Below are 57,671 nucleotides of genomic sequence, written 5' to 3' on the forward strand. Positions count from 1 at the left end.
GCTTAGCCGCGCCGCGAGATCGCCCTCCGCACACTTGGCAGACAGTGCCTCCCCAGCACTTCCCCTGCAACTTCTCTGGGCACTTCGTCCCTTGTTTCACAAGCCCCGCACCATCGCTGCGCATCAATGATGCTGGCCATTTACGGCTGTCCTTTTTAACCAAATGGTTGTCCATTCGAGCCAAGCACATCCCATCTCCCCTCGATAATTTTCACTCCATGCCGTGTCCCTCCCGACACCAATGACGAGGTGCCTCATGCAACGACGAGAACAGCAGCGTCTGTCCGATTCGTCCTGGTTTTTACAGCGCTGGGACATGGCACCCGAAGAGTTCGCCAGTTACCTGGTGCAACTCGGGACCTTGGCGTTGCAACGCCGATGGCGTGGTCCTGATCGCAAAACAACAACATCCACTGGCCTGTAGAACAGCGAACCGTCCGTTTGAGACGGGAATAAAGGAGCCCCCATGGAATCTGCAATCGATAAACATCTGAAATGTCCGCGGACTTTGTCGCGTCGCGTCCACGACGAATACCAGCCACCCTTTCCCATGTTTGTGGGACGGGCTGACGAAAACGTGAAGCAAGTCGTGATGGCTTACCTCGGGGTGCAATTTCGCGAAGAACAACGCGCCGCCGCCCTGCAGGCCATACGCTACATTGACGCCAGCTTCGCCCTCGCCGATGGCCCCGGGCATTACGACCTGACCTACCACCTCGACAATCAGGGGTATGGAAACTTCATCGCCGTGGGCTACTGGCGTGATCCCGTCGCCTATCACCGTTGGCTGCTTTCACCGCCGGTGGCGAATTGGTGGGGCGACGATGCGCGCCTGAGCGAGGGGCTGGGATATTTCCGCGAAGTCATGGCCCCGCGCGCCGAGCAGTTCGAAACGCTGTATGCCTTCAAAGACGATTTGCCAGGCGTCGGTGCGGTCATGGACGGCATCAGCGGCGAGATTGAAGAGCACGGCTACTGGGGCTCGGCGCGCGACCGCTTTGCCATCTCCCAGACCGACTGGATGCAGCCGACCAGTGAGCTGCAAGTCATTTCAGGCGATCCGGCCAAGGGCGGCAGGGTCGTCGTACGTGGCCACGACAACCTGACGCTGATCCGCTCCGGACAAGACTGGGTCGAAGCTGGCGAGGAAGAACGCGCGCTCTATTTCAACGAGATGCTGCCGCCCCTGCAAGACGGCATGAACTTCCTGCGTGACGAGGGACAGGCGCTGGGCTGCTATAGCAACCGTTTCGTACGCAATATCGACCTCGATGGCAATCTCCTCGACATCGCCTATGACATCGGTCACTGGCGATCGCTCGACAAGCTGGAGCGCTGGGCAGAATCCCACCCCACTCACCTGCGCATTTTCACCACGTTCTTCCGCGTGATCGGCGGTCTTTCGAAGCTGCGGCTGTATCACGAGGTCTCGGTGGCGGATGGTAGCCAGCAACTGTTCGAGTACATCAACTGCCACCCGCAGACCGGGATGATGCGCGACGCACACGTGTCGCCCGCCTGACTCCATCGCTGACTCCACTTTTAGCCCTGCGCGTTGCCTGACTGGCGATAGCGGGGCTCTTTTTGCCCGAAAAAAGGATCTTCGATCATGAAACGGTTCCGCTACCTGGCGCTTGCAGCCCTCCTCCCCAGCCTTTCCTCCCACGCGCTTGAGGTCGATCCTGGCGACTACGAGCCGCTCCCCGTGGGCGCGACCATCGGCGTGGTCTACTACCAGCACGCCAGCACCGACAAAGCCTATTCCAACGGGCACAAGACCAGTTCCGATTTCAACCTGACGTCCGACGTCGGCATTTTGCGTCTGCTGCACGTCTACCAGTTGAGCGAGCGGCTGACCATCGAACCGCAATTCCTGTTGCCCTTCGGCCATATCTCGGGCGGTGGAGATGCGTCTGCGCTGGGCGACGCCAGCGGCATCGGCGACCTCATTCTTACTGCGCCGCTCAAGTACCGTCTCAACGACGCCAACGACACCCTCGGTGCGACCGCTTACCTGTACGTGCCGACTGGCAACTACGACAAGGACGACGCGCTCAACCTTGGCGAGAACCGTTGGAAATTCGATCTGCAGGCCGCTTACGTCAAGCACTTCACAGAAAAGTGGGCCATCGACCTCGTCGGTGACGCCATCTGGTACGGGGACAACAACGACTACGGCGCCAGCTCTGCCCGTCGCGAGCAGGACGTTTCCTATGGCGCCCAGTTGATGGGGCGCTACATGCCCGACGAGACAACGGCGCTGGCGATCGGCTTCGGCCACAGTTGGGGTGGGGAAAACCAGGTCGATGGTGTCAACCAGGACGACAGGATGGAAACCACCAACGTCCGCGTTACGGCCAGAAAGTTTCTGACCACCAGGGACCAATTCCAGGTGCAACTTGGACGCGACCTTGCGGTGGAGAACGGCCCCAAAGAGGACTTTCGCATGAACCTGCGCTACGTCAGGGTTTTCTAGCCCCCTCCTCCGCGCAGCCCGTATCAAGCGTGCCAACCGGCTCATGAGATGCCCCTGATCTTAAACGGAGTAACCCGACAATGACCGACCAGCAACCCACCGCAGAACAACAACCTTCCCTCTACACCCGTCTTGGCGGCTATGACGCGATTTATCAGTTCGCAGGCGCCGTGTTAAGAAAAACCATGGGCCATCCCGCCATCGGCCACATCTGGGCCCATATGTCGGAATCGACGTTCCAGAAGGAACACATCAATTTTGTCGACTTCCTTTCCGAGCACTGGGGTGGCAGCGCCAAATACAGGGGCCGAGACATGGTCACCGCGCATCGCGGGATGGGGCTGACCGAGGTGCACTGGCAAGCCGTGCTCGATTGTCTGGAGGCCTGCTACGACGACTACGGCCTGGCCCCGGACCTGCGCAAGGAGGTCAATGACTTCCTCATCAAGTTCAAACCGGCGGTGATCGGCAGCCCCTCCTATCGGGATGTGGTACTCGCGCACCCGGAAATGGACCCGGCCAAAGGCATGAAGAGCGTCGGGGTTGTCTGGCCGAAACCCGGGAATTCGTTCCGAAAACCGACCACGGCCGAATCCGAAGACTGACACGCTCGGCAAAAACCGGCGCCACCGCAATACGGCGTCCCGCTCAACCAAGTGAATGTCCTCCTCAACCAAGCGCCGCTCAATGTGCGCAGATAGCTTGATACCAGCCCGGTCGTGACATCGCCAATCGTGCGCACCGTAACCGGGCTTCTCCGAGACGACGTTTGAACAGACATTGCCAACCCAGCAGGTTGGCACAGGACACAGGACACCCCATGGCCATCATCCGCCCGACGCTCGAACAAGTGCAGGATCTCGCCAGCCGCCTGCATATACAGCTGACTCCCGAGCAAGCCAGCGAATACCTGGCGCTCATGCAATCCAGTTTTGATGCCTACGATCTCGTCGATGAGTTGCCAGACTTCATCCCCCCGGTGTGCTACGAGCGCAGTGCCGGTTACCGCCCATCAAGTACGGACAATCCGCTGAACGCCTGGTACTACAGAACCGAGGTAATGGGTGCCAGTTCGGGCAAGCTTGCCGGCAAGACGGTTGCGCTCAAGGACAATATCTCTCTGGCTGGTGTCCCGATGATGAACGGTGCCGCGCCACTGGAAGGATTCGTACCGTCGTTTGATGCCACTGTGGTGACACGTCTGCTCGACGCTGGCGCCACCATCCTCGGCAAAGCCACTTGTGAACATTACTGCCTCTCCGGTGGTAGCCATACCTCGGATCCAGCCCCTGTGCACAATCCTTATCGCCATGGATTCACCACCGGCGGCTCGTCTTCCGGCAGCGCAGCGCTGGTGGCGTCGGGTGAAGTCGACCTGGCTGTCGGTGGCGACCAGGGCGGCTCCATCCGCATTCCGGCAGCCTGGTGCGGCATTTACGGAATGAAGCCCACCTTCGGTCTGGTGCCCTATACCGGCGTCATGGCGATCGAGGCAACTTTCGACCATGTCGGCCCGATGACGAGCAACGTCCGGGATAACGCTCTGATGCTTGAAGTGATGGCCGGCATCGATGGCCTCGACCCGCGCCAGACCGCTCCTGAGGTCGATGCCTATAGCGATTATCTGGAACGAGGCGTGACCGGGCTGCGGATCGGAATTCTCCAGGAAGGTTTCCAACTCGCTAACCAGGACCCGCGCATCGCAGAAAAGGTGCGCAGCGCTATCGCCCGGCTCGAGGCGTTGGGTGCGCGGGTCGAGGAAGTCTCGGTTCCCGAACACAACCTGGCGGGGGCATTGTGGAGCCCTATCGGCTGTGAAGGCCTGACCATGCAAATGATGCACGGCAACGGCGCGGGTTTTAACTGGAAGGGGCTTTACGACGTGGGCCTGCTGGACAAACAGGCCGGTTGGCGTGACCAGGCCGACGCACTGTCGCCATCACTCAAGCTGTGCATGTTCGTGGGTCAGTTCGGTCTGGAGCGCTACCACGGTCGCTACTACGCCAAGGCCCAGAACATTGCACGCTTTGCCCGGGCCGCCTATGACCGGGCGCTGAATACCTATGACCTGCTCGTCATGCCGACCGTGCCGATCACCGCCCAGCCACTCCCTGAACCGGGCTCTTCCATCACCGAAACCGTCACGCGTGCGTTGGAGATGCTGGGCAATACGGCCGCTCAGGACATTACCGGGCACCCCGCCATGTCGATCCCTTGCGGCCTGGTGGACGGACTGCCTGTGGGGCTGATGCTTGTCGGAAAACATTATGCCGAAGGCACCCTCTATCAAGCGGCAGCGGCATTCGAGGCCTCTGTCGATTGGCGGACGCTGTAAATCGGCGCATCGCGCTGAACGTGAGTAGTAAATTCAGAGGGGTCAAAACATGAGCCATACGCACGAACATCATCACGATCACGATCACGATCACACCGAGCCCCCCGAGGCCATCGCCCTGCGCGTCAAGGCGCTCGAATCCCTGTTGATCGAAAAGGGTCTGGTCGACCCGACCGCCATGGATGCGCTGGTGGACACTTATCAGCACAAGGTCGGCCCGCGCAACGGCGCTCAGGTGGTCGCGAAGGCCTGGTTCGATCCCGATTACAAAAAACGGCTGCTGGAAGATGCCACAGCGGCGATTGCCGAATTGGGTTTTTCCGGCGTGCAGGGCGAAGACATGGTGGTGGTGGAGAACACCGCGGCCGTGCACAACGTGACGGTCTGCACGCTGTGTTCCTGTTATCCCTGGCCAACCCTGGGCTTGCCCCCCGCCTGGTACAAATCCGCGCCCTATCGCTCACGGATAGTCATAGACCCACGCGGCGTATTGGCCGAATTCGGTTTGCTTGTTCCCGATGACAAGGAAGTGCGGGTCTGGGACAGCAGTGCCGAGTTGCGCTACCTGGTACTGCCGGAACGTCCGGCGGGCACAGACGGCTGGAGCGAGGAACGCCTGGTCGAGCTGGTGACGCGTGACGCCATGATCGGTACCGGCCTGGCCAAGACACCGGGCGACGCAGCCTGACCCCGCGAAGGAGAAAACCATGAACGGTGTACACGACTTAGGCGGTATGCACGGGTTCGGCCCGGTGCTCACCGAAGACAATGAACCGGTGTTCCATCACGACTGGGAACGCAGGATCTTTCCGCTGTTTGCCTCGCTCTTCGTCGGCGGCTACTTCAATGTCGACGAATTCCGCCATTGCATCGAACGCATGCAACCGGCGGAATACTTGCAGTCGAGTTACTACGAACACTGGCTGCACGCCTTCGAGACCCTGCTGCTGGAAAAAGGCGTGATCAGCGCTGGCGAACTGCAGGGCACGGTCAAACCGACCTCGCCGACGCAGCCCCCAACGGTGCTCACACCAGACATCGTCGAGGCGGTGACTCTTGGCGGCGCTTCATCCAGGGCGAAGGAGCCTGTCGCCGGCCGTTTCCGAGTCGGTGACCGAGTGCGGACGAAAAATTTCAATCCAACCACCCACACCCGACTGCCACGCTACGCGCGCGGCAAAGTCGGGACCATCGAGATTGCGCACGGTGCGTTTGCCACCCCGGACACGATGGCCCACGGTCTGGGCGAACAACCGCAACAGGTCTATGCCGTGCGCTTCAGTGCGACAGAACTGTGGGGCGTGGCGCGACCGGACAGTGTCTGCATTGATCTGTGGGACAACTATCTGGAGGCCGTATGAACGCCAGCAAGCTTCACATCCCGCCCATCGCCGGTCTGTCCCTCGACGATGAAGGCCCGGTGTTCGACAAACCCTGGCAGGCCCAAGCCTTTTCCCTGCTGCTACACCTGCACCAAACCGGTCTATTTCCCTGGAAGGACTGGGTGCAGACATTCAGCGATGAGATCAAGGCAAGCCCGGCGCAGCCCGGAGAAAGCATCAACGACGCCTACTACCGGCAGTGGATTGCGGCCATGGAAAGGATGGTTACCGCGCTCGGTTTGACCGCATTCGAAGACATCACCCGGCGCACCGAGGAATGGCAGCAAGCCTACGAGAACACGCCCCACGGACAACCGGTCACGCTGCTCAATGCGAGTTGCCCGCCGCCCCATGGACACGAGCACGAACACCTGTCACGGCGCGAACCGATTGCGATCAGCCGAGCCGCAAACTGAGACCGCAGTCATCCGTTTTTTTACTGTCGAGGCCGCGAAGCGGCCAAGGAGCAATCGTCATGCATATCGAACCTGATCTGGTGGAAGCCGGAAAACTCTGGCTGAGCTATGTCACTGCCGCAGGTGTCGGCGCCTACACCGTCAAACTCGCTGCGCAAGCCATCGGTGAGCGTGGGGTCTTTTCGCTGCTGGCTCGGACTGTCACTGCCACGGCTCTGGTCTTCAGCTTCTTCGAGCTGCTGCCGCACTATCCGGTCGGTGTTTCCGAGGTGCATCTCATCCTCGGGTCAACGCTGTTTCTGCTGCTTGGCGCCGCACCTGCTGCGGCGGGTCTCGCCCTGGGGCTGCTGATTCAGGGCCTGTTCTTCGCGCCATTCGACCTGCCGCAATATGGCATGAACGTCACCACGCTACTGGTACCGCTGTGCGCAGTCGCTGCCCTGGCCAAACGCATCATTGCGCCCGACACGCCGTATGTGGAACTGAGCTACAGACAAGCGCTGGGGCTGTCGACCGCCTTTCAGGCAGGCATTGTCGCCTGGGTGGCGTTCTGGGCTTTCTACGGAAAAGGCTTCACAGCCGAAAACGCCCTGTCGATTCTGACCTTTGGCAGTGCCTACATGACCGTGATCACCCTCGAACCGCTGCTGGATCTGGCCGTACTGGCCGCGGCCAAGGCCAGCCATCGTCTGCGGGGTAGTTCGCTGCTCGAACGCCGTCTGTACCAGGCCGCCTGAGTCGACGCACTCCAGTCCAGATCGGCCTGCCCCGAGCATTCGAAGAGCGTAATGCTCGGGGTATCAACCGCAAGAACCGCCCCGCGACTGCCGTAGCAGCCGCGAACGCTGAAGATGGCTTCAACGCTATGGCTTACTGATCTTGAACCAGATGGAGTACATCGCCGGCAGGAACACCAGCGTCACGATGGTTCCGACGAACGTGCCGCCGATCAGTGTGTAAGCCAGCGTGCCCCAGAACACCGAGTGCGTCAGCGGGATGAACGCGAGAATGGCCGCCAGCGCAGTCAGCAGTACCGGGCGAGCACGCTGTACCGTGGCTTCGATCACGGCGTGAAACGGATCAAGTCCCTCTTGCGCGTTGTGATGGATTTGTCCAATCAGGATCAGTGTATTGCGCATCAGAATCCCCGACAGGGCGATCAACCCGACCAAGGCGTTGATACCGAACGGCTGCTGGAAGAGCAGCAGTGTCGGCACCACACCAATCAGCCCGAGCGGCGAGGTGAGGAACACCATGATCATTGCCGACACCGAACGCACCTGCAGAATGATGATCAGCAGTGTGACGGCGATCATGATCGGCAGCAGTGGCAAGATCGCTTGCCCGGCCTTGCCCGACTCCTCGATCGCCCCCGATTGCTCGATACGATAACCCTCCGGGAGCGTGTCGATGACCGGCTGCAGCGCCTTCGTGATAACACTTGAAACGTCCGGAGGCTGCAAGCCTTCGGCAATGTCGCCCCGTACAGTAATGGTCGGCGTGCGGTCACGACGCCGCAGGACGGGATCCTCCATGCGCACATCCACTGTCCCCACTTGCGACAGCGGAATCCGCTGGCCCGCCGTGCCTACCAGCGTAAAGCCTTGAATTTTTGCAGGGTCGAGCCGGATGTCCCCCGCCGCTCGCCCGGTCACTTGTACCGAACGGATGTCCTCACGAACGGCCGTGATCGGTACCCCGGCAAGCAGAAACTGCAACTGCTGCGCGACCGCACTGGAGGTCAGCCCCACCGCCTGCAAGCGGTCCTGATCCAGGGTGAAATGCAGCGCGGGTGTCAGCGGCCCCCAGTCAGTATTGACGGTTCGCATCAAGGGGCTCGCCTGCATCACGGTCTGTACCTGAGCGGCAATCTCACGCAATGTCGAGGGATCGGGCCCCATCACCCGGTAAGCGACAGGAAACGGTGAATACGGACCAAACACCAACTGCGTCCCCCTGACCCGCGCTTCTGGAGCCAGCCCTTCGGCGACGGCCTCGCGCAGACGGAGCTTGAGCACTTCCCGTGCCTCCTGACTCTGCGTCAACACCACAATCTTCGCAAAAGACGGATCAGGCAGTTCCGGCGCCATGGCCAGATAGAAACGCGGCGCACCCTGTCCGATATAAGCCGTGACGATTTTTGCTTCAGGCTGCTTTTGCAGCCAGGCCTCGACTTTGGCGGCGGTGATACTCGTCTGCTCGATGGAGGTTCCATAGGGCATTTGCACTTCAATCAACACTTCGGGACGGTCCGAGGTGGGGAAGAACTGCTTCTTGACCAGGCTCATGCCGACAACGGCAAGGACAAACGTCGCGATAACGGTACCGGCGACCAGCCATTTGCGGGCAATGACGCGCGTCAAGATCCGGCGGAAGCGGTTGTAGTTGGGCGTGTTGTAAATGGCCGCGTGACCACCTTCGACCTGTTTGATGTCCGGCAACAGCTTCACGCCCAGATAGGGGGTAAAGGCCACCGCAACCACCCATGAGGCAATCAGGGCAATGCCTACGATCCAGAACATGTTGCTGGTGTACTCGCCAGCGGTCGATTGCGCGAAGCCGTTAGGCAGAAAGCCGATAGCGGTCACCAGCGTGCCGGAAAGCATCGGTGCGGCAGTGTGACTCCAGGCATACGCGGACGCTTTGATGCGGTCGTAGCCCTCCTCCATTTTCACCACCATCATCTCGATCGCAATGATGGCGTCGTCCACCAGCAGTCCAAGCGCCAGGATCAGCGACCCCAAGGTGATCCGGTCAAAGTTCTTGCCCGTTGCCGCCATCACCACAAACACCACGGCGAGCGTCAGTGGCACCGCTGCGGCCACGACAATACCGACGTGCCAGCCCATGCTGAGAAAGCACACCAGCATCACCACCAGCAAGGCGACGAAGAACTTGATCATGAACTCGTCGACAGCTGAACTGATATTCACCGACTGATCGGTGACCTTGCTGAGTGTCATGCCCAGTGGCATGCCTTCGTTGATCCGGGTGGTCTCCACGTCCAGTGCCTTGCCCAGGTCCAGGCCGTTCCAGCCCTCGCGCATCACCACACCCAATAACAGCGCTTCCTCACCATTGTTACGCACAAGGAAGGTGGCCGGATCTTCGTAACCCCGCTCGACCGTCGCAACGTCCGAGAGCTTCAAGGTACGTCCCTGAATCGCCAGCGGTGTGTCACGAATCTTCTGCAACTTGTCGAAGGCGCCGTCGAGACGCAGGAAGACTTCTGGCCCCTTGGTTTCAATCGAGCCGGCCGGCGTCAGCACGTTCTGATTGTTCAGCGCGGCAAAAATATCCTGCGGGGTCACCCCCAGTGTGGCCAGCCGATCATGGGAGAAAGAGACAAAGATGCGCTCGCTCTGCTCACCAATGATGTTGACCTTTTTCACGCCTGGCACATGCAACAGGCGCTGGCGCAGCGATTCGGCATCACGTACCAGCAGGCGCTGCGGCTCGCCTTTGGCTTTCAAGGCAAACAACGCAAAGGTCACATCTGCAAACTCATCGTTGACCATCGGGCCAATCACGCCGGCCGGTAGCTTGATCGACTCATCGTCGAGTTTTTTGCGCGCCTGGTAGAACTCCTCCTGCACTTGGGAGGGCGGTGTACGATCAAGCAGTGTCACCACGGTGAAGGCCAGACCCGGACGAGTGTAGGTTTCCGTGCGGTCGTACCATTTCAACTCTTGCAGGCGTTTTTCCAGCGGCTCGGCGACCTGGTCCTGCATTTCCTGCGCGGTCGCGCCCGGCCATGCCGTGATGACCGTCAGCTGCTTGACCGTAAACGGCGGGTCTTCCGCGCGACCGAGCTGGAAAAACGCGAGGATCCCGGCAACACCGATCAGGAAGATCAGGAACACCGTGATCGAACGCTCGCGAACGGCGAGCGCCGAAAGATTGAAACGCCCCTGGCTCATGGACGGCTCCCGGCAACCTGGACGTCAGCCTGTTGAGCCAGTCTCACCTCCTCACCCTCGCGCAGAAGATGTGCGCCTAAAGCGACAACTTGCTCACCGACCTTGAGTTCACCGTCGACACGCGCAATGTCATCGCTCACGCCCAACATCCGCACAGGCCGCCAGTTCACCTTGGCCGGGTTGCCAGCAATCACCCAGAGGCCGGGGCCTTTGCCTGGGTCATAAACCGCCGCCAGCGGCACTTGCAACACCTGTGCATTTGCGCGGCTGCCAGCGATCTGCAGCGTAACGGTCGAACCGAGCGGCGCATTGGCCAGCGCGCCCTCCAGCACATACCGCGCCTCAAAGGTGCGCGTCATGCGATCGGCCGAATCAGACAGCAGCCGCAGTCTGGCTGTCACGGCACCCGAGGTGTTGCCATAAAGTGTGGCCTGCGCGGTCGAGCCTGCCGCCGGACGTAGCGTCTCGGGCAGGTGCACGATGGCTTCGCGCTGCCCTGCCCGCGCCAGTCGAACCACGGCTTGCCCGGGGCTCACCACTTGTCCTGGCTCGGCCAGCGTCTCCACCACCACGCCATCGGAATCAGCAAGCAACACCGCATAACCGGACGCATTGCGAGCGACATCAGCCTGCGCTTGCGCCGCGCTCAACTGAGCTTTGGCGGTATCTGCGGCGGCTTTGATCTGATCGTAGGCCGAGGCCGAGATGGCGCCGGCGGCGACCAGGTCGCGATACCGGGCCTCGTCATCCGCCGTCTGTATGGCTCGCGCCCGGGCGGCCATGACCGACTCTTGCTGCGCCCGCGCCTGCAGCCCGAGATCAATCGGGTCGAGGCGCATCAGTGGCTGACCTCGTTTGACCGTCTGGCCTGTGTCAACCAGGCGCTCGAGTATTTTGCCCGAGACCCGAAAACCAAGGTCAGCCTCGACGCGGGCGATCACGACCCCCGTGAAAGCACGTGAAGCCTCGGACGCCGCCGAAACCGCAGCGGACCTCACCAACGGGGCATGCGTACGGGGATCGTCAACGACGGATGAGTCGCCACACGCCGTCAGGACGAGCGGCAACAGACAAACGGCAATCGGTACAGCTAGAGGCCGGCGCATAGGTTCCGTTACTCAAGAATAGGACATGCCGGCATTTTCATTAAGGTGACCAATAATGTCAACGGTCACACATTTTCAGTGCATGGCGCATAAGGACAAGATAGCGTTGACCTTAAAGCTGTGACCGTAATTTAATATGGTCACTTATCATCTTCGTCGCAGGTACCTCAATGCCTCCTGTTCGCCCTATCACGCTTTTGGTGGCCGCCAGTTTGATGGCAGGCTGCGCGGTCGGTCCCGACTATCAACGGCCTGCCCTCGCGCTTCCCCATCGTTACCTGAGTCAGCCAGCAGCCGAACAGACGCCGGCAACGGCGCCGGCCCGGCTGGTCAACTGGTGGGAGAGTTTTAACGATCCCGTGTTGACCGGTTTCGTCACCCAGGCGCTGGAACAGAACCTCGATCTGGCACAAGCAGCGGCGCGGGTCACACAGGCACGGGCAGGACTGGGGGCCGCAAATGCCGCTCTGTTGCCCTCCGGGAGCATTGATGGCCAGGCCGCACGCGCCTATCAATCCGTCGAAACGCCGCTCGGCCAGGTGCTGAACTCAACGCCTGGCTATGATCGCTACGGAAGTTCCTACGAGCTCAACCTCAATGCCGGCTGGGAGATTGATGTCTTTGGCGGGCTGAGACGCGAGCGCGAAGCCGCACTCGCCGAATACCAGGCCTCCGAGGCGGGCGCGACCGCCACACGCCTGGCCATTGCAGCGCAGACGGCCGATATCTACATCACCCTCCGTGGGTTGCAGGCGCGACTGGAGATTGCCAATCGCCAAGTCGAAACCCAGCAGGGACTGCTGGAGAAAGTCCGCCTGCTCTACGGCAAGGGCCTCGCTGCGCGCTATCAGGTTCAACAGACTGAGGGCGCGCTGGCGCAAGTCCAGGCGAGCGTGCCAGTGCTGCAGACCGGCCTGGATGCCGCCATGAATGCGCTGGACGTGATGCTCGGCACCCCGCCGGGGACTCACCGCACGCAAATGGCCGGTACAGCGAGCATTCCTGTTGTGCCGCCGATAAACGCCTCGGGAACGCCGGCCGATCTGCTGCGTCGCCGGCCGGATCTGATCGTCGCCGAGCGCCGCCTGGCAGCCTCCAATGCACGCATCGGCGTGGCGATTGCCGAGTACTACCCGAAACTTTCGCTCAGCGCATTGCTCGGTAGCGCCACGGCTGTTTCCGGCGGCAACCTGTTCACCGGCGGCGCCAGTCAGTCGGCGGCGGTCCTTGGGTTGCGCTGGAGACTTTTTGACGTAGGCCGGATAAACGCGCAGATCAATCAGGCAAAAGGACAGGAAGCCGAAGCGCTGGCCGCTTATCGTCAGTCGGTGTTACGCGCCACTGAGGAGGTCGAGAATGCCTTCTCCGCCCTGGTGAACCGCAACCTTCAGGCCACCACGCTCGCGGGAGGCGAGGCTTCTCTGACCCAGGCTCGCCAAGCGTCTTTTATTGCCTATGGAAAAGGCACCGCGAGCCTGATTGATGTGCTCCACGCCGACGAAACATTGCTCCAGGCTTCCGATGCCCGTGCGCAAGCGCGGACAGAATCGGCGCGGGCTGCGGTTGCGGCATTCAAAGCGCTCGGCGGCGGCTGGCAAGTTCCCGAAACCCTGCCTGTTGCGTCGCGATGAAGCTCGCCAGCTTTGCAAAGAATTTGGCTCGACAGTACGCAGCAAAAGGTCGATCGCGGTTTTGACGTGGGCCACGCCACGGCGTTTTCATCAGAGCCTGATGGCCAAAGTCATGGGGGTTTGACCTACAAAAAAGGGCCAACCTCTCTGCGAGAATCGGCCCGATAAACATGCCCTTGCGCGTGAGGGTCGGGAGGCAGCACGCACTCCCGGCCCCACATTGTGAGTACAGCCCTCAGCTAAAAACGGTAGCTGACAGACGTACCGAGCCCGCTCGCACTGTTCTTGTATCTGGCACTGTAGGCACCTCTGGATGGCGAGCTGTCGTTGACCTTCACGCTCTCCTCCCAGAGGTAGGAATAAGCGAAGTCGATGGTGACATTTTCCACCGGCGTCCAGCCCGCACCGAAGCTGATAACCTTTCGATCGCCCGTAGGAATACGGGGGCCGCGATTGGTGTTGTTGGCGGGTGATTGATCTACCGAAAACCCGCTACGCAACACCCACTGGCCATTCAATTGATAGGCGGTACCGATGGCGTGTGCCCACGTGTCATGCCAGTTCTGCTCTTCGCTGATCGTCCCCAATTGACCGCTCAGCAACGGCGGCAGGCCGCTGTTTTCGATCGTCAGCTCCTTGAAGCGACTCCAGCGCGTCCAGGTGCTACCGACATAGAGCGTCCAGTCGTTATTGAATTGATGCGTGGCCGAAAAATCCACCGACTCCGGCGTATCCACATCCAGCGATGCGTCATAACTGCGGCCGCTGACGCCCAACACGCTGAAGATGCCATCGGTGACCTTGGTTTTCGCATCCAGGTGGTAACTGACTTTGGAGTGATAAGTCAGCCCCAGGCGGGTCTGATCTGTCGCCTGCACCAGCACACCGGCGTTGAAGCCCAGCGCGGTGTCATCGCCCGTGCTTTTGAGCTTGCCGTCATTGCGCCCCGGGGTTAATGGATTGGGCACCATGCCCGATATCTCTCCACCGATACGGTTGATGGTCGGACCGAAACCGATCGAGACTTTTTCGTTAAAAGCGTAACTGATGGTCGGTTGGAAAGTCAGCGTGGTGACTTCGCTCTTGTTGGCGTAATAGCGTCCGGCAAACCCACTGCCGTAGTCGGTGATCAACCCGAAAGGTACATAAAACCCGACGCCGAATGCCCAATGCTCATCGATGGGTTTGACGTAATAGCCCATCGGTACGGTGGTCGTGGGCACCATGTCGCCGTCTTCCTTGCCAGCGAACGTACTGCGAGTCCGGCTGATATCGGACTTGGCGAACAATGTCGCCGCCCCCACGCTGACCTGCTCTTGTTTAAGTCGCGCCATGCCCGCCGGGTTGCCGTAGATCGTACTGGCGTCTTCGGCCGATGAAGATCGCCCGGCAAACCCGGACCCCATCCCGCTGATGCTTTGTTCGTTGAGTGCAAAGCCACCGGCCAGCACATTGGAAGACGCAAGCACGACGGCCAGGCCCACGGGGCTCTTGAGCATTGTTTTTTTCATTATCGGGACTCTATGGAGATCACTGGAATAGAACATCGAACTACAGCGAAGCCATATTATCCATGTGACCAATTCAGTCAATGGTCACGAAGAGCGAAATGTTACGCCCTCCCGGCACTCATTGGCCGGGAACGGAAAACGTCATGTGGGGGATGTGGTTTTGACTCGAATCGACTGACAGATTTGGCCAGCGACAGTCAGGGCATGAGGCTGCGCAGGATGAGGTTGGAGGTCAGCGTGGGCGCTTGCTCGATGAAATCCAGATTGTGCTGCAACAGCAAGGGGTTGACGAAAGGTCGCAGCGCCAGATCGATCGCCTCGACAGTCTCGTCCAGTGGAGTCTTGCGCTCGAACTCCCCCGCTTCTCGTCCTTGCCGCACGATGTCGACAATAAAGTCTTTGATCTGTGCTTCATACACCTGGGCACTGTGCCAACGCTCCGAAGCGGAAAACGCCGCGATGTCGTAAAGCTTGCGGTCGTTGAAGAACAGGTTCACACCCGTGGCAATGACGGTTTTTACCAATCTGCGCAAACGCTCGGTCGCCGAAAGAGATTCTTCGTTAACGGCCTGTTCGACGGCTGCAACGATTTGCCCCAGACAATTGGCGCAAATGGCCTCGCCAATCGCCTGTTTCGAGTCAAAAAATTTATAGATGTACGCCTTGGAAAAACCGATGGCCTTGGCCAAGTCGGAAACCGTGGTTTTCGCGTAGCCATACTGGCTGAAGTGCTCATTGGCCGCGGCAACAATCTGGTCACGAATGTCGTGCTCGGCCGGGCCACGAGTGTTTGGCGAGGAGGCAGATATTGATAGCTGATTCATGACAGCAGCTTACTCATCCTATGGCGGGCTGACAACTTGTGACCACACAGGAATAAGGTCACAAGTCTGGCGATTTCAGATGAGGCCAGCCGTTACATCTGCTTGCCGTTACGCGCAGTGATCGCCACGGTAGTCGGCGAATCAGCCAAGGGAACAAAGCGTCGGGTTGAACCATCCAGCGCATCGATGCACCCCGCCTCGATGTCGTAGACCCATCCGTGCAGATTCATGCGCCCTTGCTCGAGCGCGAGGGCCACGGAGGGGTGCGTGCGCAGGTTCGCCAGTTGCGCGATCACATTTTCCCGAACCAGACCATCGAGCTTCGCGCGCGGTGTGTCGAATTCATGCGCCGCGTTGATCGCTTTCGCAGCGTCCGCGTGACGCAGCCAATTGGCGACCGCAGGAAGATGATCCAGACAGGTGCAGCGCGATATCGCGCCCATCGCTCCGCAGTCCGAGTGCCCGCAGATCACGATGTCCTGTACGCCGAGCACGGCGACTGCATATTCGACGGTAGCCGACACGCCACCGGGTTCGGGACCATACGACGGCACAATGTTGCCGGCGTTGCGGATCACGAATAGTTCACCGGGTTCGCGCTGTGTAAGAAGCTCAGGCACTACACGACTGTCCGAGCAAGTAACGAATAACGCCTTCGGATTTTGTGAGGTCGCGAGTTGCTTGAACAGCTCGACACGTTGCGGATATACCTCACGCTGAAAGCGCAGAAAGCCGTCGATAATGTCACGCATGAAGTTCTCCAAATCCTGATGCCGGATGCTTGCAAAAGTACTCGATATGAAAGGTCGTGGGTGTTTTCAGCGCTGCAATAGCCGCTTCGTCATCACCATCGACGTCTGCAGCGACTGCCCCGTGCGCTGCAGTTTGTTCAACAGACTGGCACCCAACCAGAGTTGGTACAGGGTTTCTGCCAGTTGCCGAGCGTCAGTCTGCGGCAAACTTTTATCCAACTGCCCTTCTTCCAGGCACGTCGTGATGCGCGCAACGATGCGCTCGGCGCCGTCGCGCAAGGTGAGGCGCATCGACTCGGACAGGTCGGCGACTTCCGCGCTCAACTTCACCACCAGACATTCATCACCATGGCCTTCCAGGGTGCAGCGGTTCTGCCAGCCCTGCCAGTAATCCATCAGCCGCTCATAGGCACTGAGGCCGGGCAGGGTCAGGCGTCGCTCCATATCTGCCAGGTAGCCGACAAAGTAATCCTCCAGCAGTGCTTGGCCGTAGAGTTCCTTGGATTTGAAGTAGTGATAGAACGAGCCCTTGGGCACACCGGCGGTCTGCAGGATCTCGCTCAGGCCAACGCTGGTGAAGCCCTTTTCGGCCATCATGCGGTGGCCGGTGTCGAGCAGGTGTTGGCGGGTATCGTCGTAGGTCGGTTTCATGGGGCGCAAAATACCAAACATTAGACCAGTCGTATATTTCTGATGAGCAGGAGTTTGCCACACTGATGGCGCGGAAACACGGGCGTAAAAATTTACTAGACGACCGGTCTAATATGAATCTATTCTGTGCCCGTCACTCCTTCCGAGGTGTCGCAGACGAACCCGTCGAGGACACCAGACCAATACAGGGCGCTCTATGAAAATCTTGATGGTTCTGACTTCCCACGATCAGCTTGGCAACACCGGCAAGAAAACCGGCTTCTGGCTCGAAGAGTTCGCGGCCCCCTACTACGCCTTCAAGGATGCCGGCGCGCAGATCACTCTGGTATCGCCGGCCGGCGGCCAGCCACCGCTCGATCCGAAAAGCGATGAGCCCGATGCGCAAACCGCTGAAACCGATCGCTTCCGCAAGGACCCTGCTGCTCAGCAGGCGCTGGCCAATACCGGGCGCCTGGCGGATGTCAGCGCCGAGGATTTCGATGCCGTGTTTTATCCCGGTGGCCATGGCCCACTGTGGGATCTGGCCGAAGACAAACACTCGATTGCGCTGATCGAAGCGTTCGACCGCAGCAACAAACCTCACGGTTTCGTCTGCCATGCGCCGGGCGTTCTGCGTCACGTGGTGGCTGCCGATGGCAAACCGTTGATTCAAGGCCGCGACGTCACCGGTTTCACCAATGCTGAAGAAGCCGCTGTAGGCCTGACCGATGTCGTGCCGTTCCTGATCGAAGACGAATTCCAGCGTCTCGGCGGCCGCTACTCCAAGGTCGCTGACTGGCAGGTTCACGTGGTGACCGATGGCCAACTGGTGACGGGTCAAAACCCTGCCAGCTCGGCAGCCGTCGCCGAAAAACTGCTGAAACTGTTGGCCTGAGCCCTCCAGCGTCCAGACACCGTGCGCATTCCGCACGGTGTTTTTTTTTACCGCATTACTAGTCGACTGGTCTAATAAGGCCAAAACAGGAATCACATGAAAAACAGCCCTTACTTCACCCCCGTCAAACTGGGCCTGCACACCCTGAAGAACCGCATCGTCCTGCCGCCCCTCACCCGCCAGCGCAGCACACAACCGGGCAATGTCGCCAACGCATTGATGGCCGAGTATTACCAGCAACGCGCCGGCGCCGGTCTGCTGGTTACCGAAGGCACGCAGATCGAACCTCGCGGTCAGGGCTACGCCTGGACTCCCGGCATTCACACCCCTGAGCAAATTGCCGGATGGCGCACAGTCACCGAAGCGGTGCATGCACAGGACGGCGTGATATTTGCCCAACTCTGGCACGTCGGACGTGTGTCCCACACCGCGCTGCAACCCGGTGGCGCGGCCCCGGTTTCAGCGTCTGCCATCGCCACCGAGCGGGTCAGCGTGTTCATCGAAACTGCGCCGGGCGCCGGCGAACTGGTTACACCATCCGCGCCGCGAGCGCTGAGCACCGATGAGGTCCAGGAACTGGTTCAACTCTATATACAGGCGGCGCGCAATGCGATGGACGCCGGCTTCGACGGGATCGAACTGCACTGCGCCAATGGCTATCTGGTGAACCAGTTCATTTCTGCCCACAGCAATGCGCGCACCGATCAGTACGGTGGCTCGCTGCACAATCGCCTGCGCTTTCTGCGCGAAGTGGTGTCGGGTGTCGCCGAGTGCATCGGTAAAGAGAAAGTCGGCGTACGTTTCGCGCCGCTGTTCACCACCACCGATGAAGCGCGCACCTATCTGGGCATGGTCGAAGAGGACCCGCACACCACTTACATCGAAGCGATCAAAGTACTTGAGGATGTGGGCATCGCCTACCTGTCCATCGCCGAAGCGGACTGGGACGACGCGCCCGCGATGCCGCAAACCTTCCGCCGTGCGGTGCGCGATACCTTCAGTGGTGCGATCATCTACGCCGGGCGTTACAACGCTGAATCCGGTGCGCAGTTGCTTGAATCGGGACTGGCTGATCTGGTGGCTTTCGGCCGTCCGTTCATGGCCAACCCGGATCTGCCGGCGCGCATCGCCAATGACTGGCCGCTCAATCCACTGAATCCTGTGACGGTCTACGGCGGCAATGCCGAAGGCTATGTGGATTACCCGACCTACAGCGAATAATTCCGCGAATTCGCACAGCGCTCCCACTCACCGGGAGCGCTTCCTCTTCTCCCCCGCTATACCCGCAACCTCGCGCGCTGCGCTGCGAGGTTTTCGCATCTGCACAAAAAAGATTGCCGATTGATTGTCAGGTTTATTTTTTCAGCCTATCTTGAATAAAACCTATACAAAGCACTTCTTTACGTACAACTCTTCCGCTACGGATTGGCCCCCACGCACAGCACTGCCGCGAGCACTCTGAATGAACCCACTACTAGCCAGCCATTACCGCGAAATCCTCGTCGGCGTCGGTGAGAATCCCGAGCGCGAAGGTCTGCTCGACACACCCCAACGTGCGGCCAAAGCGATGCAGTATCTGTGCAACGGCTATTCAATGAGCCTGGAAGATGTCACCAACGGTGCCCTGTTCGAATCGCAGAGCGATGAGATGGTGATCGTCAGTGACATCGAGCTCTATTCCTTGTGCGAGCACCACATGCTGCCTTTCATCGGCAAGGCACACGTGGCGTACATCCCCACCGGCAGGGTGCTGGGATTGTCGAAAGTAGCGCGCGTGGTGGACATGTTCGCCCGCCGTCTGCAGATCCAGGAAAACCTCACCCGGCAAATCGCCGAGGCGATCCAGCAGATCACCGATGCCGCCGGCGTGGCCGTGGTCATTGAAGCCAGGCACATGTGCATGATGATGCGCGGCGTCGAAAAGCAGAATTCGATCATGACCTCTTCGGTGATGCTCGGTGCCTTTCGCGACAGCTCCACGACGCGTCAGGAGTTTCTGCAATTGATCGGGCGGCGAAGTTGATTTCCGACCTTCGACAGGCGCGATAAACCTGTACACAATAAATCCACTGTACAAGCACGATATTCCCAACTTCACCCCCATACCTGTGCACTCAGGGAGAACGGCAATGGCCCGACTTGTGCTCTTACTAGCTCTGGCACTCGGCGTTGCGAGCTGCGGCAGCGTGGATGTCAGCCATTATGCCGATCAGCAACCGGCGCTGGATCTGCAACGCTTTTTCAGCAAACCCGTGAAAGCCTGGGGGATGTTTCAGAAGCGCTCCGGGGAAGTGGTCAAGCGCTTTGAGGTCAACATCATCAGCCATCGTGAAGGCGACAACCTGATTCTCGATGAGCGCTTCCTGTACAGCGACGGCACGCGCCAACGCCGCGTCTGGACCCTGACGCCCGAGGGCCAGGGGCGCTGGAGCGGGCGTGCGGGTGATGTGGTGGGCGTCGCCACAGGTCAGGTGGCCGGCAATGCGCTGCACTGGCGTTATCGCCTGAATCTGCCAGTTGATGGCTCGACCTATGAAATGAGCATGGACGACTGGATGTACCAGATGGACGAGGACACGCTGATCAACCGCACCAGCATGTCCAAGCTCGGGGTTGAAGTCGGCCAGGTGACCTTGTTTTTCCGTCGCCAGGGCACGGGAGAAAATCAATGAACAGTGCTGAATTGATAGGCAAGGAGTGAAGCATGAATCTGCAAACCCTGACCGAACGTGCGGCCAACAGTGAAATACGTGAGCTGGAGCTGCTGTCGCTTGAAGGTGGTTTTTATCTGGCCCGCATCCGTCTGAATCACGGCCAGTTCACCTTGCTCGACGATGCGGCCAAACCGATGCATCTGCGCTCGATCACCCATCTGCGTGACCTGCTGCAGACTGTGCCGGCATTCCCCTGCGTGCTGGTGCAGCAATGCGTGCACGACGAAATGTGCGGGCGTGATAGCGGGCCCGTCGAAGAGCTGCGGATTCCGTTTTCGTTGACCACATCGCTATGAAACGGATGCTGTGAATGAACCAGAACCGTCGGTTGTGCCTGGTGCTGGGCGATCAGTTGTCCTTCGACTTGGCTTCCTTGCAGACGCTCGATAGCGAGCGCGACACTGTGCTGCTGGTCGAGGTCATGGAAGAAGCCAGCCATGTGCCGCACCACCCGCAAAAGATTGCCCTGATCTTCAGTGCCATGCGCCATTTCGCCCAGGCCCTGCGAGATCAGGGCGTTCGTGTCGAATACGTGACCCTGGATGATCCGCACAATAGCGGCTCGGTGCCGGGGGAATTACGCCGCTGGCAACAGCGGTTGCAGGTCGAAGAAGTGCACGTCACCGAATGCGGGGACTGGCGCCTGGAGCAATCGATCAGGGACTGTGGCCTGCCCATCCATTGGCACGCCGATACGCGTTTTCTGTGCAGTCGCGCCGAGTTCGCCGCCTGGGCCGCCGGCAAAAAGCAGTTGCGCATGGAGTTCTTCTATCGCGAGATGCGCCGCAAGAGTCGCTTGCTGCTCAATGGCGACGGCACGCCGGTGGGTGGTGCGTGGAATTTCGATGCGGAGAATCGCAAGTCCCTGCCCAAAGGCGTGAAAGCCCCCTACCCGATCCGTTTCGGTAATGACGCGATCACCCGCGATGTGCTCGCCCTGGTGAGGGCACGCTTCAGTCAGCACTATGGCGCACTCGACGACTTCAACTACCCGGTCACCCATGCCGACGCGCAGGCGCTCTGGGAGTATTTTCTGGACTATGGCCTGGCAGGTTTCGGCGACTATCAGGACGCCATGGCCAGTGACGAACCGTTTCTGTTTCACGCGCGCATCAGCGCTGCGCTCAACATAGGCCTGCTGGATTTGCGGCAGTTGTGCAGCGACGTCGAGTCGGCCTATTGGGCCGGCAGGATTGCCCTGAATGCCGCCGAAGGCTTCATTCGGCAACTGATCGGCTGGCGGGAATATGTGCGCGGCGTGTACTGGCTGAAAATGCCGAACTACGAGCTGGGCAATGCATTCGGCAACGACCGGCCACTGCCCGAGTTCTACTGGACCGGTGCGACGCAGATGAACTGCATGCGCCAGGCCATCGGCCAGAGTCTGCAGCACGCCTACGCGCACCACATTCAGCGGCTGATGGTCACCGGCAATTTTGCCCTGCTCGCCGGCATCGCGCCGAGCCAGATCTGTGAGTGGTACCTGGCGATCTATATGGACGCCTTCGACTGGGTCGAGCTGCCCAACACCTTGGGCATGGTCATGCATGCCGATGGCGGTTACCTCGGTTCCAAACCCTATTGCGCCAGTGGCCAATACATCAATCGCATGTCCGACTACTGCCGAAGCTGCGCCTACAAGGTCAGCGAAAGTACCGCGGACAATGCCTGCCCGTTCAATGCGTTGTACTGGCATTTTCTGATGCGCCACGGTGAACAACTGCGCGGCAATCAACGCATGGCGATGATGTACAAGAACCTCGACCGCATGCCGCCAGCCAGACAGGAGGCGCTGTGGCAACGCGGGCAGAACCTGTTGGCGCGCCTGGATAACGGCGAATCGATCTGAAATGAACGCTCGCTTGCGCGGGTGGTGAAACTTAAGCACAGCGCGCCCGGTCAACGGATGATTGGCGCTCGAGTCCACTGCGAGCGCGACGTTCACTGCTCGCGTTGTGCCTACGCGCTCTATGAAGCCAGCCCCTGAACATTCAATAAAGCAGGTCACATGGATACCCTTGAACACCTTAGTCGCGAAGCGCTTGAGTCAGAGGTAAGGCGATTGCGCGCGGCGCTTCAGAGCACACTGGTCGACACGCAGGACGTTGACCTCGATCGCGACATGGCGGCGCAACTGCAAGCCAGTCGGGATGCGCTCGCCCGCAGCGAGGCACGCTTCATCACCATTCTGGAAACCATCGAGTCGGCGTTCGCCATCGTCAAGGTCAAATTCGACGCCGAGGATAAACCCGTCGATTACTACTTCGTCGAAGCCAACCCGGCGTTCGAACACCAGTGCGGGGTCAACCTGCGCGGCAAATGGGTGACCGAGTTCGCGCCGAATCTGGAAAGCTTCTGGTTCGAAACCTACGGCCATGTGGCCAAAACCGGAGAGCCGGCGAACTTCGAAAATTACGCCAACACCTTCGAACGCTGGTTCGACGTGCGCGCGGTACGGGTCGGCGATCCGGCCGACCGGCAGATCGCGATCCTGTTCAACGACGTCACCCAGCGGCGCGACGCCGAGGAGCGTTTGCGTGCCAGTGAAGCGCTGGCGCGGGAGAACGTCGAGCGTGTGCAACTGGCGCTCGCCGCCGGTGCGATCATCGGCACCTGGCACTGGGACCTGCTCACCGACCGTTTTGCAGTGGACGAAGCGTTCGCCCGGGTGTTTGATCTCGACCCGGCGCTGGGCCGCGAAGGGCTCAGCCTCGAACAAGTCATGGTGACCGTGCATCCCGAAGACCAGGATGGACTGACCACCGCGATCAACGAAGCCATCGACCGTGGTGGCGCCTACTCCCACCAGTACCGTGTGCGCCGCACAGACGGCAAATATCAGTGGATCGAAGCCAACGGTCGTGTTGAGTGTGCCGATGATGGAACGCCGCTGCGCTTTCCCGGCGTGCTGATCGATGTCGAGGAACGGCGCAATGTCGAAGCGGAGCGCGACCGCGCCATCGCCGCGTTGCGCGCGCTCAACGATACGCTGGAGCAGCGCGTGTCATCGCGCACCGCAGAGTTGATGCAGGCCGAAGAGAAGCTGCGTCAGTCGCAGAAAATGGAAGCCGTCGGCCAACTGACCGGGGGCCTGGCGCATGACTTCAACAATTTGCTGGCCGGCATTTCCGGCGCGCTGGAGTTGATGGGCGCGCGCATCAGCCAGGGCCGGCTGAATGAGGTCGACAAATACATGGTGACCGCACAGGGCGCGGTCAAGCGAGCCGCCGCCCTGACCCACCGTCTGCTGGCGTTTTCCAGACGCCAGACCCTCGATCCGCGGCCGACCGACGTCAACACGCTGATGACCGGCATGACCGAGTTGATCCAGCGTACGGTCGGCCCCAGCATCGTTCTGGAAACCCGCGCCGCACCGGGGCTCTGGCCAACGCTGGTGGACGCCAGCCAATTGGAGAATGCCCTGCTCAACCTGTGCATTAACGCGCGCGATGCGATGCCCGATGGCGGGCGCATCACCATCGAAACGGCCAACCGTGCGCTGGACTGCGAGACGGCGCGCACCCTGGACATGCCCGAGGGCGAATACCTGTGCCTGTGCGTGACCGATACCGGCACCGGCATGACTGCCGATGTGATCGCCAAGGCCTTCGACCCGTTCTTCACCACCAAACCGCTGGGCCAGGGCACCGGGTTGGGGCTGTCGATGATCTACGGTTTCGCCAAGCAGTCCGGTGGTCAGGTGCGCGTGCATTCGCAGGTCGGTCAGGGCACCGAGATGTGCATTTATCTGCCGCGCTACCATGGCGAGCCCGTGCCGAATCAGGATCACAAGGACAACACGCCGGCAGCCTTGCCCAAGTCTGGCGAGACGATTCTGGTGGTGGACGATGAGCCTACGGTGCGTGCGCTGCTGACAGACGTGCTCGGCGATCTCGGCTACACCTTGATAGAGGCCGCTGACAGTGTGGTCGGGCTGAAGATGTTGCGCTCGGACATACACATCGACTTGCTGATCACCGACGTCGGCTTGCCGGGCGGCATGAACGGTCGGCAACTGGCCGATGCCGGCCGGGAAATCCGCCAGAACCTGAAGACCCTGTTCATTACCGGGTACGCAGAAAACGCGGTGATTGGTGCCGGTCAATTGGGCCCGGACATGCAGGTGCTGACCAAGCCGTTTGCCGTCGACACGCTGGTGGCGCGGGTCAGCGACCTGCTGGCGATGAAATCCGAATAAGCGACCGTTGCGGCGCTGTAATCCCAAAGAGAGTGGCTGCGGCCAAGGAGTGATAAATGGTGACGTTTCTGATTTTTCTGATCGCGTGCGGCGCTGCGGCGACTACCGGGGTGATTTTCAAGCCCGGGCCATGGTACGAAGGGCTCAATAAACCCGGATTCACCCCGCCCAAATGGGCGTTTCCGGTGGCTTGGACAATAATCTATCTATTGCTGGCCTGGGCCGGTTATCGCTTGAGCCTGATTCCTGGCAGTCAGACAGTACTGGCGCTATGGGCGGCGCAGATTGCCTTGAATACGTTGTGGACGCCGGTGTTCTTCGGCGCGCATCAGGTGGCCGCCGCCATGGTGATTCTGCTGCTGTTGTGGCTGGTGGTCGCGGTGATGGTGTTTATGGCGTTGCGCCTGGATTTGATCACCGGGTTGATCCTGTTTCCTTATCTGGCCTGGTTGTGTGTGGCGGCGGCGTTGAACTTCTCGATTCTGCGCAATAACCGTGGTTGATGACGGCAGCTGTCATAACTCGCATTTTTTCTGACAAAAAGGCGCTTTTTCAGGCATTCAAAATATCTTTCCAGGCCCTTGAAAGCGCAGGTCCCCGCTCAGGACGGGGATTTCGCAATGAACAACAGTTCATTACTGAATTAGTGATTTAACTAGGTAGTTACCTATCTATATAATGCACGCCTCATTTCAACGGGACATTCAACGTGAAGCAGAGTCAACGCCTCTCGGGCATATCAAAATTCATTCTGGTCGGGCTGGGGGTGATCATCGCCCTGCTCGGCCTGGCACTTGCGGCTGGCGGAGTGAAGCTGGTCAGCCTGGGAGGGTCGTGGTACTTCCTTGTGGGTGGTCTGGTGATGGCCGTTTCCGGTCTGCTGATCGCTCGCTTCAAGACGGCCGGCGCCTGGCTGTTCGCGGCGTTTCTGGTCGGGACAGCGATCTGGGCGGTGAGCGATGCCGGGCTGGTGTTCTGGCCGGTGTTCTCGCGTCTGTTCATGTTCAGCGCCGTGGGTCTGGCGGTGACGCTGGTCTATCCGCTGCTCAAGCGTGCCAACGGTGATGTTCCGGGTCGTGGCGCTTACGGCGTTGCCGCTGTCCTGGCCGTGGGACTGGCGGTGGCTGCCGGCAATATGTTCGTTGCGCACCCGACCGTCGCTGCCACCGGCACTGGCCCGGGCCTGACCCCGGTTGAGCCAGACAAGGCGCAAAAAGACTGGGCGCACTACGGTAATACCGAGGGCGGCAGCCGCTTTGCTGCGCTGGACCAGATCAACCGCAATAACGTCGACAAGCTGAAAGTGGCGTGGACCTACCACACCGGTGACGTCGCCGAGAGCGATGGCAACGGTGCCGAAGACCAGCTCACTCCGCTGCAGATCGGCAACAAAGTGTTCATCTGCACCCCGCACAACAACCTGATCGCGCTGGATGCCGACACCGGCAAAGAGCTGTGGAAGAACGCGATCAACGCTAAGTCGAAAGTCTGGCAGCGTTGCCGTGGCATGGCTTATTTCGATGCCACCAAGGCCATCGCTCAGCCAAGCAACTCGAGCATCATCGAAGCCAAACCGGCACCGGCCGCCAATTGCCAGCGCCGTCTGCTGACCAACACCATCGACGCCCGTCTGATCGCGGTCGATGCCGACACCGGCGAGTTCTGCCAGGGTTTCGGCAACAACGGCCAGGTTGATCTGAAGGCCGGTCTCGGTGACGTACCGGACAGCTACTACCAGCTCTCCTCCGCTCCGCTGATGGCCGGCACCACTGTGGTGGTCGGTGGTCGTGTAGCCGACAACGTACAGACCGACATGCCGGGCGGCGTGATCCGTGGTTTCGACGTGATCACCGGCGCCATGCGCTGGGCCTTCGACCCGGGCAACCCGCAGGACAAAAAGGCCCCGGCCGACGGCAGCACGTATGTGCGCAGCACGCCGAACAGCTGGGCGCCGATGTCCTACGATCCGGCGACCAACACCGTGTTCCTGCCGATGGGCAGCTCGTCCACTGACATCTATGGTGTCGAGCGCAGCAAACTCGATCACACCTACGGCGCCTCGATCCTCGCGCTGGACGCCACCACCGGTGATGAACGCTGGGTATTCCAGACCGTGCACAACGATCTCTGGGACTTCGACCTGCCGATGCAGCCGAGCCTGATCGACTTCACCAAGGACGGCAAAAGCGTTCCGGCGCTGGTCATCGGCACCAAGGCCGGACAGATCTACGTGCTCGATCGTGCCACCGGCAAACCGTTGACCGAGGTTAAAGAAGTCCCGGTCAAAGCCGCGAACATCCCGAACGAACCGTACTCGCCAACCCAGCCGAAATCGGTGGGCATGCCACAGATCGGTGCCCAGCATCTGACTGAGTCGGACATGTGGGGCGCCACCCCGTACGACCAGTTGCTGTGCCGGATCGATTTCAAATCGATGCGTTACGACGGCCTGTACACCGCGCCGGGTACCGATAAATCCCTGAGCTTCCCGGGTTCGCTGGGCGGCATGAACTGGGGCAGCATCTCCACTGACCCGGTACACGGTTTCATCTTCGTCAACGACATGCGCCTGGGTCTGTGGATTCAGATGATCCCGTCGCAGAACAAGGCTCAAGCCTCGTCCGGTGGCGAAGCGTTGAACACCGGCATGGGCGCGGTACCGCTCAAAGGCACGCCGTATGCGGTGAACAAAAACCGCTTCCTGTCGGTGGCCGGTATTCCTTGCCAGGCTCCGCCGTTCGGCACTCTGACCGCGATCGACATGAAGAACCAGAAAGTTGCCTGGCAGGTTCCGGTCGGCACCGTTGAAGACACAGGTCCGCTGGGCATCCGCATGCACCTGCCGATCAAGATCGGTCTGCCGACCCTCGGCGGCACCCTGTCGACCCAAGGTGGCCTGATCTTTATCGCCGGCACCCAGGACTTCTACCTGCGCGCCTTCAATAGCGCCAATGGCGAAGAAGTGTGGAAAGCGCGTCTGCCGGTCGGCAGCCAGGGCGGTCCGATGACCTACGTTTCGCCGAAAACCGGCAAGCAGTACATCGTTGTAACCGCTGGCGGCGCGCGTCAGTCGACCGATCGCGGCGACTACGTGATGGCTTACGCCTTGCCGTAAACCGCAGTGCCCGTGTTGAGCACGGGCGCTTTCTTTTTGCGCGCGGCACCTGAGGGTGCCGCGCCGCTTTCCGATATTGCTACCGCTTTGAGCAGGAAAATCTCCATGTTTGGTTTTACTCGTAACGGCTGGGTCAACGGCGTGCTGTTGGGCCTGACCTGCACCACCCTGCCCGCCTTCGCCGATACCGATTCGAACCTGTTGACCCGCAACACCCTGACCGGTGACTGGGGTGGCCTGCGCCACCAGATGGACGAAGACGGGATCAAGTTCACCGGCGATTACACCGGCGAAATGGCTTACAACGCCGACGGCGGCCTGCACCGCTCCGGTCGTTATTCGCAGAACATCAAGCTCGGCGCGCAGTTCGACCTGAGCAAGTTGTATGGCGTAGAGAACGCCGGCAAGGTTCAGCTGACCATCAACGACCGCCGCGGCAACAGCGCCTCCGAAGATCTGGTTGGCAACCGTCTGCCGATCCAGGAAAACTACGGCGGCCTCTACACCCGGCTGACCGAACTGAGCTATGAGCGCAGTCTGTTCACCCCGGCGCTCAACGTGAAGCTGGGTTACATGGCCATGGGCAACGACCTCGGCGGCCTCGACAGCGGCATTCTGTGCAACTTCATGAACGCCGGTTTCTGCGGCCATCCGCTGAACATGTCCGGCGGCAGTGGCTGGACCAACTACCCCAACGCGCACCTGGGCGTGCGGGTGAAATACGACTTGTCGCCATCGTGGCAACTGCGCGTGGCCGCGTTCAACGTCGATCCGGAAAGCAACGGCAACTCCAGCCGCGCCTGGCATCTGGGCCCGAAACACACCACCGGCACCGTGGTGCCGATCGAACTGGTGTACAAGCACGCGGGCCAATTGCCTGGCGAATACAAGCTCGGTTACTACTACGACAGCTCCGACGTGAAACGCATTGGCAGCGACAAAGAAGTCTCCGGCCGTGGCGGTCACTACCTGCTGATCGATCAGGCCGTATGGAGTTCGCCAACGTCCGAGGGCCGCAGCCTGCATGCGTTCGGCCAATACTCGGCGGCCAGCGAAGCGGCTTCGCCATTCAGCAAGTGGTACGGCACCGGTCTGGTGCTATACAAACCGTTCGAAGGTCGCCCGCGTGACACCGTCGCTCTGGGCTACGGCCGCGCCGTGCCTAACTCGCGCAGCCGCGACGTGCAACAGGACGCTGCCATGGCCAATGGCACGCAGTTCCCGAACCTGGACAGTGGCGAGCAGTTGATCGAACTCGGCTACGGCTACCAGGCCACGCCTTGGTTGACACTGCGTCCGAACATGCAATACATCATCGAACCGGGCGCGTTTTCCGGGCAGGACATCGACAATGCGTTGGTGTTTGGCTTGCAGGTGAAAGCTTCGCTCTGACTTCTGGCAGAACTGCAGGCAATAAAAAACCCGGCGTAATGACCGGGTTTTTTATTGCCTGAAAATTGTCGTAACCAAGAAGCTCACTCGACACCGAACCTTTACCCCCGAACCAGCGTCGGAGCTAGGGCGTTAACGCTTACCGCTCGCCACGAGGTTTCCGTTTGAAAGCAGCCATCGTCAAAAAATACCGTTTGATCATCAAGACCATGGGCTACGTGGGCTGGTCGCTGTTCTGGTTGTTGCTCTGGGACATCGCCGTCACCGTCGACTTCATGTTGTTCCTCAACGCCAAGATCAACCTGCCGCTGATGCCTCTGACTTTGCTCGGTTCTGCGCTGGTGGTGCTGATCAGTTTCCGCAACAGCAGCGCCTACAACCGTTGGTGGGAGGCGCGCACGCTGTGGGGCATGATGATCAACAGCTCGCGCAGCTTCGCTCGGCAGGTGCTGACGCTGCTGGATGATCCCGATAACGAAGTGAACCCGGTGAAGGCGACGCTGTTGCGCCGCCATGTGGCGTACGTCAACTGCCTCGCCGCGCATCTGCAAGGTCAGCCTTGCCCGGAGGAAGTCCGCGCGTTCATCCCGGCGGATGAATTCGCCCGCAGCGGCACCACCAACAACTTTGCCAACGACATCCTCACTGGTTCCGCGGCGTTGCTGGCCCGGGAATACAAGGCCGGGCGCCTGGACAGCATTCGGCTGGCAAGGCTGGAATCGACGATGGTCGATCTGTCCAACAGCCAGGGCGGGATGGAGCGGATCGCCAATACACCGCTGCCCTACCCCTACGTGTATTTCCCACGCCTGTTTATCTCGCTGTTCTGCCTGATTGTGCCGGTGGGGCTGGTGGAATCGCTGGGTTGGTTCACCCCGCTGGCCTCGACGGTGGTGGGCTTCATGCTGCTGGCCATCGAACGCATCGGTACTGACCTGCAAAGCCCGTTTCGCCATAGCGAGCACCAGATCCAGATGGAAGCCCTGTGCGAAACCATCGAGAAAAACCTGCAGTCGATGCAGCGTGATTCGTTGGGGGATGCGCGCAGGGTTGAAGAAACGGCTTGAAGAACGATCTGAGGGATGCCAGGGCGTAAAGCCCTGGCGAGTCGCAGGTGTTACTTCTTCTTTTTCGCCGGCTTGTCAGCCTTCTTAGCATCCTTGGCCTTTTCCGGCTTGCTATCGGCTTTTTTCGCAGACTTTTTCGGTTCGGCGTCTTTCTTCTTGTCTTTCTTGTCGGAGGACTTGGAAAGCGCCGAAGCTGCCGCCGATTTCTTTTCCGGCGAAGACTTTTTGTCTTTCAAGTCCTTGCTGGCTTTCGAAGCATCGTCTTTTTTGCTTTTTTTCTCGTCTTTAGCCACGTTGACCACCTCTCGGAGTGTGCCGGTATTGGCACCGGGCCTGTGCGAATGAACACAAGCTGATCGTTAGGCGTGGGCGTTCGGGCGGGGTTCAGATTATTTGACTCGATCCAGCGCCCTTGACGAAGACCGGCCGCTCAACAAGTTGTCAATAGCACAGTTGTGCGACTGTTCCGCAGATAGCGCAGTGCTAGGCTTTTCTGGCGTGACATTACGCGAATGCCCGATCTGTTCAGAAGGCAGGTCGGGGCCAATGTTTAAGCCCGCTGTCAGCTAACTGAAAGGATTCGAACATGAAAATGTCCATGACTACTCTGGCCATCGCCGCGACACTCGCTCTCGCCGCAACGGTCACAAACGCTGCCGTTCATCCAACGACCATCAGTGCTCCACAGACGGTCAAGCAGGCGACCGCCTCGATTGACACGCCTTTCTCAACACAACAGAAAGCTGGAGAAATCCAGACGGCCAGCTTGGCCAGAAGCTGCTCTGATGAGCGCTATTCCTGGTGGGAATTCAGTGGCTGGGAAATAATCGCCTGCCTCGGAAGCGGTCAGTGGTAATTATTTAAACGAGTCTGGTGCGTGACTTATGTGCTGAGCACGCACCAGCGCCTGTTGTAGCCAAACGACAGTCCTTACTCTCGGCGATTGAGCCAATGCCGCAACCGCGACTCCGCCCTGCCCCACAAACCCTCCGCTCTGATACGGCCCCACAAACATCCGGGCTTGGGGTAATCCTCAAAACATAAAGGTAGGTATGACCGGAATGAACGACAGCCGGAAATTCCAGCGGCTGCTGATCAGGTCATCCGGATGAATCGCCGAGTACTGAATTTCCCCGGAGATCCTCACCGGCAACTTGCCGAAATTGAAGATTCGCCCAGCGCCGATCCCGATGGGAAACGTGACTTTGTTGCCGCCCTCGGCCTTCCAGTTGACCGTGACGTTGGGAGTCATGCCGATGCGCCACTGTTCCGGCCCTGGAATCGCCCGCTGAATGAAATACTGCACATTGGTCAGGCTGACATCCTTGCGCTTGCTATCACCGCCAACCGACCACCAGTGCTGCGGGAACACGCCAAGGGTCCAGTCCGGGCCGAGGTACGCGGCGACCAACGCCGGGCCCAGCGAATATTTGCCCGTACCGAGCACGTCTTCTTCGGCAGTCGGGAACATCGCAGTCGGGCCGAAACCCCAGACCATCTTGCCGCCGCCAGCAAAGCGGATCGGCTCCTTGGGCGAAAACACGCCGACGTAGGCCAGGTCGCCGAAACCGCTGGTGCGGTCGAACGGGTCCTGCACAACCGAGGTGAAGTCACCACGATCGTGCAGAATCTCGTTGGGGCCCATGCCTATCAGATTACCGGCCTTGCGGTTGACCGGGGCGCTGACGTAGCTGATCGGCAGGCGGTTGATCAGGTTCCAGTCTTCGCCAAGAGAGATCGGAAAAGTCGGCATGAAACTGTATTTACCGAGCATCCGTGTGCCGTTGCTGTGCGGACCTTTGAGCGCGGTGTAATCGTACTGGTTGAACAGCAGAACAAGGTTGCCCACCGGGTTGTCCATCAGTCTGGATATCTGTTCGGTGGACGGTTCGCAGCCGGCCTTGACCACTTCTTTCAGGTCAATGTCGAAGTCCTGTTGTAGCTGGTGGCATTTTTCCGGATCGACCTTGGCCCCTGCAACTGACGGGGAACCCAGTTTCGGCAGAGGGCTGGCGGCACAGGCCAAGCCACTGAGCACCGCCCCGCAGAGTGTCAGACTTGATCGAATCCTTATCGATTGCATCGATTTGCCCTCCATTTCACCAGGCGTATTGAAGGCGCAGGGTCCAAGTGTTCACGTCCTGGGCGCTTCTATTGTTTGATCAGATCACTTGGTTTCCAGCTCTGGTCAAAAAACGCCTGCTTCGGCCCATACAACCGCACGATCACCAGGAAGCCTTTCTCCGGTACGGTCTTGATCCAGTTCTTGCCCTCGCCCGGCGATGTCGGCCCGAAGTAAATGTCGGTGGAGCCGTCGCTGTTTTGCGCCGGTTTATCCATTTGATTGAGGGACGGGAACGGCTGGCCGTTGTCCAGGCCCGATGCCGTGAGGTTGTCGTAGGCGGTGACCGACCAGAACAACGCCGCCGGGACATTGGCCGGGAGGTTGAGCTTGTAGGTCTGGGCGCCGTCGAGGAACTTGCCCTCGGCGTCGCGGGTTGTCGCGGGATACTTGGCGCCGGCACCGACCATGTTCATGACCATGCCGGGGCTGTCGGAATAGGCCGAGGTGAAGAACGCCACACGTTGTTCAAGATTGGTGAAACTGCCGCTGGATTGAAACTCGGTATTCTCTCCGGCAAAGGTGTTCACGTATTGGCGATCCTTGTAGTACAGACCGCCCGGCTCTTTGTACAGCAAGTGACTGGTCACCACCTTGCTCATCTTGAACGCGGTACGCGCGGCGTCATCCAGCAGCTTGCGTCGTTCGGCATCCGGGGCAAAGGGCTTGCCCTTCTCGATGCCCAGGGTGTGCAGGAAGCCGCGCATGTCCATGTCCGCTGGATCGACGGCTTCGGCGTCGATGAAACGCGAGAGCATGTCGAAGTAGCGACCGTCTTCGGGGAACAGCATGTTGATCGGTGCGCCGGTGGCGTCGGGGAATTGCATCGGCAGGGCCGAGTCCTTCTTGCCCAGCGGATAAATCTTCGTACGCTCGACTTCGGCTACCGGCACGCTGAGGTCTTTCGGATCCTTGAAAAAGGTGCGCCAGAACAGGAACACGTTGTTGGTGCGCGAGCGATAGACGAATCCCTCGGTCGGCTCCGGCCCTTTGTAATCAGGTGGGAGCAGCACATAGGTGCCGCCCTTGCCTTTGTCGGGACCCGCCAGGCCAACGTCACCGCGCCAGGTTCTGCCGTCGATGGTCGGCCCGACAATCGGGCGCTGGAAGAAATCATCGAACATGCCCTGCACGCCGGGCGGTGCTTCGACCACCAGCGGGCCGTACTTTGCCAGATCCAGATAGCTCATGGCGTAGACCAGATCGGAGTTTGGCGTGGTCACCAAGGTCTTGGCGTTGATGCGCTTTTTCCAGGTCGGCAAGATGTTGTAGCCCGCGCCAAACTGCTTCTCCGACGCTTCCTTCATCGACCAGATGTTGATCGCCGGCAAGGCCCACAGATACGACTGCACGGCGCGCTGGAACACCAGCTCATCGATCAGGCTGCGTGCGGTCGCTTCGGTCGGGAAGCCTTTTTCAAAAGGCTGATTGGCCAGTTCTTCATAGCGCGTCGCGGCATCGGCGAGGCCGCTTAGGGAGAGGCTTACGGCCAGGGCCGTCAGTGAGGTGCGCAAACGGTTCATGGGCTGTCCTTATGAACGCAGTTGGAAATCGGTTCAGTTGACCTTGACCACCGCCGGTGGCGTCCACTGGCCATTCATCGCGGCCGCTTCCGGCCAGTAGGCGCGAACATAGAGCGAGAAGTCCGCGCCCTTCGGCGCCGGGAGCCAGTTGCTTTCCTTGTTCGCCCCTGGTGAGTCACTCTGCACGTAGAGCGTCAGCGAGCCATCGGCGTTGGTCTTGAGCGACTTGTTCTTGGTGCCGAGGGAATAACGCCCCAACGAGTTTTCGGCGAAGAAATGCTGCTGGTTGTACAGCGTCAGCGACCAGAAACCCTTGACCGGTGGCAGCGCGCCTTTGGGGAAGGTCACGCTGTAGCGCTGCGCGCCGTTGAGTCGGACGCCGGACTCGTCCAGATCCTGATAGAAGTACTTGGTCTCGATCTGTTTGTTGACGAAGATGTTTGACCGGGCAACCGCCGTGCGCAGGAAGTAGTCGGTGCCAAACGCTGCGCCGTTATCGATGGTGCTCCAGTGATTGGGCAATTGCTTCCCGTAGTTGCGGAACTGCAACAACGGCTTGACCACGTCTGCATCAGACTTTTGCGCCTCGTCGATCATGGCTTTTTTCAGCTCGGGATCGCGCTGGGCGATTTGTGCCAGCACCGCCAATTGCGCATAGCGCGCCTCTTCTCCCGGCAGCGGTTTGGCGTCCTTGAGAATCGCCGGCAGCTCATCGAAGAACTTTTCCGGGAGCACCCAACGCGTTTCCTCGTCACCCGCCGCCTCGGCGGGGAATTTCGGCGACTGGCTCCAGTCACGCTGCTTGAGTTTGCCGTCGTATTTGGACAGCGGGTACATGTCGATGCCCGACAGATAGTGCTGAATAGCCTTGCGATCTTCGGCCGTATCGTCCTGGAAGACCCGCGGAATCACGAAACCGGTGTTGGTCTTTGCACGAAAGACCTGGGTGATGCCCTCAGGCACCTTGCCGTTCCAGTCCGGCCCCACCAACAGATAGAAGCCCGGTTTGGTGGCGTACATCTTTCCTAGCTCGGCGAAGCTGTCGGAGCGCAGGTCCACCACCTGATAAACCCAAAACCGGTCGCCAAAGTCCGGGACCTGAATCACCACCGGTTCGATATCCAGCGCAATGCTGCCCGCACCGTAGACCACATCCTGGTTCGGACAAGCCACCAGGCGTTCCCCCGGTGAAATGTAGTCGGTGAGCATCGACAGATGGTTGATCGGCGCCACGGGCACGATGCCCCCCATCAACCCGGCCTTCGGCAGATCCTTGAACTTCAGGCGACGGTTGTAAATATTGGCCATCGGCCAACCCCAGAAATACGCCTCCCGCGCCATCATCCGTACGTAGGTTTCGGTCACCTTCACATCGGCTTCGGGGCCGGATACCTGTACTACTGGCGAGGTCTGTGCCTGCACGGCAACCGCGCCGAGCAATACCGCGGTAGCGAACAGACCGCTGGCGAATAAAGGTGTTTTGTTCATACGGAAGGCATCCTTGCTTGGGACGGTTTCTCGGCAAACGAATCTACTGATGGAAGATTGTTCGTTAGAAAAACCTAGCAGAGGAAATGAGATCGGCCAGAAAAGGTATGAAAAATTAAGATCCTATTTCCATTTCTGATAACTGCTCCTCAGCTCTTGGCCGACATTCCAGGCTGAGGGCAAGAACTCTGATAAGGATCGCGACGGAAGAAAGGCATCACAGTGCTCGTGCAGCTGTAATGGCCCAGAGCAAGCGTTTTTTGACCAGCGCTGGAGGACGCATGATTTGATTCGATCAATAGAGATGAAGTGTGTTGCCCCCTTATCCAAGGGGCAACGTACAAGCGTTGGTGAGTATTATTAAGCCACCATCTTGCTTCTTTACCCGAGTGCGCTGGCAAACGCCTGGGGCGTCGGGCTCTCCTCCCATTGTGCAACGCCTTGCGGCAGAACCAGCCAGGGTTGCTTGCGTCGCGTCCAGATATGCGCCACCGGCGTGAAGCGCTCCGTACCTTCCAACACGCCGGCCCGCACCACACGCATGCCGGGCGCGGCGGTTGTCTCGTTGAACAGGCGGGTATGGCACTCGCCGCAGACATGTTGCGTGGAGGTCTGCCCTTGGTATTCGCGTACAAAGGTCGCCGTTTCGCCCTTCACCTGCACTGCCGAAGCCGGGCATAGCACGTGCAGGCCGAACGCGCTGCCACTCCAACGCTGACAGTTCAGACAATGACAGGCATACAGCGGTGGCAGTTGCTGCGCCTCGATTTCGATGCTGACCTGTCCACATAGACACTGACCGGTGAATCTCATGCGTTGACTCCTTACAATGACGCCCGGATAAGTTCGGCGCGCATGATCCCTTTTCACTCGCCCGAGCAGAAGAGCAAAAAAGGAGCAGCTGTTGGTCAAGAATGTATGAGCGGTCTTGAATGGGAAAGCCAGCAGGTGTTCCTTGCGGTGCTGCGCTCGGGCAGCCTGAGCGGTGCCTCGAAGTTGTTGGGGATTGCGCAGGCCACGGCCCGCCGACGCCTCGATCATCTTGAGCAGACACTCGGCTTGAGCCTGTTCACCCGCACGCCCTCAGGCCTGACGCCTACGAGTGGGGCGCAGCGCCTCATCGATCATGTCGAGGCCATGGATCTCGCCGCGCAAGCCTTCAACCGGGCGGCCAGCGCTGAAACGTCGGTGGACCACGGCACGGTGCGGCTGACCTGTGGCGAGTTGCTGGGAGTGGAGGTATTGCCCGCTTTACTGCGGAACTTCCATTACGACCATCCTGGACTGAAGCTCGAACTGAGCATCGGCGACGCACTGGAAGACATCGCCAGGCTGCAATCGGATATAGCCGTACGCCTGATGCGTCCGATGGAGGCCGATATCGCGGTGCGGCGGGTCGGCAGCTTGCGGATCGGCGTCCATGCCAGTGCCGAGTGCCTGGAGCGTTATGGTGACCCCGGCAGCCTGACGTCGCTGCGCCAGCGGCCGCTGATCGGGCCAGACCGTCGCTCAGCTGACTTGCGTCGCTTGGTCGAAGCCGGGCTGTGTGAAGCCGATCAGCATTTCGCGATTGCCACGGATCACCACCTTGCGCAACTGGCTGCATTGAAAGCGGGATTGGGCTTCGGTCTTTGCCCGATACCTATCGCCAGAAGTCATGGGCTGATTCACGTATTGCCAGACAGCTTCGGCTTCGAGGTCGAAGTGTGGATCGCGATGCACAGTGACTTGCGCAAAATCAAACGGATCGCCAAGGCGTTCGAAGTAGTGGGTGAGGAACTGCATCATTATCTGCGCTCGAACGCCCACTAAGGGAAGTGATCCATGCCAGCACCAGTCCCTGCCCGCCATACCGGGATAATCGCGATTTATTGGTCTCGCTCTGAATCAACCGGCGCGAACGCTTTGGCAGCGGCCACGGTATCCAGAGATTCGCGCAGCAGCTGAATCTTGCCGTCTTTGGCCACCAGGCGGCCTGCGTACATTTGCCGGTAGATGCGCCCCGTGGCAGGCACCAAGGCCTCTACACTGTATTCGGCAAACGCCTGGTCGGGTGTTTCGATCAGAAAATGAACGTTGCGAAATTTGAAGTCCGGCACTTTACCGAGCAATGAGCCGATGAAACTCTCAATGGCGGCGGGGCCTTGCACACGGTGGGGTATGCCCAGCGACTCCAGGTAGGGCAACTCCAGCACGCCATCCTCCGCGAAAAGTGCTGCCGCCAGGTGCGGCGTCTGGATGGCATCCAGGTAGTTTTGAAGTAATTCCACGGCATTTTTCATGACGACTTTCTCCTAAACGCATAAGGGATGGGCACGCTGCAGGTGCTGACCTGATCACGTTAGGAGATCCCTTTGATTTCAAAAATAGACGTTAATGAAAATCATCGTTTCATAATTGAAAGCCACATCCGCAACGTCTCATGACGGCCATCGCCATTCAGGCTGGCTTAGATGTTCGGCAAAAAAGTCCGACAGCGCTTTGATTTTCACTGGCCGTGTACGCGCCGAGGGGGTGACGAAATACAAACCGCCACGGGCCATGCTCCATTCCGGTAGCACCACGACCAAGCGTCCGTCTTTCAAGTATTCGCTGGCGATAAATTCCGGCAGTTCGGCGATGGCCTGGCCCTCAAGCAACACCGGCAATAACGCATCCGAGTTGGTCACTCTTAATGGACCGCTGGGCACCACGTCTTCTTCGCTGCCGTCTTTATGGGTGAACCGCCACACTTGGCTGCGGGCCCGGTAGGCATAACTCAGGCACGTGCGGGACGCGAGTTCGCGGGGGTGGCAAGGATGGCCATAAGCGTCCAGATAAGCCGGCGAGGCGACCAGGTATTGAGTGACGGCACACAGGCGCCTTGCAACCAGCGAGGAATCCGGTAATACGGCGATGCGTAACGCCGCATCAAAGCCCTCGGCGATCAGGTCAACCGAGGCATCCGAAAGGTGCAGGTCAATCGACAGCTCGGGATACTGGCGCAGCAACTGCGGCATCAGTGGTGCCACCCAACGCAAGCCAAACGACATGGGTATCGCCAAGCGTACTTGGCCGCGGGGCTGGACCGATAAATCCTGAGCCTCGCTTTCCACCTCTTCAGCCTGCCGATAAATCTCACCCGCCTTGGCCGCCATGCTCGCGCCGAATTCGGTGAGTGCCAGTTGCCGCGAGGTGCGGTTGAACAAGCGCCCGCCCAGACGCTCCTCCAACCGTGCGACAGCTCGCGATACCGTCGGCACCGACACGCTCATGACCCGTGCCGCACCGGCGAACGAGCCCTCTTCGGCTACCTTGGCAAACATCGCCAACCCTTCAAAATCCGGAAGTCTGCTCATTTCATTTCTGCAACGATAGATTTCAGACAATTCTATTTTGAAAGTGTTTTCCCGTCGATAAGCTTCTCCCACATCGCAACCCACTCAATCGAAATACGGGAGAAACACCATGACTGACAAACTCGAAGGCAAAATTGCATTGGTTACCGGCGGCACCTCAGGCATCGGTCTGGCCACTGCCAAACGCTTCGCTCAGGAAGGCGCTCACGTCTATATCACGGGCCGTCGTCAAGCCGAACTGGACGCCGCTGTCGCCGCGGTTGGCAACGCCACCGGCGTGCAAGTGGATTCCACCAATCTTGATCAGCTGGACGCGTTGTATCGCCAGATTGGCGCAACCCACGGCCGAATCGACGTGCTGTTCGCCAATGCAGGTGGCGGATCGATGCTGCCACTGGGTGAAATCACTGAACAGCAGTACGACGACACCTTCAATCGCAACGTAAAAGGCGTGCTGTTCACTGTGCAAAAGGCACTGCCACTGCTGGCCCAAAAAGCCTCGGTGATTCTCACCGGCTCTACGGCGGGCAGCTCGGGCACCGCCGCATTCAGTGTGTACGCCGCGTCCAAAGCCGCCGTGCGTTCATTTGCCCGCAACTGGATTCTGGACTTGAAAGACCGCCAGGTGCGCATCAACACCATCAGCCCCGGCGCCACCCGCACGCCTGGCCTGGTTGAATTGGCCGGCCCCGATGCCGCTCAGCAGCAGGGCTTGCTCGACTACATGGCCTCGCTGATCCCCATGGGGCGTGTCGGTGAAGCTGACGAAATTGCCAGCGCCGCGTTGTTCCTGGCCTCCGATGACGCCAGTTTCGTCAACGGTATCGAGCTGTTTGTTGACGGTGGCCAGGCGCAAATCTGAGCAGCCAGCGGGCGACTGTCGCGGTCGCCCGCCACCCCACGCCTGAGTGTGTGCATTACCAACCCGGACGGCGTTCGCTGGTGCTATTGTCAGGCGCAGATTGAGCGGGTGTCACTGCCGCACAATCTTTTTACAGGGTTCTGCCAACGGCTTGCTCGTAGCAGGAAAGGAAATGCCGCCACTGCGACTCATCCCAGAAAGAATGCCGTCTGAGTTGAGGAATGTCGTGACGCGCCGCACCCATTGCCGTAGCACGACCGCGAGATTTCTCCAGGTCAAGCAGCGCCAGTTCGAAATCGAAGTCTGTGTCGGTAATCGACGCCTTGATAAAGATGTGTTTGGAACGCATGCAACCGTGCTGCCATTTGCCCGAATGCATCCGCGCCAGCATTTGCGCCAAACGTTCAAGAAGTCGCAGATGTTGCTCTGTGGTCAACAGGCTTGCAGCGCCCTGGCTATACCAGGTATCCAGATCGATGAAGCCGCCCAGGTCTTTGGTAACCAAGACACCCTGCCATACGCCGTCGACTTTTCTCGCGCCATAAAATACCGGTCTTGGCGCATTCACGCCCAACTCTTCGAGTCTTGAAAGGGCAACGCCTTCACGCAATGCGGTGGGTCGGCCAGTGGGGTAACGGAGACTGCGGAACAAATGGCCGGTCTGGCGCTTTACGAAAAACGTCTTGTCACCTTGAACAATCAGTTGGACACCACTGGTGCCGCTGCGGCGCACATTCGGCGGTTCCACCCACGACCCGGACGTACCCCACCAGAAATCAAATTCATCGCCTGCCCTGCCCATTGTGCGCTCCATTTATTGTAGAAATCGTTTCGTGCGACGTTTGCATGAGGGTCGCAACAGCAGCTCAGTCTGTTGGTGGACGTTAATAGTTCCCTCGGTGTTCGAGGATTTTAGGGCCAGCTTGGGGCTTTTACGCAACCACGTGACGAAAATTGGCTATTGAGGGGTGTTTATCCCTTCAGGTGTGTCCTTTTCGCCGATAGCCGACGACATCAAACACAGATGCCAACCGCGTCGCGAGGGTCCGCCCGACTGTTTTTTCGATTAACTTGAAAGCCGTTAAATTGACCCAGGTCATGATTCAATTCGATTGAGGCAAATAACGAGCAACGTCCTTGATCCGCATTTTCTTTGTGCTAAAAGTATTGCCGCCAGTGGCTCCTTACAGGGATGAGTAAGGGTTTGCTCATCCGCAGCCATTGCCCACGGATGCATACTTTCAACAAGGAAGTCCTATGAAAATAGTTGGGTTGTCCGGGATTCTCCCGTCACGCATTGTCAGCAATCAGGACGTTATAAACCTGGTTGAGGAACACTCTAAAGATACCTTCCAGGAAGACTTGCCAAAAACATTGAAGACCATCAGCAAGTTGCTTGAAAAAAGCGGCAGCGGCACGCGCCACTGGCTGGGCGCCGACGAAACGCCAATGCAATTGATGGAGACTGCATTCAACTCGGCGCTCGCTCAGGCCAACATCGACAAGGCCGACCTGGATCTGTTGATCTATCCGAACGTTACGCGAGGCTTCATCGAGCCGGCCAACAGTACGTTCATCGCCAAGGCGTTGGGCCTGAGTTGCAGAAACTTCGATGTGGTCGACGCCTGCAACGGTTGGGTGACAGCCATGGATGTCATCAACAGCAAAATGCAGGCCGGCGAGATTCGCTACGCGGCGATCGTCAATATGGAATTTGGCATGTCTGCTGGCGGGCCGGTGATGCCCAAGAACTTCTCCTTACAGTCGTCGGCGGAACTGGCTTACAAGTTTCCGAGTTTTACCATTGGCGAAGCCGTCACGGTCACCATCCTCAGTCATGAGGCCCCGGGCAACTTCAAGTTCTCGTACATCAACAGGCCTGACTTGAGTGACTTGTCGACCATCTCCCTGCCGGACTGGAAACTGTTCTGCAATGAGGAGGATATTCCACGTATTTCACCGACCGGCGGGCAATATCAATTCAACTCCTACGCGGCAGCCTTGCATGAAGATGGCCGCAATGAAGCGATAAAAGTCTTCAATCTGCAAAACATCTCTGCAGCAGATGTTCATAAAGTGTTTATTCATACCGGTTCGCCAAAGATGTGGGAGCACATTGGGCAACTGATCGGTATTGATCACAAATTGCACCATGTCGGGCATAAAACCGGCAACATCATTACCGCGTCCATCCCCTACGGCATCTTCGATGCGATGAGTCGGGGCGAAGCCGAGAACGGCCAGTTTTGCATGGGCTGGGCAGGCAGTGGCGGGATGGTCTTCTCTGCGTTGTCATTTACTCTGTAAGGCCTGAAGCAACTTGCCGTCGTGAGGCGGCAGGTTGCTCGTCCCTGTTGACGACAGGAACCTGACCCAGTCATTTCAACGTGTCATGGCTGATCAACGTCTTCGGCTCCAAATACGCGCTCATCCCCCACCTGCCCATTTCGCGCCCAAGGCCTGAATGCTTGAATCCACCGAAGGGGGCACGCGGTTCGTGGGTCAGGGTGTTGATGAGCACGCGTCCCGCATCGATCTGACGGGCTACGTTCATACAACGTTCAGCGCTTTTTCCCAGTACCAGGGCGCTCAGCCCATAGTCCGTATCGTTGGCAATGCTGATCGCATCGGCATCCTCCTCGTAGGGAATGATCGTCAATACGGGCCCGAAGATTTCCTCACGTGCAATGCGCATCCGGTTGTTGGCATCAGTGAAGATCGTGGGCTTCACAAACCAACCGGCATGCAAGCCTTCCGGACGACCTTCGCCACCCGCCAGCAACCTTGCGCCTTCTTCCTGGCCGATACGGATGTAGCGCTGCACCCGTTCCCATTGTTTCTGGCTCACCATCGGACCGATATCGGTGTCGGTGTTGCGCGGATCGCCCGATCGGATCTGTGAGACGCCCTCCTTCGCAATCCGCTCAAACTCTGCCAGCCGGCCGCGCGGCACAAGAATGCGAGTGCCCGCGATGCACGCCTGACCGCTGTTGAGAAATCCGGCTTGCAGCACCATCGGCATGACCGCCTGCAGATCAGCATCATCAAGCACCACGGTGGGCGACTTGCCGCCGAGTTCCAGCGTCACACGCTTCATGGTGTCGGCACCGGTTCTGACGAGATGCTTACCGACAGCGGATGAGCCCGTGAACGAGATTTTGGCAACGTCGGGATGACCGGCGATCGCCTCGCCAACCACATCACCCCGTCCGTTGACGATATTGAATACACCCGGTGGCAACCCCGCTTCGTGCAACGCACTGACCACGACCTGCGTCTGCAACGCGCTCATCTCGCTAGGCTTGATGACGGCGGTGCAGCCTGTCGCCAGCGCGGTGGCCAGCTTGTTGCAGATGAAGCCCGCATCGCTGTTCCATGGCGTGATCAGACCGGTCACCCCCACGGGCGTCAGAATGACCCTGGCCGTGCCGACCTGTTCCTCGAAATCGAACGCCTCCAGAGCATCGATTGCCTGCGCAATCACGTCGGCCGGATAAGTCGCCATCCAGCGCCCGCGAGCTACAGGTGCACCGTACTCCGTGAGGATGGCTTCCAACAGCTCTTCCTCCTTTGCCGCCACCGCCCGGTGCATGCGGTGCAGTCCCGCAATGCGCTCCTCCCGGCTTGTACGGGCCCACGCCGGAAATGCAGCCTTGGCGGCTGCGATCGCACGCTGTGCGTCCAGTGCATCGCCCAACCGAACCTGACCGATGACTTGCTCGGTGCTCGGGTTATGAAGGTCGAACCATTCCTGACCCTGTGGAAGAACGAACTCGCCGTTGATATAGATATGTTCAATGCGTTGCATGGCGACTCCTCGCTCAAAACGACTCGTCTGAATCGAGCCTCTGTGATGAAGTCTAAGAAGGGTTCATTATTCCGATAAGCCATCCTTTGGCTGATGAAGCATCCTTATATTCAGGACGATCCATGCACAGAACAGGAATGACCGAGCTGGAAGTGGTACTGGCCGTGGCGCGGCGCAGCAGTTTTCGCGGCGCCGCACAGGAGCTGGGCATGTCCACAACTGCTGTGAGCAGCACGGTGGCCGGTCTGGAAGCACGCCTGAAAGTGCGCCTGTTCAATCGCTCCACGCGCAGCGTTGCTCTCACCGACATTGGGCAACGCTATGTGGCACGCATCGCACCTGCGTTGGCACAGATCAAAAGTGCCGGCGAAGAAGCCAGCGTCGGCCCCGATGAGCCCAGCGGCACGTTGCGCATCAATGCACCCCATGGCGCGGCCTACCTGCTGCTGGATCCGCTATTGAAGCAGTACGCTCAGCGCTATCCCGACGTACGTATCGACATCGTCAGCGAATCAAGCATGGTCGACATCATCGCCGGTGGCTTCGACGCCGGGATCCGCCTGGCGGAGTCCGTGCCGCAAGACATGATTGCCGTGGCACTGTCAGGTGACATTCGGATGCTTGTGGTCGCAACGCCCGAGTACCTCGAACGCCACGGCGTGCCCGAAGATCCGCGAGATCTGCTCACCCACCGGAGCATCGGCATGCGCATGGCCCATGGTGGCCTCTACCAGTGGGAATTGGAGCGCGATGGCCAAAAGCTGCAGATGGATCTGCCGGTGAGCTTCGCCTCCAACGAAATGCTGGCAATCAAACAGGCCGTTTTGTCAGGCCTTGGTATTGGTTTCATTTCCGAGTGGTTCATCCAGGAAGAGCTGGCGAGCGGCGCCCTGCTGCCGGTGTTGATGCCGTGGTGCCCGTCTTTTGGCGGACTGAGGCTCTATTACTCGGGCCATCGCTTCGTGCCCGCGCGGTTGCGTGCATTGATTGAACTGGCGCAGGAGTTGCGGCCTACTGTGGTTTGATCCTGTTTTGCCCACTTTTTATCGTCCATACTGCCCTGGAATACCCCATGGAAAACCGCCACCTTCGTCTCTTGCTCCAGGGAACAGCGGAGTGTAATTCCGCCGTCGAGTCTCTCGTCCTCGTACTTGAGGCCGCTGTTGAACTGGTGTCGATTCCCGAAAATGATTTCTGCTGGTCGTATTGGGCTGATGAGCTTGAGGCGAAAACTGAATTACAAGCCCTGATCCACTCATTAAAAACCGGCACCTTGCCTGAGCGGCTGGACGTCGCCGTGTTGTTTGCGCCCACCGGACCGTTACAGGAGCTGGCCATGAGCAGTGGATGGGCTGAGACTTATTTGAAGGTCGCCGGCAAATTTGATGACGTTGAAGGGTTGCTGTGGAGAAGGTAACCGAAAGCGGTTCCCATATCCCAGCTAGCAAGCCGGGCCATTCACCGGAACACTCTGACGAACATAATAATTGTCGAATTCACTGCTTTCGGTGAATTGGAAGCCATGACGGGTATAAAAGCGATTCGAAGCACTTTCTTTGAGAGCGCCAACTTTAACAGGGAGCGCAGCCGCATCCGCCTCTTTGAAAATCTGAGTGAGAACAGCAGCCCCTACACCTGATCCTTGCGCGCTCGGTCTCACATACAAGTGGTCGAGCAAGAGTTCATTGTGGTGATGCTTGACCACTACAAAACCAACCCTCTCTCCAGATACCTCGATATAGCGTGTGTTGCGAGCGTCAAAACCGCCAACAAACCGCTCACGCGCACGCACCGGATCAAATCGCCCGACACGCTCCAGACTTTCGCGCATGGCCTCAATTCGAATGGCTACAAGATTTTCCAGGTCGCTTGGGTGAGCCGGAACCAAAATGACTGGGAAATTTTGATTGGGTGCGACGGGCATAGGTTGTGCTCTATTTACCATCCTGGAAGGCCAGTATAGAGAGCCTGGCTTGTGGGGCCCAGTTTGGCTTCACCGTCGAATTCAGGCCCCCATCTCAAAAACGAACATGACCTGATCAATCTGGATTTTGATTGCCAGAGCCTTGCGTGACCGACAGGTCTCCAATACGACCTCATGGTATTCACATGTCGATATCAGACACGATCATGGCGCAATCAGGCTATTGAATCGGCAGCAAGGCCGGCTAAGGTGCCGTGTCTTCCTATCAAAACAATCCCGGTCAGATCATGGGGTTGATAAGAACTGCGGCGGTTGGACGGGCTTCTCTCGGGAGTTCAGCAGGCAACGATGGTGACCGATCGTATGCCCGTTCAATTGCTTAAATGTCGATCAGCAGAGAATAAAAATACCGATGATCAGCCCGAACTCCATGGATTCGAGTAGCCAATTGGCGCAGGGCTTCAAGCCTCGTCACGTCACAATGTTGTCCATCGCCGGGATTATCGGCGCCGGTTTGTTCGTCGGTTCAGGACACGCCATTGCCGCAGCAGGGCCGGCCGTGCTTCTCGCCTATCTGTTTTCAGGTCTGCTTGTCGTGCTGGTCATGCGCATGCTCGGCGAGATGGCGGTGGCCAACCCGGACACCGGTTCGTTCTCCACCTATGCCGACCAGGCCATCGGCCGCTGGGCCGGTTTCACTATCGGTTGGCTGTACTGGTGGTTCTGGGTGTTGGTGATTCCCATCGAAGCACTGGCGGCCGGGCATGTGCTGCACCAATGGTTCCCGCAGGTCGATGCCTGGCTGTTCGCGTTGGGATCGATCATTGCGCTGGTGGTGACCAACCTGTTCAGCGTGTCCAAGTATGGTGAGTTCGAGTTCTGGTTCGCCATGGCCAAGGTTGTGGCGATCATCGGCTTCATCGGGGTCGGTTTTGCCGTGTTGATGGGCTGGGTGCCCGACCGCGAAGTCAGCGGGTTGAGCGGCCTGATGGCCGAGCACGGCGGATTTGCGCCCAACGGCTTGTCCGCAGTGGTCGGCGCTTTCATCACGATCATGTTCAGCTTCATCGGTACGGAAGCGGTGACCATCGCGGCCGCCGAATCGAATAACCCGGCGCAGAACATTGCCAAAGCCACCCGCTCGGTGATCTGGCGCATCGGCGTGTTCTACCTGCTGTCGATCTTCGTGGTCATCTCCGTGGTGCCGTGGAATGATCCGTTGCTGGCCTCGGTGGGCTCGTATCAGCGCGCCCTGGAAATCATGAATATTCCAAATGCCAAGTTCATGGTCGACGTCGTCGTCCTGATCGCCGTGGCCAGTTGCATGAACTCCTCGATCTACATTGCCTCGCGCATGTTGTACTCGCTGGGTCGTCGCGGCGATGCACCGAAAGCGCTGAAGGCGACTTCCGCTGCCGGTGTGCCACGGGCCGCCGTGATCGCCAGCACCGTGCTCGGCGCGTCGATCACCGTGTGGAGCTACTTCATGCCCGCCGGGCTGTTCGAGTTCCTGCTGGCCAGTTCCGGGGCGATTGCCCTTCTGGTGTACCTCGCCATTGCGGTGTCGCAGCTGCGCATGCGGCGGATATTGCAACAGCGCAAGGTTGAGCTGACCTTCCGCATGTGGCTGTTCCCGTGGCTGACGTGGCTGGTGATCGGCTTCATCTGCGCGGCGCTGGCGGTCATGATGATCACCCCGCAGCACCGCACCGAAGTCACCACCACCATTGGCCTGGCGCTGGCAATCTCCTTTATCGGCCTGATCACGTCGCGTCACCCTGCCCCGGCGGCACGCGCGACGTCGGTGGGCTAGGCGTTCACGCCGAAGCCGATATTCCCTTGGCGAAGACCAAGGGAATGACCGACGCCTGCATCTCAGACCGATTCCTGTGAGGCCATGATGTCATCGACCCCCTCCGTGGCCGACGGTACGACCCAATCCTTCGGGTTTCTGCTGTTGGATAAATTCACCCTCATGTCGCTGGCATCCGCCGTCGAACCACTGCGCATGGCCAATCAATTGTCGGGGCGAACGCTGTATCGCTGGCATACCTTCAGCGCCAATGGTGCGGCTGTTTGGGCCAGCGACGGGGTCCCGATCACGCCGGATGGCTCGTGGAGCAACCCCGGCGTGGCGGACACGGTGATTGTCTGCGGCGGGGTCGGCATCCAGAGCGTAATCACCCGCGAGCACACATCCTGGCTGCAAGCCCTGGCCCGGCAATCCAGACGCTTGGGCGGTGTGTGCACCGGTAGCTGGGCACTCGCCAAAGCCGGATTGCTCGATGGTTATGAGTGCAGCGTGCATTGGGAATTTCTGGCGGCCATGCAGGAAGCTTTCCCACGCGTAAACGTCAGCACCAGCCTCTTCACCCTCGACCGCAACCGCTTTACCAGTTCCGGAGGAACAGCGCCGCTGGACATGATGCTGCACCTGATCGCCCGTGATCACGGTCGAGAGTTATCCGCCGCCATCTCGGAGATGTTTGTTTACGAGCGCATCCGCAACGAGCAGGACCATCAACGCGTACCGCTCAAGCATGTGGTCGGTACGCATCAGCCCAAGCTGCAAGAAGTCGTTGCGTTGATGGAGGCCAATCTTGAGGAACCGATCGAGCTGGACAACCTTGCCGAATACGTCGATCTGTCACGCCGACAGTTGGAGCGGTTGTTTCAGAAATACCTGCAATGCACGCCGTCACGCTACTACTTGAGGTTGCGGCTGATTCGCGCGCGACAACTGCTCAAGCAAACCTCGCTGTCGATCGTGGAACTGGCGTATGTCTGCGGATTTGCCTCCACACCGCATTTCTCAAAATGCTATCGCGAGCAGTTTGGGGTGCCGCCGAGCGACGAGCGCTCAGGCTCTGCAATGAGTCGTAAACGGGTAACGCCGCCGTCATCGATCAACACACTGACAACGCTTGATCAGGCGAGAAACGAATCGACATTTGCCAGTGTTCGGATGATGGCGAGTGCCGATCTGGCTTGAGCAAACCGAGGCAAATCGGCCGGGAACACCCAAGATGCCCCGGCCATGTGCCCTGCCCGTTTACGCCTGATCCAAGGCCTCCACCACGCCTTTGTCTTCTCCAAGAAACCCGCCGCTCTGATGCGCCCACAGCCGCGCATACACGCCGTTCTTTTCCAGCAATTCGGAATGGGTGCCCTGCTCGATGATGCGCCCGTCATCCATGACAATCAGCCGATCCATCGCTGCAATCGTCGACAGTCGATGTGCGATCGCGATCACCGTCTTGCCCTGCATCATGTCATCGAGGCTTTCCTGAATCGCCACTTCGACTTCCGAGTCCAGCGCGCTGGTGGCTTCGTCCAGCAGCAGGATCGGCGCGTTCTTCAGCATCACCCGGGCAATCGCCACCCGTTGGCGCTGGCCGCCGGACAGCTTGATCCCGCGTTCACCTACCAGAGTGTCGTAGCCGGTATGGCCCTGACGGTCGCTGAGTTGGCTGATGAACTCGTCAGCCTGCGCATTGGCAGCGGCGCGGCGGATCTGTGCGTCTGTAGCATCGGGCCGGCCGTAGGCGATGTTGTCGCGAATCGAACGGTGCAGCAGCGAGGTGTCCTGGGTGACCATACCGATCGCACTGCGCAGGCTGTCCTGGGTCACGTGCGCAATGTTCTGGCCGTCGATACGAATCTCGCCGCTGTCGACGTCATAGAAGCGCAGCAGCAGGTTGATCAGCGTCGATTTACCCGCACCGGAGCGGCCCACCAGGCCGATTTTTTCACCGGGACGAATGCTCAGGCTCAGGCCATCGAGCACCTGACGCTCGCCACCGTAGTTGAACTTGACCTTGTCGAACGTCACCGCGCCGCCAGAAGTGACCAGCACGCCGGCATCCGGCGCGTCTTGCACTTTGGTGCCTTGGGTCAGCGTCGCCATGCCGTCCTGGACGGTGCCGATGCTTTCGAACAGCGAGGTCATTTGCCACATGATCCAGTTCGACATGCCATTGATCCGCAACGCCATGGCGGTGATCGCTGCTACCGCACCGGCGCCGACATCGCCCTGGTGCCAAAGCCACAGGGCGTAACCACCGGCGGACATGATCAACCCCACCACCAAGGCCTGATTGACGATCTCGAACAGACTGACCAGACGCATCTGGCGAAAACCGGTCTGCTTGAAATCTTCCATCGCCGCCCGCGCAAAATGTGCTTCGCGGTTGGAGTGGGAGAACAACTTCACCGTGGTGATGTTGGTGTACGCGTCGGCGATACGCCCGGTCATCATCGACCGCGCATTGGCCTGCTCCTGGCCGACCTTGCCCAGACGCGGCACGAAGTACCACATGGCCAGACCGAACAGCACGACCCAAGCAAGAAACGGCAACATCAGCTTCAGCGCAAAACCGCCAGCCAGGGCAATGATCGCGATGAAGTACACGCCAATCCCCGGCAAGATCTCGATCATGGTGAACAGCACGTCGCGTACAGCGAGCGCGGTCTGCATGACCTTGGTCGTGACCCGGCCGGAGAACTCGTCGGAGAAAAACGAAAGGCTCTGCCGCAGCATCAGCCGATGGAAATCCCAGCGCAGGCGCAGCGGCAGGTTAATCGCCAGAATCTGGTGCTGGACCATGGTGCGCAACGCCACCAACCCGACACTCAAGACCATGACAATGCCCATGCCCCACAACACGCGGCTCTCCTGCACCGCCGCTTCGCCGCCGGCCTGCCAGGTCGAGAGCAAATCGACGACCTGGCCGAGGAAGGAAAACAGCCAGGCTTCATAGATCGACACAGCAGCGCTGAGCAACGCCAGTGCCAGAATGTAGCCGCGAGCGCCGCGAGTGCAGGCCCAGAGAAATTTAGCCAGACCGTTGGGTGGCGGTGGCACCTCGTCAGGCGGGAAAGGGTCGAGTCTTCGTTCAAACACACGAAGCATGATGTTCTCCTGAACGTTCAAGTCAGGGAGATTCTGCCACCGATTGGATCCCGGGAGGTCTTTGTGAAAAAGTGTGTGCTCCCGACCTGACGAGTGCCTGCCGTCTCTACCAGACTGCGATATGCGAATCTGCCCGCGGCTCAGTCCCGCCACACAGTACGCCCGTCACTGGATCACGCAGAATAATCTGCCCTCGTCCGTAATCCGTCAGGTCACTGGCGATCTGCACCTCATGTCCGCGACGTGCCAACGCATTGGCCAGATCCCTTGAAGCGCCCTGCTCGATGCCCACCTTCATGCCGCCGAGCCATTGCCAGCGCGGCGCGTCCAGTGCCGACTGCGGGTTCAAGCCGAAATCCACCAGGTTCATGACCATCTGCACATGGCCCTGCGGCTGCATGTAGCCGCCCATCACACCGAACGGGCCCAACGCCTGACCGTCCTTGGTGAGGAAGCCAGGAATGATCGTGTGAAAGGTCTTTTTCCCCGGCGCCAACGCGTTGGCATGCTCGGGATCCAGGCTGAATTCCTGGCCACGGTTCTGCAGGGCGATGCCGCTGTCCGGCAGCACCACGCCTGAGCCGAAGCCGTGATAATTGCTCTGGATGAACGACACCATATTGCCCTGCCCGTCCGCCGTGGCCAGGTACACCGTGCCACTGGCATGGGGATCGCCCGGTTTCGGCGGTTGCGCTTGTTCGCCGACCTGAGCGCGGCGGCGGGCGCTGTATTCGTCGCTCAACAGATCGGCCACGGCCACGCGCATGTGCAGCGGATCGGTGATGTAGTGCAGGCCATCGCTGTAGGCGAGCTTCATCGCCTCCAGTTGCCGGTGCCAGGTCTGCTGGCTGTCACGGTGATCGAAGTCGAAGCCTTCAAGAATCTTCAGCGCCATCAGCGCAACCAGGCCTTGCCCGCTCGGTGGAATTTCCCAGACATCCACGCCACGGTAATTGACGTGAATCGGCTCGACCCATTGCGCGCGGTAATGCTCCAGATCCGTGGCGCGCAGATAGCCGCCGGTAGCTCGTGAATGCGCATCCAGGCGTTGCGCCAGTGCGCCGCGATACAAACTCTCGCAACGAGTACTGGCCAACTCCTCAAGGGTTCGCGCCTGCGCCGGGTTACGGAAAATCTCTCCGGCCTGGGGCGCGCGACCGTCAATCAAAAACGTATCGAACCAGGCCTGCAGCACCTCATCACGATGCGGGCCGAACTCATCCAACGCGATCTGCCATTGATGGGCAACCACCGGCGACAAGGGAAAACCGTCTCTGGCCAGACTGATCGCCGGTTGCAGCAAATCGGCGAACGGCAACACGCCAAAGCGTTGCGACAGCTCGGCCCAGGCCGATGGGCAACCGGGCACCGTCACTGGCGTCCAGCCATACAACGGCATTTGCTCATGGCCGGCCGTCTTCACCGCTTCGATGCTTAGACCGGCCGGGGCATGGCCGTTGGCATTGAGGCCATGCAGCTGATCCTTGAACCAGACCAGCGCAAACGCATCACCGCCCAGGCCGCAGCCCGTAGGCTCGACCACGGTCAGTGCCGCCGCCGTGGCAATGGCCGCGTCAATCGCGTTGCCGCCCTTCTGCAGCATCTCTATGCCGGCCTGCGCGGCGAGTGGCTGAGACGCCGCGACCATGCCGCGACGGGCGAAGACGCTTTGGCGTTGCGATGGATAGGGATATTCGTGAGCAGAGAATTTCAACATGGCAAAGGCTCTTCAAATCAGCAATTCATTGGCCGGACTTGATCCGGTTCCCTTCACGGGTGATCAGGCGCTGGATGTTTTTCGGCGATCTTCTCGAAGTTCTTCAACGTGTCGGGGCTGCGGCTCCGCGCACAAGCTCGATAAACGCATCGTCAATATCCTTGTGAAGTTCACAGCACGCGGCTGAGAAAGGCCTGGGTACGGGGATGGGTGGGCCGGCTGAAAATCTGCTCCGGCGGGCCTTGTTCGATCAGTTCGCCCTGATCGAGCACCACCACTCGGTCAGCCACTTCGCGGGCAAAGCCCATTTCATGGGTGACCACGACCATGGTCATGCCCTCCTCGGCCAGCTCCTTCATCACCTGCAAAACCTCGCCGACAGTTTCCGGGTCGAGGGCGCTGGTGGGTTCGTCGAACAACATCGCCTGGGGTTTCATCGCTAGTGCTCGGGCGATCGCCACCCGTTGCTGCTGGCCGCCGGAAAGCATCGACGGGTAATGAGCGGCCTTGTCCGCCAGCCCGACTCGCTTGAGCAAGGCTCGCGCCTGCTCCAGCGCAGCCTGGCGTGGCACACCCAACACCTGAATCGGTGCTTCGATGATGTTTTCCAGCGCGGTCATGTGCGGGAACAGGTTGAAGCGCTGGAACACCATGCCAATGTCCCGGCGTTGGCGAGCGATGTTGCGTTCCGAGTCGCGCACCAGACTGCCGTCCGCCCGGGTGCGATAACCCATGGGCTGGCCGTTGACGCGAATTTCCCCGCCCTGAATGTCTTCGAGCAGATTGATGCAGCGGATAAACGTGGTTTTGCCCGAACCCGAGGCGCCAATCAGCACCACCACTTCACCGCGTCGCACTTGCAGCGAGATGCCCTTGAGAATCTGCAGATCACCGAAGGCCTTGTGAATGTTCAGCGCCTCGATGATCAGCTCGTCACTTTGCTGCACCATGATCAACGTCCCCTCAGCAGTTTAAGAGTGCTGCGACCGAACATCCGGCTGGAGGCCGGCGGTGGCGCAGAAGGTCGGTCGGACTGGCCGAAACGGTTCTCCAGCCAGCGCTGAAAGAAGCCCCACAGCGTGGTCAGTAACAGGAAATAGATCGCCACCACCAGGTACAGCTCGAACACCCGAAAAGTCGCCGAGGTGACCATCTGCGTGCTGAGCAACAGCTCTTGCACGCCGATCACGCTGACCAGCGTGGTGTTTTTCAGCATCACGTTGAACTCGTTGCCCAGCGGCGGCACGATCACCCGGAACGCTTGCGGCAGCACGATTCGGCGCATCAGTTTGGCGAAGGTCATGCCCAGCGAACGGCCGGCCTCGTACTGGCCCTTGTCCACGGCACCGATCCCGGCACGGATGATCTCGGCCATGTACGCGCCTTCGTTGAGGCCCAGAGCAATGATCGCCGCCTGAATGTTGCCGGGCACCACCAGCCCGAACAGCTCGATGTCTTCGAAGCGAAAAATCCCGCCCGCCGCCAGTGCGGTGTAGAGGAAAACGATCTGCACCAGCAACGGTGTGCCGCGCATCAGCCACACATAAAAACGCACCGGCAGATGCAACAACGGGTTCTTCGACAAGCGCAGCAGCGCGGCGGCCAGCCCCAGCACACAGCCCAGCAACATCGCCAGCACACTGATCAGGCACGTCAGCCACAGGCCGGTGAGGTACACGCCGCTTGGCTGCAACAGGTACTGCCAGAACACATCCCAATTGAAGTTCATCAACGCTTACCTCAATCGAGTGTGTCGCTGGAGACGTGCCACTTGTTCAAGAGCCGGTTGTAGCTGCCATCGCTGCGCATGTCGGTAATGATTTGCTGCACGGCGGCGCTCAGTTGTGGATCGTCCTTGCGAATGCCCAGACCGGTGAGGATCCGGCTGAAGGCTGGCACGCCTTCCTCGAACAGGTCCGGGGCCATCGCCGCGTAATAGCCGGCGGTTTCTACGGTGGTGCCGTAAGCGTCGACCTGATTGATGCGCAGGGCCTGGAAGGCATCGGTATCGGTGTTGTAGACCACCAGTTTCATCGGCGGCTTGCCGGCCTTGCTCAGGCTTTCATTTTCGGTGTCGAGCAGGGTCTTGATGGTCGAACCGTTGAGCACCGCGATCTTGTGCCCGCTGAGATCCGCAAGGGTTTTCAGCGCCTTCGGATTGCCCTTGGGCACCACCACCGCCTGGCTGGAATACATGTAATTGACGATGTCGATCACCTCACGGCGCTCGGGCTTGTCGAACAACTGGTCGACGATCATGTCGCACTGTTTGGCGAGCAAGGCCGGGAGCAATCCGGAGAATGGAATCACCCGCCAATCGACCTTCTTGTCGCCTAGCCGCCTGGCGATTTCCAGGCCCAGATCGACGGTCAGCCCTTTGGGCTTTTGCGCTTCATCAAAAGACACCAGCGGCGGTGAATCCATGCCCGAGCAATAGGTCAGTTTGTCGACCTTGAGCAGACGCTCCGGCACCGTGGGTGCGGCAAGCGCCCACTGCGTACAGAGTCCGAGGGATATTGCAGCCAGTAACAGGCGAGACGTATGCATGACCAGACACTCCAGTTCGGTTAGTAACGGGGCAGTACTCAAAGTCAAAACATCGGCGGACTCGTGTTCCGCTCTGTGGTTATTTTTCCGATTGCAAAAATTTGATCAGTTCGGGGACGGTGCCTTCGATGTGCTCGCGCACCACGGCTTCGGCCTTGCTGGCGTCACCGGCGCGAATCGCATCGAGGATCATCTGGTGTTCCTGGCGCGCACTCAGGGGCTTTTCGATGTGCTGCAGCCAAAGGCGCATCGGCGCTTCGATCAGCGAATAGAGGGCGCTGATCTGCTTCAGCAGTCGTGGGCGATCGCTGAGGCTGCACAGGTATTCATGGAACTTGCGATGGCGGCTGACCCATGCCGCACTCTCCTCGCGGTAGTCGTCCATTTCATCGAGCAGCCGCTCCAGCGCGGTCAACTGACGCTCGCTGATCTTGGGTACGGCGATGCGAATCGCCAGCCCTTCCAGGGCGCTGCGCATCTCGAACACTTCATGCATTTGCTCGACATCCAGACCGCTGACCACTGCGCCGCGGTTAGGCCGCAGCGTCACCAGGCCCTGCGCATCGAGGCGGCGAAAGGCTTCGCGCACCGGCATGCGGCTCATGCCGATTTCACTGGCGATGTCCTCGGCGATCAACCGGTCGCCCTTGCGATAACGACCACCGCAAATGCCTTCCAACAGAAAGTTGTAGGCCTCTTCCTCGGCGGTCATCGGTTGACGCTGATCGTAGGCGGGAGCGAATTGCATGGCAGCACCTTTTGTCTTTTTGTATCCAATTATCCACGGATACAAAAAGGCACGATGCATGCCAGATTTCACATGTGCAGCCCAAGCTTTTGATTTGCATGATTTAAGCGGCAAAACGGCGATAAGACCCTGCCGTGCAAGACTCGAGCGGTGCTACCCGATCGCCCATGGCGAGCACCGCAAAGGTGCAGATTGGTAGCTGAGTAACACTCAACTGAATGGCAGCGCCGCTCCAGGAACGACGTTTTTTTTTGTGGGCTGAAGGACAACTTCCCTTGCAGGCCTGCCTATAGAAATAGGCAATCCTCCCAGACAAACCGGCATACCCCTGCCACGCCGCGCTGCCTACCATGTCGTTTCACCTATCTGTCGGAGATTGCCATGCACAGCAGCAAAACCTTATTCATCACCGGTGTCAGCAGCGGCTTTGGCAGCGCGCTCGCGCAAGAAGCGATCAACACCGGTCACCGGGTGATCGGTACCGTGCGCAACGAGGCCGATCTGAAGTCGTTCGAGGCCTTGTCAGCGGATCGGGCACACGGGGTGTTGCTCGACGTCACCGATTTCGAACGCATCGACGAGGTGATCGCCGACGTCGACGCCACACTGGGTCCGGTCGATGTGCTGGTGAACAACGCCGGTTACGGACATGAGGGCATTTTCGAGGAGTCACCGCTGGCGCAGATGCGGCGTCAGTTCGACGTCAACGTGTTTGGCGCGGCAGCGATGATCAAGGCGTTCGTGCCGTACTTCCGGCAACGGCGCGCCGGACACATTCTGAATATCACCTCGATGGGCGGCACCATCACCATGCCCGGCATTGCCTATTACTGCTCGAGCAAGTTTGCCCTCGAAGGGCTCTCCGATACGCTGAGCAAGGAATTGCAGCCGTTCAACATTTTTGTCACGGCAGTGGCACCTGGCTCGTTTCGTACCGATTGGGCCGGGCGTTCGATGCAGCGCACGGCGCGCAGCATTGCCGACTATGACGCCAGCTTCGACCCGGTGCGCAAGGCCCGCGAAGAGAAAAGCGGCAAGCAGTTGGGCGATCCGCGCAAAGCTGCGCAGGCCATGCTGCAACTGATCGCCAGCGCCGCACCGCCCGCACACTTGCTATTGGGCAGCGATGCGCTGAATCTGGTGCGCGATAAACTGCAACGCAGTCTCAGCGACATCGAGCAATGGGAAACCCTGACCCGCTCCACCGATGGCTGAGTACCCGGCGAGGAGAAAAATGCCCATGAGTCCATCCGATCCGTACACCGCGCGCATGGTGCAGTTGCTTGAACAGCTCGCGCCGCTGGAGGGTTACAACCTCAGTGCGCTGGAGGACGTGCGTTTTCTGCGCTCGAATCGGCCGCTGAGCAACACCCCGGTGCTGTATGAGCCGGGCATCGTGATTCTCTGTCAGGGGCGCAAGCGCGGCTTTCTGGGCGATGACGTCTACGTCTATGACGCACAGCATTATCTGGTGGTGTCGGTGCCGGTGCCGTTCACCATGGAAACCGAGGCCAGTGCGGCTGAGCCGATGCTGGCGGTGTATATGCGCCTCGACCTGCAGTTGGCCAGCGAGTTGATGCTGCAGGTCGACGAGGTGTTCGGCCCCAGCGACGCTTTGCCAAGGGGCATGTACGCCTCGCCGATGGATGATCCATTGCGCGCCTCGACCCTGCGTTTTCTCGAAGCGATGAGCGATCCGGGCGACGCGCAGATCCTCGGGCCGGCGCTGGTTCGGGAGATCTACTACCGGATTCTGACCGGCGCCCAAGGCGGGTCGATGCGTGCGGCGCTCCAGCAGCAAGGGCATTTCGGCAAGGTCAGCCGGGCGATCCGGCGGATTCACAGCAGCTATGAACAGCGTCTGGACGTCGAGTCCCTCGCCGAGGAAGCCGGGATGAGCGTTCCGAGCTTCCATGCGCATTTTCGCAACGTCACCGACTCGTCGCCGATGCAATACCTCAAGGCCACGCGCCTGCATCAGGCGCGTTTGCTGATGCTGCGTGGCGCCATGCCGGCCGCGACGGCGGCGTTCAACGTCGGTTATGAAAGCGCCTCGCAGTTCAGCCGTGAGTTCAAGCGATTCTTCGGGCGCACGCCGCTGGCCGAAATTGCGTGGATGAAAGCCACGTATGCCCTGCCCCAGTCCGCCACGCCCTCCCCGTATGTTTCTTCGCACTAAGCACCAATCGCTCCCGGCCATCGCATGCCCGCCGCAGTCTCAAGGCAAAATCCCCGCGCATTCACTACGCTTGAGAAATCCGCCTCGGTGCAAGCCCGGCAAACACATTGAACATTGCACGCGGGCCGCTGTTCCAGAT

The 57,671-nt window shown here is 59.5% G+C and carries 53 protein-coding genes; 31 read left to right on the plus strand and 22 right to left on the minus strand.

All coding sequences use genetic code 11. From position 1 onward, the window contains the following. Positions 1-256: 256 nt before the first annotated feature. The 9 genes from AC3WMV_RS02935 to AC3WMV_RS02975 all read left to right on the plus strand — a co-directional run bounded on the left by AC3WMV_RS02935 (position 257) and on the right by AC3WMV_RS02975 (position 7,346). The gene (locus AC3WMV_RS02935; RefSeq protein WP_178083279.1) at positions 257-424 is read left to right on the plus strand and encodes a hypothetical protein; all 168 of its coding nucleotides are present in this window, start codon (positions 257-259) and stop codon (positions 422-424) included. A gap of 42 nt (positions 425-466) precedes the next feature. Then, complete coding sequence (oxdA, locus tag AC3WMV_RS02940; RefSeq protein ID WP_097089776.1) at positions 467-1,522, plus strand: aliphatic aldoxime dehydratase; 1,056 nt, start codon at positions 467-469, stop codon at positions 1,520-1,522. Positions 1,523-1,609: 87 nt separating this feature from the next. Continuing rightward, positions 1,610-2,476 (plus strand): transporter, encoded by an 867-nt coding sequence (locus tag AC3WMV_RS02945; protein WP_103367107.1) that lies wholly within the window; start codon positions 1,610-1,612, stop codon positions 2,474-2,476. Between the two features lie 80 nt (positions 2,477-2,556). After that, positions 2,557-3,081, plus strand: coding sequence for a group I truncated hemoglobin (locus AC3WMV_RS02950; protein WP_027611801.1), 525 nt, complete (start codon positions 2,557-2,559; stop codon positions 3,079-3,081). A gap of 215 nt (positions 3,082-3,296) precedes the next feature. Next, on the plus strand, positions 3,297-4,811 hold the full coding sequence (locus tag AC3WMV_RS02955) for an amidase (RefSeq protein ID WP_103367106.1): 1,515 nt from the start codon (positions 3,297-3,299) through the stop codon (positions 4,809-4,811). 49 nt (positions 4,812-4,860) lie between these two features. Continuing rightward, positions 4,861-5,499, plus strand: a complete 639-nt coding sequence (gene nthA, locus AC3WMV_RS02960; protein WP_103367105.1) for a nitrile hydratase subunit alpha — start codon at positions 4,861-4,863, stop codon at positions 5,497-5,499. A gap of 19 nt (positions 5,500-5,518) precedes the next feature. After that, entirely contained in the window at positions 5,519-6,172 is a 654-nt protein-coding gene (nthB, locus tag AC3WMV_RS02965; RefSeq protein ID WP_103367104.1) for a nitrile hydratase subunit beta, read from the plus strand. Continuing rightward, positions 6,169-6,609, plus strand: a complete 441-nt coding sequence (locus tag AC3WMV_RS02970; protein WP_103367103.1) for a nitrile hydratase accessory protein — start codon at positions 6,169-6,171, stop codon at positions 6,607-6,609. Before nthB ends, AC3WMV_RS02970 begins: the two co-directional genes overlap by 4 nt. Before the next feature lie 59 nt (positions 6,610-6,668). After that, positions 6,669-7,346, plus strand: coding sequence for an energy-coupling factor ABC transporter permease (locus tag AC3WMV_RS02975; protein WP_103367102.1), 678 nt, complete (start codon positions 6,669-6,671; stop codon positions 7,344-7,346). Between the two features lie 126 nt (positions 7,347-7,472). Here AC3WMV_RS02975 and AC3WMV_RS02980 read toward each other — a convergent pair whose 3' ends face one another. Together AC3WMV_RS02980 and AC3WMV_RS02985 are read right to left on the minus strand one after the other, a co-directional pair. Further along, positions 7,473-10,529, minus strand: coding sequence for an efflux RND transporter permease subunit (locus AC3WMV_RS02980; protein ID WP_103367101.1), 3,057 nt, complete (start codon positions 10,527-10,529; stop codon positions 7,473-7,475). Beyond that, positions 10,526-11,635: an efflux RND transporter periplasmic adaptor subunit gene (locus AC3WMV_RS02985; RefSeq protein WP_103367100.1), complete on the minus strand. Its 1,110-nt coding sequence runs from the start codon at positions 11,633-11,635 to the stop codon at positions 10,526-10,528. The genes AC3WMV_RS02980 and AC3WMV_RS02985 overlap by 4 nt, the downstream gene beginning before the upstream one ends. 170 nt (positions 11,636-11,805) lie before the next feature. Between AC3WMV_RS02985 and AC3WMV_RS02990 the strand changes: the two genes are divergently transcribed. Beyond that, a complete protein-coding gene (locus tag AC3WMV_RS02990) occupies positions 11,806-13,266 on the plus strand; it encodes an efflux transporter outer membrane subunit (RefSeq protein WP_103367099.1) in 1,461 nt (486 codons plus the stop codon). Positions 13,267-13,505: 239 nt separating this feature from the next. Here the strand turns inward: AC3WMV_RS02990 and AC3WMV_RS02995 are convergent, their stop codons facing one another. The 4 genes from AC3WMV_RS02995 to curR all read right to left on the minus strand — a co-directional run bounded on the left by AC3WMV_RS02995 (position 13,506) and on the right by curR (position 17,004). Beyond that, complete coding sequence (locus tag AC3WMV_RS02995; protein WP_103367098.1) at positions 13,506-14,777, minus strand: OmpP1/FadL family transporter; 1,272 nt, start codon at positions 14,775-14,777, stop codon at positions 13,506-13,508. Positions 14,778-14,974: 197 nt separating this feature from the next. Next, positions 14,975-15,601 carry a TetR/AcrR family transcriptional regulator gene (locus AC3WMV_RS03000; protein WP_097089798.1) on the minus strand — a complete coding sequence of 209 codons (627 nt, stop codon included), beginning with the start codon at positions 15,599-15,601 and terminating at the stop codon, positions 14,975-14,977. Positions 15,602-15,693: 92 nt separating this feature from the next. Continuing rightward, positions 15,694-16,353, minus strand: a complete 660-nt coding sequence (locus tag AC3WMV_RS03005; protein WP_027611791.1) for a carbonic anhydrase — start codon at positions 16,351-16,353, stop codon at positions 15,694-15,696. A gap of 66 nt (positions 16,354-16,419) precedes the next feature. Further along, entirely contained in the window at positions 16,420-17,004 is a 585-nt protein-coding gene (curR, locus tag AC3WMV_RS03010; protein WP_097089858.1) for a TetR family transcriptional repressor CurR, read from the minus strand. Positions 17,005-17,200: 196 nt separating this feature from the next. Between curR and AC3WMV_RS03015 the strand changes: the two genes are divergently transcribed. The 11 genes from AC3WMV_RS03015 (at position 17,201) to AC3WMV_RS03065 (ending at position 30,364) form a co-directional block, all read left to right on the plus strand. After that, positions 17,201-17,878, plus strand: coding sequence for a type 1 glutamine amidotransferase domain-containing protein (locus AC3WMV_RS03015; RefSeq protein WP_103367097.1), 678 nt, complete (start codon positions 17,201-17,203; stop codon positions 17,876-17,878). A 96-nt stretch (positions 17,879-17,974) separates the two neighbouring features. Further along, complete coding sequence (locus AC3WMV_RS03020) at positions 17,975-19,099, plus strand: alkene reductase (RefSeq protein WP_103367096.1); 1,125 nt, start codon at positions 17,975-17,977, stop codon at positions 19,097-19,099. A gap of 241 nt (positions 19,100-19,340) precedes the next feature. Further along, entirely contained in the window at positions 19,341-19,901 is a 561-nt protein-coding gene (gene folE, locus AC3WMV_RS03025; RefSeq protein WP_097089804.1) for a GTP cyclohydrolase I FolE, read from the plus strand. A gap of 106 nt (positions 19,902-20,007) precedes the next feature. Further along, positions 20,008-20,550 (plus strand): DUF3833 domain-containing protein, encoded by a 543-nt coding sequence (locus AC3WMV_RS03030; RefSeq protein ID WP_103367095.1) that lies wholly within the window; start codon positions 20,008-20,010, stop codon positions 20,548-20,550. A 32-nt stretch (positions 20,551-20,582) separates the two neighbouring features. Next, positions 20,583-20,888 (plus strand): DUF6482 family protein, encoded by a 306-nt coding sequence (locus AC3WMV_RS03035; RefSeq protein ID WP_103367094.1) that lies wholly within the window; start codon positions 20,583-20,585, stop codon positions 20,886-20,888. Positions 20,889-20,902: 14 nt separating this feature from the next. Further along, positions 20,903-22,441: a cryptochrome/photolyase family protein gene (locus AC3WMV_RS03040; RefSeq protein ID WP_103367093.1), complete on the plus strand. Its 1,539-nt coding sequence runs from the start codon at positions 20,903-20,905 to the stop codon at positions 22,439-22,441. 159 nt (positions 22,442-22,600) lie between these two features. Beyond that, the gene (locus AC3WMV_RS03045) at positions 22,601-24,790 is read left to right on the plus strand and encodes a PAS domain-containing hybrid sensor histidine kinase/response regulator (RefSeq protein WP_103367092.1); all 2,190 of its coding nucleotides are present in this window, start codon (positions 22,601-22,603) and stop codon (positions 24,788-24,790) included. Between the two features lie 59 nt (positions 24,791-24,849). Next, a complete protein-coding gene (gene tspO, locus AC3WMV_RS03050) occupies positions 24,850-25,293 on the plus strand; it encodes a tryptophan-rich sensory protein TspO (protein ID WP_103367210.1) in 444 nt (147 codons plus the stop codon). 206 nt (positions 25,294-25,499) lie between these two features. Further along, positions 25,500-27,905, plus strand: coding sequence for a glucose/quinate/shikimate family membrane-bound PQQ-dependent dehydrogenase (locus AC3WMV_RS03055; protein WP_103367091.1), 2,406 nt, complete (start codon positions 25,500-25,502; stop codon positions 27,903-27,905). A gap of 105 nt (positions 27,906-28,010) precedes the next feature. After that, positions 28,011-29,297 carry a carbohydrate porin gene (locus AC3WMV_RS03060; RefSeq protein WP_103367090.1) on the plus strand — a complete coding sequence of 429 codons (1,287 nt, stop codon included), beginning with the start codon at positions 28,011-28,013 and terminating at the stop codon, positions 29,295-29,297. 164 nt (positions 29,298-29,461) lie between these two features. Continuing rightward, complete coding sequence (locus AC3WMV_RS03065) at positions 29,462-30,364, plus strand: bestrophin family protein (protein ID WP_007967141.1); 903 nt, start codon at positions 29,462-29,464, stop codon at positions 30,362-30,364. Between the two features lie 50 nt (positions 30,365-30,414). On the opposite strand, the gene AC3WMV_RS03070 is transcribed toward AC3WMV_RS03065, so the two are convergent. Continuing rightward, positions 30,415-30,657, minus strand: a complete 243-nt coding sequence (locus AC3WMV_RS03070) for a hypothetical protein (RefSeq protein ID WP_103367089.1) — start codon at positions 30,655-30,657, stop codon at positions 30,415-30,417. Positions 30,658-30,950: 293 nt separating this feature from the next. On the opposite strand from AC3WMV_RS03070, the gene AC3WMV_RS03075 reads away from it, so the two are divergent. Then, positions 30,951-31,220, plus strand: coding sequence for a hypothetical protein (locus AC3WMV_RS03075; protein ID WP_103367088.1), 270 nt, complete (start codon positions 30,951-30,953; stop codon positions 31,218-31,220). 177 nt (positions 31,221-31,397) lie between these two features. Here the strand turns inward: AC3WMV_RS03075 and AC3WMV_RS03080 are convergent, their stop codons facing one another. The 4 genes from AC3WMV_RS03080 to AC3WMV_RS03095 form a co-directional block, all read right to left on the minus strand. Beyond that, positions 31,398-32,447, minus strand: coding sequence for a hypothetical protein (locus AC3WMV_RS03080; protein ID WP_178085214.1), 1,050 nt, complete (start codon positions 32,445-32,447; stop codon positions 31,398-31,400). 68 nt (positions 32,448-32,515) lie between these two features. Next, a complete protein-coding gene (locus tag AC3WMV_RS03085; RefSeq protein WP_103367087.1) occupies positions 32,516-34,009 on the minus strand; it encodes a DUF1254 domain-containing protein in 1,494 nt (497 codons plus the stop codon). A 33-nt stretch (positions 34,010-34,042) separates the two neighbouring features. After that, positions 34,043-35,497 carry a DUF1254 domain-containing protein gene (locus tag AC3WMV_RS03090; protein ID WP_103367086.1) on the minus strand — a complete coding sequence of 485 codons (1,455 nt, stop codon included), beginning with the start codon at positions 35,495-35,497 and terminating at the stop codon, positions 34,043-34,045. A gap of 381 nt (positions 35,498-35,878) precedes the next feature. After that, positions 35,879-36,310 carry a GFA family protein gene (locus tag AC3WMV_RS03095; RefSeq protein ID WP_103367085.1) on the minus strand — a complete coding sequence of 144 codons (432 nt, stop codon included), beginning with the start codon at positions 36,308-36,310 and terminating at the stop codon, positions 35,879-35,881. Positions 36,311-36,352: 42 nt separating this feature from the next. Between AC3WMV_RS03095 and AC3WMV_RS03100 the strand changes: the two genes are divergently transcribed. After that, complete coding sequence (locus AC3WMV_RS03100; protein WP_103367084.1) at positions 36,353-37,309, plus strand: LysR family transcriptional regulator; 957 nt, start codon at positions 36,353-36,355, stop codon at positions 37,307-37,309. A gap of 56 nt (positions 37,310-37,365) precedes the next feature. Here the strand turns inward: AC3WMV_RS03100 and AC3WMV_RS03105 are convergent, their stop codons facing one another. Together AC3WMV_RS03105 and AC3WMV_RS03110 are read right to left on the minus strand one after the other, a co-directional pair. Further along, the gene (locus AC3WMV_RS03105; protein WP_103367083.1) at positions 37,366-37,779 is read right to left on the minus strand and encodes a nuclear transport factor 2 family protein; all 414 of its coding nucleotides are present in this window, start codon (positions 37,777-37,779) and stop codon (positions 37,366-37,368) included. Between the two features lie 138 nt (positions 37,780-37,917). Beyond that, the gene (locus AC3WMV_RS03110) at positions 37,918-38,835 is read right to left on the minus strand and encodes a LysR family transcriptional regulator (protein WP_027611769.1); all 918 of its coding nucleotides are present in this window, start codon (positions 38,833-38,835) and stop codon (positions 37,918-37,920) included. A gap of 109 nt (positions 38,836-38,944) precedes the next feature. On the opposite strand from AC3WMV_RS03110, the gene AC3WMV_RS03115 reads away from it, so the two are divergent. After that, on the plus strand, positions 38,945-39,697 hold the full coding sequence (locus AC3WMV_RS03115; protein WP_103367082.1) for an SDR family NAD(P)-dependent oxidoreductase: 753 nt from the start codon (positions 38,945-38,947) through the stop codon (positions 39,695-39,697). Positions 39,698-39,827: 130 nt separating this feature from the next. On the opposite strand, the gene AC3WMV_RS03120 is transcribed toward AC3WMV_RS03115, so the two are convergent. Continuing rightward, positions 39,828-40,499, minus strand: a complete 672-nt coding sequence (locus tag AC3WMV_RS03120) for a lipopolysaccharide kinase InaA family protein (RefSeq protein ID WP_103367081.1) — start codon at positions 40,497-40,499, stop codon at positions 39,828-39,830. A 455-nt stretch (positions 40,500-40,954) separates the two neighbouring features. Between AC3WMV_RS03120 and AC3WMV_RS03125 the strand changes: the two genes are divergently transcribed. Further along, positions 40,955-42,004: a 3-oxoacyl-[acyl-carrier-protein] synthase III C-terminal domain-containing protein gene (locus tag AC3WMV_RS03125; protein WP_103367080.1), complete on the plus strand. Its 1,050-nt coding sequence runs from the start codon at positions 40,955-40,957 to the stop codon at positions 42,002-42,004. Positions 42,005-42,074: 70 nt separating this feature from the next. On the opposite strand, the gene AC3WMV_RS03130 is transcribed toward AC3WMV_RS03125, so the two are convergent. Continuing rightward, positions 42,075-43,505 (minus strand): aldehyde dehydrogenase family protein, encoded by a 1,431-nt coding sequence (locus tag AC3WMV_RS03130; protein WP_103367079.1) that lies wholly within the window; start codon positions 43,503-43,505, stop codon positions 42,075-42,077. Between the two features lie 122 nt (positions 43,506-43,627). Between AC3WMV_RS03130 and AC3WMV_RS03135 the strand changes: the two genes are divergently transcribed. Together AC3WMV_RS03135 and AC3WMV_RS03140 are read left to right on the plus strand one after the other, a co-directional pair. Continuing rightward, entirely contained in the window at positions 43,628-44,530 is a 903-nt protein-coding gene (locus AC3WMV_RS03135; RefSeq protein ID WP_178085213.1) for a LysR family transcriptional regulator, read from the plus strand. A 47-nt stretch (positions 44,531-44,577) separates the two neighbouring features. After that, positions 44,578-44,922: a hypothetical protein gene (locus AC3WMV_RS03140; RefSeq protein ID WP_103367077.1), complete on the plus strand. Its 345-nt coding sequence runs from the start codon at positions 44,578-44,580 to the stop codon at positions 44,920-44,922. 24 nt (positions 44,923-44,946) lie between these two features. Here the strand turns inward: AC3WMV_RS03140 and AC3WMV_RS03145 are convergent, their stop codons facing one another. Further along, positions 44,947-45,429: a GNAT family N-acetyltransferase gene (locus AC3WMV_RS03145; protein WP_103367076.1), complete on the minus strand. Its 483-nt coding sequence runs from the start codon at positions 45,427-45,429 to the stop codon at positions 44,947-44,949. 412 nt (positions 45,430-45,841) lie between these two features. Between AC3WMV_RS03145 and gabP the strand changes: the two genes are divergently transcribed. Both gabP and gbdR read left to right on the plus strand, forming a co-directional pair. Beyond that, positions 45,842-47,242: a GABA permease gene (gene gabP, locus AC3WMV_RS03150; RefSeq protein WP_103367075.1), complete on the plus strand. Its 1,401-nt coding sequence runs from the start codon at positions 45,842-45,844 to the stop codon at positions 47,240-47,242. 87 nt (positions 47,243-47,329) lie between these two features. Further along, positions 47,330-48,421: a choline metabolism transcriptional regulator GbdR gene (gbdR, locus tag AC3WMV_RS03155; RefSeq protein WP_103367074.1), complete on the plus strand. Its 1,092-nt coding sequence runs from the start codon at positions 47,330-47,332 to the stop codon at positions 48,419-48,421. A gap of 60 nt (positions 48,422-48,481) precedes the next feature. Here the strand turns inward: gbdR and AC3WMV_RS03160 are convergent, their stop codons facing one another. The 6 genes from AC3WMV_RS03160 to AC3WMV_RS03185 form a co-directional block, all read right to left on the minus strand. Further along, positions 48,482-50,341: an ABC transporter ATP-binding protein gene (locus AC3WMV_RS03160; RefSeq protein WP_103367073.1), complete on the minus strand. Its 1,860-nt coding sequence runs from the start codon at positions 50,339-50,341 to the stop codon at positions 48,482-48,484. 106 nt (positions 50,342-50,447) lie between these two features. Further along, entirely contained in the window at positions 50,448-52,058 is a 1,611-nt protein-coding gene (locus AC3WMV_RS03165) for a gamma-glutamyltransferase family protein (protein WP_103367072.1), read from the minus strand. A gap of 170 nt (positions 52,059-52,228) precedes the next feature. Continuing rightward, a complete protein-coding gene (locus AC3WMV_RS03170) occupies positions 52,229-53,008 on the minus strand; it encodes an amino acid ABC transporter ATP-binding protein (protein WP_103367071.1) in 780 nt (259 codons plus the stop codon). A 2-nt stretch (positions 53,009-53,010) separates the two neighbouring features. Then, a complete protein-coding gene (locus AC3WMV_RS03175) occupies positions 53,011-53,787 on the minus strand; it encodes an amino acid ABC transporter permease (protein ID WP_007967116.1) in 777 nt (258 codons plus the stop codon). A gap of 11 nt (positions 53,788-53,798) precedes the next feature. Further along, the gene (locus tag AC3WMV_RS03180; protein ID WP_103367070.1) at positions 53,799-54,605 is read right to left on the minus strand and encodes an ABC transporter substrate-binding protein; all 807 of its coding nucleotides are present in this window, start codon (positions 54,603-54,605) and stop codon (positions 53,799-53,801) included. 79 nt (positions 54,606-54,684) lie between these two features. Then, complete coding sequence (locus tag AC3WMV_RS03185) at positions 54,685-55,353, minus strand: GntR family transcriptional regulator (protein ID WP_098964038.1); 669 nt, start codon at positions 55,351-55,353, stop codon at positions 54,685-54,687. 381 nt (positions 55,354-55,734) lie between these two features. Between AC3WMV_RS03185 and AC3WMV_RS03190 the strand changes: the two genes are divergently transcribed. Continuing rightward, positions 55,735-56,568, plus strand: coding sequence for an oxidoreductase (locus AC3WMV_RS03190; RefSeq protein WP_103367069.1), 834 nt, complete (start codon positions 55,735-55,737; stop codon positions 56,566-56,568). 25 nt (positions 56,569-56,593) lie between these two features. Further along, complete coding sequence (locus AC3WMV_RS03195; RefSeq protein WP_103367068.1) at positions 56,594-57,532, plus strand: AraC family transcriptional regulator; 939 nt, start codon at positions 56,594-56,596, stop codon at positions 57,530-57,532. The last annotated feature ends 139 nt before the right edge of the window (positions 57,533-57,671 follow it).

This window comes from Pseudomonas sp. FW305-3-2-15-E-TSA4, from assembly GCF_058787295.1.

Coding starts and splice junctions, on each gene's coding strand:
- AC3WMV_RS03165 (WP_103367072.1), bottom strand. CDS start 52,058: ATGTTGAAATTCTCTGCTCACGAATATCCCTATCCATCGCAACGCCAA.
- AC3WMV_RS03195 (WP_103367068.1), top strand. CDS start 56,594: ATGAGTCCATCCGATCCGTACACCGCGCGCATGGTGCAGTTGCTTGAA.
- AC3WMV_RS03090 (WP_103367086.1), bottom strand. CDS start 35,497: ATGAACAAAACACCTTTATTCGCCAGCGGTCTGTTCGCTACCGCGGTA.
- folE (WP_097089804.1), top strand. CDS start 19,341: ATGAACCCACTACTAGCCAGCCATTACCGCGAAATCCTCGTCGGCGTC.
- AC3WMV_RS02975 (WP_103367102.1), top strand. CDS start 6,669: ATGCATATCGAACCTGATCTGGTGGAAGCCGGAAAACTCTGGCTGAGC.
- oxdA (WP_097089776.1), top strand. CDS start 467: ATGGAATCTGCAATCGATAAACATCTGAAATGTCCGCGGACTTTGTCG.
- AC3WMV_RS03075 (WP_103367088.1), top strand. CDS start 30,951: ATGAAAATGTCCATGACTACTCTGGCCATCGCCGCGACACTCGCTCTC.
- AC3WMV_RS03105 (WP_103367083.1), bottom strand. CDS start 37,779: ATGAAAAATGCCGTGGAATTACTTCAAAACTACCTGGATGCCATCCAG.
- AC3WMV_RS03020 (WP_103367096.1), top strand. CDS start 17,975: ATGAAAAACAGCCCTTACTTCACCCCCGTCAAACTGGGCCTGCACACC.
- AC3WMV_RS03135 (WP_178085213.1), top strand. CDS start 43,628: ATGCACAGAACAGGAATGACCGAGCTGGAAGTGGTACTGGCCGTGGCG.
- AC3WMV_RS02970 (WP_103367103.1), top strand. CDS start 6,169: ATGAACGCCAGCAAGCTTCACATCCCGCCCATCGCCGGTCTGTCCCTC.
- AC3WMV_RS03030 (WP_103367095.1), top strand. CDS start 20,008: ATGGCCCGACTTGTGCTCTTACTAGCTCTGGCACTCGGCGTTGCGAGC.
- AC3WMV_RS02990 (WP_103367099.1), top strand. CDS start 11,806: ATGCCTCCTGTTCGCCCTATCACGCTTTTGGTGGCCGCCAGTTTGATG.
- AC3WMV_RS03180 (WP_103367070.1), bottom strand. CDS start 54,605: ATGCATACGTCTCGCCTGTTACTGGCTGCAATATCCCTCGGACTCTGT.
- AC3WMV_RS03185 (WP_098964038.1), bottom strand. CDS start 55,353: ATGCAATTCGCTCCCGCCTACGATCAGCGTCAACCGATGACCGCCGAG.
- AC3WMV_RS03170 (WP_103367071.1), bottom strand. CDS start 53,008: ATGGTGCAGCAAAGTGACGAGCTGATCATCGAGGCGCTGAACATTCAC.
- AC3WMV_RS03100 (WP_103367084.1), top strand. CDS start 36,353: ATGATCCCTTTTCACTCGCCCGAGCAGAAGAGCAAAAAAGGAGCAGCT.
- AC3WMV_RS03190 (WP_103367069.1), top strand. CDS start 55,735: ATGCACAGCAGCAAAACCTTATTCATCACCGGTGTCAGCAGCGGCTTT.
- AC3WMV_RS02995 (WP_103367098.1), bottom strand. CDS start 14,777: ATGAAAAAAACAATGCTCAAGAGCCCCGTGGGCCTGGCCGTCGTGCTT.
- nthB (WP_103367104.1), top strand. CDS start 5,519: ATGAACGGTGTACACGACTTAGGCGGTATGCACGGGTTCGGCCCGGTG.
- AC3WMV_RS03175 (WP_007967116.1), bottom strand. CDS start 53,787: ATGAACTTCAATTGGGATGTGTTCTGGCAGTACCTGTTGCAGCCAAGC.
- AC3WMV_RS02950 (WP_027611801.1), top strand. CDS start 2,557: ATGACCGACCAGCAACCCACCGCAGAACAACAACCTTCCCTCTACACC.
- AC3WMV_RS03005 (WP_027611791.1), bottom strand. CDS start 16,353: ATGCGTGACATTATCGACGGCTTTCTGCGCTTTCAGCGTGAGGTATAT.
- AC3WMV_RS02935 (WP_178083279.1), top strand. CDS start 257: ATGCAACGACGAGAACAGCAGCGTCTGTCCGATTCGTCCTGGTTTTTA.
- AC3WMV_RS03015 (WP_103367097.1), top strand. CDS start 17,201: ATGAAAATCTTGATGGTTCTGACTTCCCACGATCAGCTTGGCAACACC.
- AC3WMV_RS03145 (WP_103367076.1), bottom strand. CDS start 45,429: ATGCCCGTCGCACCCAATCAAAATTTCCCAGTCATTTTGGTTCCGGCT.
- AC3WMV_RS03045 (WP_103367092.1), top strand. CDS start 22,601: ATGGATACCCTTGAACACCTTAGTCGCGAAGCGCTTGAGTCAGAGGTA.
- AC3WMV_RS03130 (WP_103367079.1), bottom strand. CDS start 43,505: ATGCAACGCATTGAACATATCTATATCAACGGCGAGTTCGTTCTTCCA.
- AC3WMV_RS03035 (WP_103367094.1), top strand. CDS start 20,583: ATGAATCTGCAAACCCTGACCGAACGTGCGGCCAACAGTGAAATACGT.
- gbdR (WP_103367074.1), top strand. CDS start 47,330: ATGTCATCGACCCCCTCCGTGGCCGACGGTACGACCCAATCCTTCGGG.
- curR (WP_097089858.1), bottom strand. CDS start 17,004: ATGAAACCGACCTACGACGATACCCGCCAACACCTGCTCGACACCGGC.
- AC3WMV_RS03040 (WP_103367093.1), top strand. CDS start 20,903: ATGAACCAGAACCGTCGGTTGTGCCTGGTGCTGGGCGATCAGTTGTCC.
- AC3WMV_RS03000 (WP_097089798.1), bottom strand. CDS start 15,601: ATGAATCAGCTATCAATATCTGCCTCCTCGCCAAACACTCGTGGCCCG.
- gabP (WP_103367075.1), top strand. CDS start 45,842: ATGATCAGCCCGAACTCCATGGATTCGAGTAGCCAATTGGCGCAGGGC.
- AC3WMV_RS03140 (WP_103367077.1), top strand. CDS start 44,578: ATGGAAAACCGCCACCTTCGTCTCTTGCTCCAGGGAACAGCGGAGTGT.
- AC3WMV_RS03120 (WP_103367081.1), bottom strand. CDS start 40,499: ATGGGCAGGGCAGGCGATGAATTTGATTTCTGGTGGGGTACGTCCGGG.
- AC3WMV_RS02945 (WP_103367107.1), top strand. CDS start 1,610: ATGAAACGGTTCCGCTACCTGGCGCTTGCAGCCCTCCTCCCCAGCCTT.
- AC3WMV_RS03160 (WP_103367073.1), bottom strand. CDS start 50,341: ATGCTTCGTGTGTTTGAACGAAGACTCGACCCTTTCCCGCCTGACGAG.
- AC3WMV_RS03125 (WP_103367080.1), top strand. CDS start 40,955: ATGAAAATAGTTGGGTTGTCCGGGATTCTCCCGTCACGCATTGTCAGC.
- AC3WMV_RS03085 (WP_103367087.1), bottom strand. CDS start 34,009: ATGAACCGTTTGCGCACCTCACTGACGGCCCTGGCCGTAAGCCTCTCC.
- nthA (WP_103367105.1), top strand. CDS start 4,861: ATGAGCCATACGCACGAACATCATCACGATCACGATCACGATCACACC.
- AC3WMV_RS03080 (WP_178085214.1), bottom strand. CDS start 32,447: ATGCAATCGATAAGGATTCGATCAAGTCTGACACTCTGCGGGGCGGTG.
- AC3WMV_RS03060 (WP_103367090.1), top strand. CDS start 28,011: ATGTTTGGTTTTACTCGTAACGGCTGGGTCAACGGCGTGCTGTTGGGC.
- AC3WMV_RS03115 (WP_103367082.1), top strand. CDS start 38,945: ATGACTGACAAACTCGAAGGCAAAATTGCATTGGTTACCGGCGGCACC.
- AC3WMV_RS03110 (WP_027611769.1), bottom strand. CDS start 38,835: ATGAGCAGACTTCCGGATTTTGAAGGGTTGGCGATGTTTGCCAAGGTA.
- AC3WMV_RS02985 (WP_103367100.1), bottom strand. CDS start 11,635: ATGCGCCGGCCTCTAGCTGTACCGATTGCCGTTTGTCTGTTGCCGCTC.
- AC3WMV_RS02980 (WP_103367101.1), bottom strand. CDS start 10,529: ATGAGCCAGGGGCGTTTCAATCTTTCGGCGCTCGCCGTTCGCGAGCGT.
- AC3WMV_RS02955 (WP_103367106.1), top strand. CDS start 3,297: ATGGCCATCATCCGCCCGACGCTCGAACAAGTGCAGGATCTCGCCAGC.
- AC3WMV_RS03095 (WP_103367085.1), bottom strand. CDS start 36,310: ATGAGATTCACCGGTCAGTGTCTATGTGGACAGGTCAGCATCGAAATC.